Origin of the sequence: Cupriavidus sp. UME77 (assembly GCF_014170355.1) — a bacterium.
In the GTDB taxonomy this organism is placed as follows: domain Bacteria; phylum Pseudomonadota; class Gammaproteobacteria; order Burkholderiales; family Burkholderiaceae; genus Cupriavidus; species Cupriavidus basilensis.
Genome location: NZ_LZZU01000092.1, coordinates 1 through 57,323 on the forward strand (window position 1 = coordinate 1; position 57,323 = coordinate 57,323).

Here is a 57,323-nt window from a genome sequence, read left to right on the forward strand (position 1 = left end):
GCCCGGGGCGTGGAGGGTGGGGTGCCGGGTTGTTGGCCTTGCGAGCCGCTCATAGGTGCCTGGGGTGCGTGATATCCGAGTTTGATCGACCGCCGCTCAGACAATGCTCAGTGGCAATGCTCAGTAGTAATGCAGGTCGGTCGCCTTCCCCCAGAATACACGGTAGGCATACACCGTGTAACCCAGGATGGTCGGCAGCACCACTGCCGCGCCCACCAGGATCACCCCCAGCGACTCCGGCGCGCTCGCAGCTTGCCAGATATCGATCTTGTCCACCACCAGGTACGGGAAGATGCTGTAGGCCAAGCCGTTGAACGCCATCAGGAAGATCACCGCCGTGCCGGCGAAGGGCACCCAGCACCAGCGGTCGTTGCCGCGGTCGTGCATGGCCGGCAGGCGCCGCAGCAGGCGGTCGATGAGGATGAACAGCGCCACCGTGACCAGCGGGATCGGCGCCAGCAGGATGATGTTGGGCAGCGAGAACCATTTGTCGAAGATGCGCTGGCTCACCATCGGCGTGACCAGCGAGATCGCCGCCACGCCAATGCCTGTCAGCCAAAGGCTGCGGCGCGCCCAGTACATGGCGCGCCGCTGCAGGCCGCCACTGGTCTTCATGATCAGCCAGCCCGCGCCCAGCAGGCAGTAGCCTGCCACCAGGCACAAGCCCACCACTACCGCAAAGGCCAGGTCGAGCCAGCCGTGCTGGAATCCCGTGATATACAGGCCGAGCATCAGGCCCTGCGAGAAAGCGGCCAGCAGCGAGCCGGCGTAGAACGCGCGGTTCCACCACGGCTTATGGTGCGCGCGCGCCTTCACGCGGAAGTCGAACGCCACGCCGCGCAGGATCAGCCCCGCCAGCATCAGCGCCACCGGCAGGTAGAGCTGGGTCAGGATCACGCCGTGCGCAATGGGAAAGGCCACCAGCAGCAGTCCCACGCCCAGCACCAGCCAGGTCTCATTGGCATCCCAGAACGGGCCGATCGAGGCGATCATGGTGTCCTTGTCGGCATCGTCCGCGCGGCGCAGCAGCACGCCCACGCCCAGGTCGTAGCCGTCCAGGATCACGTAGACCAGCATGGAGATGCCCATCAGGGCCAGGAACACCAGCGGCATCCAGCCGGCGGGTTGGGTCAGGTCGGTCATTCTGCGCTCCGCAGTTCGCCAGGCAACATGGCTTGAGGGGGATCGGTCCGCGGGTTGTCCGCCTTCGGGGCGGTCCCGGCCTTGCGCGCCAGGTGGAACACCACCGAGACATAGGCCGCGATCAGCGCCAGGTAGAGTGCCAGGTACATCGCCAGCGTGGAGGCGATCATCGCCGCCGGCACCTTGGACGCCGCCTGCGCCGTGGTCAGCACGCCGTACACCAGGTAAGGCTGGCGGCCGATCTCGGTCACGTACCAGCCAGCCACCAGGGCCACCCAGCCGGAGAAGGTCATGGCAATCAGCACGCGCGCCATCCACGGCGCGGGCTGGCCGCCACGGCGCAACTGCCACGCCGCCACCCACGATGCCGCCAGCATCAGCAGGCCCACGCCCACCATGATCCGAAAGGCGAAGAACAGCGGCGCCACCGGCGGGTGCTTGTCGCCAAAGGCATCGATGCCTTTGATCTCGCCATCCATGCGATGCGTCAGGTAGAGCGAGGCCAGCTTGGGAATGGCGATCTCGAAATCATTGCTTTGCGTGCTTGCGTTGGGCACGCCGAACAACACGGCGGGCGCGCCCTCTTCCGTCTTCCAGATCCCCTCCATCGCGGCGATCTTGGCCGGCTGGTGGTGCAGCGTATTCAGGCCATGCAGGTCCCCCGCCACGATCTGCAGCGGGATCAGCACCGCGGCAATGGTCACGCCGGTGCGCAGCGACGACAGCACCTCCGGCGCGCGGTCGCCACGCAGCCAGCGATAGGCCGAGATGCCTGCCAGCAGGAACGCCACGGTCAGCCCCGACGCCAGCAGCATATGCACGAAGCGGTACGGGAACGACGGGTTGAAGATCACCGCCAGCCAGCTCGTCACGTGCGCGCGGCCATCGATTATCTCGAAGCCCGCCGGGGTTTGCATCCACGAATTCAGCGCCAGGATCCAGAAGGCCGACAACGTGGTGCCGCCCGCCACCAGCAAGGTGGCGATGGTATGCGTGCGGTTGCTCACCCGGCGCATGCCGAACAGCATGATGCCGAGGAAGGTCGCCTCCAGGAAGAACGCCGTCAGCACCTCATAGGCCAGCAACGGACCGGCCACGTTGCCCACGGTCTCCATATAGCCTGGCCAGTTGGTGCCAAACTGGAAACTCATGGTGATGCCGCTGACCACGCCCAGCGCAAAGGTCAGCGCAAAGATCTTCACCCAGAAACGGTACGCCGCCATCCAGCGATCATCGCCGGTCTTATTGAAGCGCAGCTTGAAAAACAGCAACACCCAGCCCAGCGAGATGCTGATGGTGGGAAACAAGATGTGGAACGTGATGTTGGCGGCAAACTGCACGCGCGCAAGCACCACCGGGTCGAGCGACGAGAACATGCAACTACTCCTTCCGGGTGCGGGTCGTCTTGGTTTTCACGGCACTGGCAGGGGGTGTGCCGGCGCGGGCTTTTCCGCCGATGGCAAGGCTGAGCTTGTCCTTCACGTCCAGCAGCTTGTTGACCTTGGAGCCGAGCTTCATCAGCTTCTCCAGCGTGGCCACATCGAGCTTCTGGATCTCGCCGAACCAGCTCGTCACCAGCAGGATCAGCCCGTACATCTCCTTCATCCGCTCCTGCGCATGGCGATCGTCCGGATCGCTCACGGTCTCCAGCTGGACCTCGCGCAGCATGGACAACGTGGGGTCGATCTCGCGCCGGCGGCGCTCCTCGGCCAGGGTGCGGAAAATCGCCCAGACATCGTCAGGTGCCGAGAAATACTCGCGGCGGTCACCCGGCTGGTGAGACAGCTTGACCAGGTTCCACGATTCCAGCTCCTTCAGCCCGATGCTGACGTTGGAGCGCGAGAAGCCCAGCGCCTCGGCGATTTCGTCGGCGTTGAGCGGGCGGGAGGCGGTAAACAGCAAGGCATAGATTTGCCCAACCGTGCGGTTGATGCCCCAGCGGCTGCCCATTTCACCGAAGTGAAGTACGAAGCGCTGGATCAGGGGCGACAGATGCATCTTGTTTGTTTTGAATTTTTAGGAAGTTGTGAAAGTTTAGTACGAAAAGGCCGGCTATGCTGCGGTGCGGGGTGCGACAACGGGTCGCTGCTGTCCGGCGCTAAGCTGGTGCCCTTGGCGCCATATCTCCACGGCGAACCTGCCACGATCCAGGTCAGCCTGCTTGTAAGATAGGGTTGCTGGGGAGCAACTGCCGCCCGCACCAGCCAACCCAACCCAGAATGAACAGGACCAGTCATGTTTTCAGGCCATTCGATCCATTTAGGGAACTCCGCCGTTGCGATTACGCTGTTGATGGCGTCGGCGACTGTATTTGCCGCTCCGCAGACGAACAGTCTCGGCCTGAGTCTAAGTACCCAGCGCGGCATTAGTGGCGGTCGGAGCGGCGGCACTGAGCTGGAAACCGCGCCACTTTCACAGCAGAAAATCGGCGTGGCACAGCCGGCGTCAACATACGGGACTCTGCCGGGTAACGGATCGGCGATATATCCGTACATCGTCGTGCCGTATACGCAGCTACCTGGCGTTGCGCCTACTCCTCGTCCGCAGCCGCTTCCCCGACCGATGCCACGTTTGCCATAGGAGGCACGCGAGTCTCGACGATGCAGTGCGGGGCAGAGAGCGCGGGTATGGAAGGCAAGGAGCTCTCAAAACAAGTACTACGCTGACTCGCTGCGAATGGAATTCCTGAGCACGCCAAGCTTGCTGACTTCGACCTCGACCACATCGCCGCTCTTCTTGAATACCGGCGGATTTCGCTTGGCGCCGACACCGCCCGGCGTACCGGTGACAATCACGTCGCCAGGCGCAAGCGCGACGAAGCTGGAGCAGTAGGCGGCGGTCCGCCCGCGAACCTGGCCTGGGGGCTACCTGCCGGATCTGCCGGGGTGTGCTCCGCCATTCGCGCATTTGGCAAGCGGGCTGATTACTTACGGATGTTCCTCGTCAAGCCACTATATTTGAGGCGAAAGCCTAAGGTTTTTCGCCTGTCCGGTTTCTCGCGATCAGGAGCCGCCGGCAGCCGATGAGGTCTGCCACATGGCATTCCCGCAACGAATGCGATCCGGGGGGTGATTGGGGGACTGGAGATGTATCGGGACTTGCTGGTGCACGTAGATGGGAGTGAATCAGGGCGGCGCAGGGTGCAATTCGCTGCCGGCCTGGCTGGCAGCACAGGCGCGCGACTGAGCGGAATCCATGTGACCCCACCGCCGGAGGTGCCGCCCCTATACAAGCCGACGCGGGTCGAGGAAGTCGCGGCGCATCTCTCCTCGCAACTCGCGCTGCAAGCCGCGGAGGCAGCGGCTGTGTTCCGCGCCGAGGTGTCGGGGCGCCAGGCTGACACGTGCTGGTTCGAGGCGACAGGCGACGTCGTCGAGGGTATTCGCGACAGAGCCCGCTACGCGGACCTTGTCATTGTTGGCCAGTACGAATGGCAAGGCTCGCCGGAAACCCACCCCTTGCCGATCGCTCACTCGGTTGTTGTACGATGCGGCCGTCCCGTTCTGGTCGTGCCCGCCGCCGTACAGCTTGGGTCACTTGCAAACGTTGCCATCGCCTGGGACGGGAGCCGTGAAGCGGTACGGGCAGTCCACGATGCCTTGCCGCTATTGCGCCTGGCACGATCCGTGCGGGTCGTCACGAACAGTCCCGAGTCCACGAAAAGCGGCGACGACGACGCGGAAAGCTTGTTGGCGCATCTATGCAGGCACGGGGTCGCGGTTGAAGCTGACGTGCATCGCATCGGAAGCGCCCAGGCGCACCATGCACTCCGGAAACAGATTGAGCAGGGGCCGTATGATCTCTTGGTGATGGGCGGCTACTCTCACCCGATGTGGATGGAGTTCGTCTTCGGCGGCGTCACAGAATCCATTCTCCTGTCCTTGAAGATACCCGTGCTGGTTTCCCATTAGCGAGGCCGCGTTTCCACCGGTCGTGCTCCGGGGCGTTGTGCTGTTGCTGCTAGTCGCGAATACCCTGCAGCATTGCAGCCGATGTCGCCGGCGTTACCGACATCCCCGCGTCCCGGCACCGTCGGCACGCGAACATGTCGCCACCTTAGACTGGCAGAGAAATTACCTTGAACCGCTTCCATATGCGACGCAGGGCTTCCTTGTCGGCGGACACCAGGGCGGCAATATAGCCGCGCGCATAGCTGGCGCCGGCACAGGCCTCCTGCTGCTCGTTCTGCAGGCGGCCAAGCAGACCATCCGCGACGGTCATGTCGTTGCGCCAACCCAGGTCGTCCTGCAGGCGGGCTAATGTGTCCCGGTATCGTCGTGTGCGCTTTTCCGGGTACAGTGACCCGAAGAACTCGGTCGCATAGCGCAGCTTCTTTGCGGCGATGCGGGCACGATGGAGCCGGCGCGGATCCAGCCTGGCCAGGCCGCGGCCGCGCTTTAGCAGCTTGCGATGCCGCTCATGCAATCTCGCAAGTGCAAAATCGCTTGCACTTCCTGCAAGCGAGGCGCGCTGCGTTTCGTCCAGATCCCGACGCCAGTCAGGGCTTTCCAGCCACCGGCAAAGCTCCAGGATCAGTTGCGTGTACCGTTCGGAATCAACTGCCTGTGCGGCGTGCTGCCGTTTCTCGCCGGCCATCGCCGCCACCCCGCGCCGCGGCTCTGTCAGCAGATCCGCCGGCGCGCCTTTGAACACCGCTGGCAGGGTGGTATTCGCGAGCACTTCCCAATCGCGTGCGGGCCCGACTTCTCCCGCGTGACAGCCGGATCTCAGCGGCAATCCGGAGAACAGGAAGCCGCACTTTTGCATGCACATCGTGTTCACTAAAGGGATCCAGCGTTCCAAAGCCGGTCGTTCTAGAATCTGGTCTATTGTCTGTCGATGATCGGGGCGCCATCGGTGAGATTCGAACTAATAGTGCACGTGGACGTCCAGGCTGTCCGGCTACGTGGTCCGTAGCGTGACCGAATTCGATCTACGACAGCGATAAATTTCCGCCATCAGGCGTACTATCAGGAGGTGATCGAACGCTAGGTTTTCCCGTGCCTGAGCGTGTAACGTATCCCCAGCCAAATGGTCCTGCCATGATCCTGTATCACACTGACCCCGATTCCCCGGTCGTCGAGATTTCCGTCGAAGGCAAAATCACTGACCACGATCTGCGCGAAGCCATCGAGCGCCTGCGAGGGGATCTCGAACTGAACGGCAAGACCCGCGTGCTCGAACGCATCGAGCATTTCACCGGCATCGAGCCAAAGGCGCTGTGGACCGACCTGACGCTCGGCGTTTCCGTGGCCCGCAAAATCACACGCGCCGCCGTGGTGGCCGACGCGGGATGGATCCACGCCTCGATGCATCTGGCGCGGTTCTTCACGAAGGCCGAAGTCAAGGCGTTCCACGTCAACGAGCTGGATCAGGCGCGCGCCTGGATCAACGGCTGAGCGCCGCCGGGCAAATCTCGTATCGTCCCGGGCCATCGCCGAGCAGAGGCCTGCCCGCATAGCGAGCTCGGTCACCGATTGATCGGTGAGGGACATGGAGCTCGCCAGGCGGCCCGGCGCTGAAATAGATGCCCGTGTCAGGTGTCGTCCTCATCCCGCAAGCGCTCAGGATCCATCACGCGAATGCTCCGGAACGCGATCTCGATCAGCCCGCGCTTCTCCAATTGCTTCAGGAGCTCATTCAATGTCTGGCGGGACACACCAATCATCGCGGCAAGATCGACCTGCGAAACCTTCAAGGTGACGGGACCGCCTTGAGGCACCAGCGGACGCTGCAACAGCAGGAGTTCCGCCAACCTTGCACGTACGCGAGCCTCCGGGGCCATCAGTTTTGTATCTGAGATATAGCGGAGGACGCCTGCATACCGCTGCGCGATGAGCAGCGCGAAGTAACGGTAGGCCGCTGGATCTTCGTTGACGATCCGCTCGAACTGCGCCCGCGAGAGGACAAGCAGTCTTGCGTCCGTGTCGGCAATGACGGCCGTCGTTGTCTTTTCATTGGTCATCAACGCCAGCGGCCCAAACCAGAAGCCAGGGTTGCCGACGTGGTAGAGGCTCTCCTCACCATCAGCCAGCATGCGGGTGACCCGCACTCGTCCCTCCAGCACAGCGCACATTGCCTTGGGCGAGCTTTCCTGGGCTGAAATCAACGCGCGTTTGCTGAAGCTGCGCACCGTGCCGTACTCAATGATCTTGCGCTGCAACATATCCGGCAGGTTTCCGAACCATGCATCAGCTGCGAGTACGCGACGAATGTCGCGGGGTGGGCGTGTATCTGGCGCAGTCATGGAGCAGAAATTTCTGAGAGTTGTCGGCACGGCGACAAGTGCGGTCGGGGTCCGAATGTAGCATGCCTCGAAACGGCATGATGCCGTTCCCGCCTCGCACCCATGAGCACCAAGACAAGGAGACAAGCCGTGTTTCAAGTATCTGGCCCTATCGCATCCGCCGCGGACCGAAGCCGCAGGAGTTTCCGGTGTTTCACAACGGCCCTGGCGTGTGCCGCGGGCGTGCTGGCGATTGCCAGCGCGAATGCACAAGTGCCGACGGCACCCGCCGCCGAATCCACCCGCGCCGCCAACACGGGCAAGGACCCGATTCCCGGCCCGCGCAATTGCTTCTGGTCGCGCGGCCCTGCCAGCGCCGATCCTTACATCAACATTGCGTATCCGGATGCCGGTACTTTCTATTGGGCGGCCACGTTCTCAGTGCCGGAAGGCGCCAAGCTGTCCGTGGAGGGCGAGTTCCCGCATTCGCGCTATATGTCGCTGATCAGCTATGACGGCGCCGGCGTGCCAGTCGAATCGGTGGCTGACTACCTGATCAAACCGGCGCCTGGCGCCATCAATCCTTTCTTGCCGGGGGCTGAGCGCAATGCCAGCGCCCGGACATACTCACTGGCGGTTGTTGATGGCGTACCGCCTGCCAACCAGCCGGTCGGCATGAATCAGGTTGGCCAGCAGCGTGCGACATTGCATGCTCCCAAGTACGGAGCCGGCCAGCAAGTTATCCTGTACCGCATCTATGCGCGCGACAAGGGGACAGACGAGACCGGCGGCACCGGGCTGCCGGTTCCAGTGCTGACATTGGCAGACGGCAAGGTGTTGAAAGGCGATGCGGTTTGCCCAGCTTTGCGGACAAAGCAGCCGCTCCAGTTGGATGCTGCCGCGCTGGCGGTGCCGATGGAGAAGTACCACGCGCTCATCGCCGCCGCGCGCGAAGTGGGGAAAGCGAAGAATGAACCGGCTTATCCGGCTACCAATCCACCTACCTGGTATATCCAGTACGACCGCGAGTATCTGTACAGCCTCTATACCGGCAAGCCGTTAGCCAATCCGAAGAAGAGCACGGGAGGCTTTTATCCGAACCTCGACAACCAGTACATTCGTACTATTGTCAGCCGCAAGCTTGGCAAGGTGTTCGTCATCCGCGCGAAGGCACCCACCACGCCGAAAACGTACAACGGCGATGCAACCATGGGTAACGGCGATCTGCGCTACTGGTCGATGTGCTCCAACCAGGGCTTTGCCAACACCCGGGTCAACGCTTGCGCCTATGACGAGCACATCCCGGTGGGCCCGGATGGCTTCTACACGATCGTTGTCAGCCGGAAGGAGGATCGTCCGCGCAATGCAATCGATGCATGCGGCATCACCTGGCTGCCAATGGCGGATGACGGCGACGGCGCGGCAGACGCTGACGTCACGGTAGTGCAACTACGGCACATGCTCGGAACGTCCAATTTCCCTCATGCCGTGCAAGCGATTGAAAAGCCGGGCGATGAACGAAGAGTCATGGCTGACTACTATCCGCAGGGCCGCTATATGTCGACGTCCGCATTTGAAATTGCGCTGCCTTGCATGCCTGCCAAGCCCTGATCCGAGGCGCTGCGGACGTGCTCCCAATACCGTGGGATCGATCGGCGTCAGTTTTTTGGCGCATGCAACCGGGTTATTCCACAGCCGCCTGGCGTAGTTGGAGTGATCTGCCATTCGGTGGGGTTGGTGAATCTGGCATGGGTCACTATCCCGGCCGACGCATCAGATCGGTGGCGGATGCCATCTCGCAGGACAGCTTATCCAGTCGAGCACTGCAGCCGCATCGATAACGAAAAGCGGTCCGCGGGATGCACCGTGACCGAGACCTCGAACACGTTGCCGCTTGCATCGAAGTAGCGGCGCACGATCTTGAGTGCCGCCTCTCCCGGCCTCAGCCCAAGGGCGCGTGAGATGTCGGTGTCGCCGACATTGAAGGCACGCACGTCCTGGCGTATCTCGGCAATGCAGCGGCCGTAACGCGCCTCGATCACGGCGCTGATCAAGATACCAGGCGATGCGCGGATGATCTCGCCGATCTCCGCATAGATTGGGTCGATATACACATCGGTCCAGCCGATGGGCGACGCGTTGGCATCGCCGTCCCTGCGCAAGCTTGAGATGCGCAGCCAGCGCGTGCCGCTGGCGCAGCCCAGTTCCTTGGCTTGCGCACCGCTCACCGTCACTTCCTCGATTGCCTGCACCACGCGCAGATGCGCGGCGCCGAATTGCACCAGATCCTCCACGGATGCCAACGCGGGACGAAACCCTTTTGTCGGTGCGCAAGCCTCGACCCGGGTCCCCACGTTCTTGCGCCTGGACACCAGGCCGAGTTCCTGTAGCTCGGCCAGCGCCGCCCTCACTGTGTGGCGGCGGGTGCCGTAGTGGTCTACCAGTTCCAGTTCCGTCGGCAGCAATGAGCCGACCGGGAAATGGCCGGATCGAATGCCTTGCGTCAGATCGCGGGCGACGGCCGAGAAGTTGAGCTTCGGCATGGCGAGGGGAGCGGGCGGTTTCATGACGCTAGGGTAAACCCATGGTTTCCAATATGTTTAAACATATTATAGTTGAATATGTTCGAACATATTCGATTGTGTTCAGGAAACCAGCATTTACCTCAGAGGCCGATATGTCCACTTTTTCCGTCCCCATGGCTAGCACCGTAGTTGATTCGATTCTGTTCCGCGATGCCTTTGGCACCGCCAGGATGCGCGAGATCTTCTCCGATCGGGCGCTGATCCAGCGATACATCGACGCCGAGATCGCGCTGGCGAAGGCCGAAGCGCGCGTCGGCGTGATCCCGGCCGAGGCGGCGGAAGTGATTGCGCGCGAGTCGCGCATCGAGCGCATCGACTTTGACCATATGCGCGAGGAGACGGACATCGTCGGGTACCCGATCCTGCCGCTGGTGCATCAGCTGGTTGGCATGTGCGGCGAGGCCGGCCGCTACGTGCACTGGGGTGCGACCACGCAGGACATCATGGACACCGCGGTGGCACTGCAGGTGCGCGACGCGCTCGACAGCATCGACACCGATATCCGCGAACTGCGCGGCATCCTGGCCGGCCTGGCGGTCAAGCATCGCGACACGCCCATGGCCGGCCGCACCCACCTGCAGCAGGCGCTGCCGGTCACTTTTGGCTACAAGGCAGCAATCTGGCTCGCCATGTTCGACCGCCACCAGCAGCGTCTGGCGCAATTGCGGCCGCGGGTGGCCGTGGTGGAATTTGCCGGTGCGGCGGGCACGCTGGCCTCGCTGGGCGACAAGGGCTTCGCGGTGCAGCAGGCGATGGCCGAGGAACTTGGGCTGGGCGTGCCGGCAACCACCTGGCATGTGGCACGTGACGGCTTTGCCGAGGCGGTGAACCTGCTCGCATTGATCACAGGTTCCCTTGGCAAGATCGCACTCGACATCATGATCATGGCGTCGACCGAGTTCGCCGAGGTCTATGAGCCATTCGTCAAAGGCCGTGGTGCTTCCAGCACCATGCCGCAAAAGCGCAACCCGATCTCCAGCGAACTGATGCTGGCCGCCTCGAAGGCCGTGCGACAGCATGCCGGCCTGATGGTCGATGCCATGGTGCAAGACTTCGAGCGCGCGACCGGCCCATGGCATGCGGAGTGGATTGCGATTCCCGAGAGCTTCATCTTTACTGCCGGCGCGCTTCACCAGGCGAAGTTCGCGCTTGGCGGCCTCATCGTCGATACCGAACGCATGAAGCACAACCTCGGCATCACCCGTGGCCTGATCGTGGCCGAGGCGGTGATGATGGGCATGGCCCCCTTTACCGGCCGCCAGCAGGCGCATGACATCGTCTATGACGCCTGCCGCACCGTGAACGAGAAGGGCGGCACGCTGGCCGAGGCGCTGATGGCACTGCCTGAGGTCACGCAACACTTCGATCGTGCGGCGATCGACCGTTTGACGGATCCGGCCAACTATCTCGGCCTGGCGCCGCAGATGGTGGACCGCGCCGTCGCGTTGTCGAGCGGTGTGTAAGAAACAGCATCAAACAGCATCGAGGAGACAGATATGGAAAACCACTCATCCAGCGCAGATGCGCTGATCTCGCCCCCGAGAAAACTACCCTGGTATCGCAAGCTGGGTATGCAAGTGCTGGTGTCCCTGGTGCTGGGCATCGCGGTGGGCTTCCTCTTCCCGAAATTCGCCTCGCAGCTCAAGCTGCTCGGCGACATGTTCCTCTCGCTGATCAAGGCGGGCGTGGCGCCGCTTGTGTTCCTCACCATTGTCCACGGCATTGCATCAGCCGGCGATGTGAAGAGTGCCGGCCGCGTCGGCTGGCGCTCCATCTTCTATTTCGAAGTGCTTTCGACCATTGCCCTGGTCGTGGGCATGCTGGCGGGTAACCTCTTGCAGATCGGCAAGGGCATGACCACGGTAGCCACCGGCGCCGCCCCGCCGGTGGTGGCCAAGGCCGGGCCGCACGGCTTCCTCGAGTTCATGGCCCACATCGTGCCAGACAACTTTGTCGGGGCGTTCGCCAAGGGCGAACTGCTGCAGGTGGTGGTGCTTGCGGTGATGGTCGGCATCGGCATCCTCGCCATTCCGGAAGGCCGGCGCGGGAAGATCAACGAGGGCATCGGCCAGATCTCCGAGGTGCTGTTCTCCTTCATCAACCTGGTGATGAAGCTGGCGCCGATCGGCACGTTCGGCGCAGTAGCCTATTCGGTTGGCAGCAACGGCACCGCGGTGCTGATCGCGCTGGCCCAACTGGTGTTCAGCTTCTACGCGGTGGTGGCGGTGTTTATCGTGGTGGTGCTGGGTCTGGTGGCGCGGCTGGCGGGCTTCAGTCTCTGGCGCTTCCTGCGCTACATCAAAGACGAGATCCTTATCGTGCTTGGCACCGCCTCGTCGGAGAGTGCGTTGCCTCGCCTGCTGATCAAGCTGGAGCGCTTGGGTTGCGCGAAGCAGACCGTGGGCCTGGTGCTGCCAACCGGCTACGCATTCAACCTGGATGGCACCTCGCTCTTCATGGCCATGGGCGTGATGTTCATCGCGCATGCCTACGGCGTGCCGCTGTCGCTGGATCAGCAGATTGGCATCCTGTTGCTGATGCTCCTGACTTCCAAGGGCGCGGCGACCGTCTCTGGCGGCTCCTTCGTGGTCTTTGCCGCAACGGTGACTTCGACGGGGATGCTGCCGGTCGAAGGACTGGCCGTCATCTTCGGCGTCTACCGCTTCCTGTCGATGGCGATCGCCACCTGCAATACGATCGGCAACAGCGTCGCCACCGTGGTCATTGCCAAGTGGTCCGGCACCTTTGACCGCGAGGCTGCGCAGCGGCATCTGTATCCCGAGCGCTTTCCTGAAACCGCCAACGCCGATGCCGCGCTCGACGATGGCAACCTATTGCCCGAGGACTCCACGGAAGGCAATCAACATACCGCCGGTATCCCGCTGTCGAAATCCGGAGTGTGATCGGAACAGCCCGCCGGTCAAGCGAAGGTGCCAATTCAGGAGCATCAGGTTCAAGTGGCGCCTTGCCGCCCGTCCTCACCAGCGGCAGGACGTTCCGCGCGAATGCCAAACCAGCACATCACGGCGCCCAGCAGCAGCAGTGCGGCCGCGAGGCAGAGCGATAGATGCATGCCGCGCATGAAGGCCGGCGGGGCAGTGTCGTGCACCAGGTAACCGAACCCCGCCACGCCGAGCATGCCGCCTACCTGCCGCGCCGAGTTGAGGACGCCCGAGGCGATGCCCGCGCGGGAGCCATCCACGGCTGACAGCGTGACATTGGTCATGGTCGGCACCATCAGCGCGATGCCGCTGGCGGCCAGCAGCATGGGCGGGGCGAGCAGCCAGTAGGGGCCGTCGATGCGCACCGGCAACAGCAGCAGGTAACCCAGGGCGGCCAGGAGCAATCCCAGCACCATCAGGTATCTCGCGCCCATCCGCATGATCAGGCGGCCGGCGAGCACGTTGACTGCCATCAGCACCACCGTCATCGGGAGGAACGCCAGCCCGGTCTGCTGTGGCGATAGTCCCTGCTGAAGCTGGAAGAACAGGCTGAAGACAAAGATCTGGCCATAGTAAGCAAAATTCACGATCACACCGGCGAGTGACGCCACCCTGAACGCCGGGATGCGCAATAGCGCCAGCGGCAGCATCGGCGCGGCACTGCGTGATTCGATGCGGATGAAGGCGGCCGCCGACGCCAAGGCCAGCCAAAGCCCTGCCTGCACCCAGGCGTGTCCCCAGCCGAGACGGCCGGCTTCGGTGACCGATGCGGTGAGTGCCGCCAGCGCCAGTATGGCCGCGCCCTGCCCGGGCCAATCCAGGCCGCGGTGATGTCCGCCGCCATCGGCGGCGACATGGCGCAACGTCAGATACAGGCCAATCAGGCCCAGCGGCAGGTTGATCAGGAAGATGCTGCGCCAGCCGAAGTGGGTCACCAGCAAGCCGCCGAGCACCGGCCCGGCCGCTAGCGAGATACCGCCGATCGCACCCCACCAGCCGACGGCGCGGCTGCGTTGTTCGCGATCGGGAAAGGCACGCTGGAGCATCGACAGCGAGTTCGGCACCAGCAGCGCCGCCCCAATGCCCTGGCCCAGCCGGGCCAACACCAGCATTGCCAGGCTGCCCGCCGCGCCGCAAGCCACCGACATCAGCGTGAACAGCGCGAGCCCCATCAGGAACACCCGCCTGGCGCCCAGGCGATCTCCGAGTGCTCCGCTGGTCAGTAGCAACGCCGCAAACACCAGCGTATAGGCGTTGATCACCCATTGCAGCCCCGCCACATCGGTGGCGAATCCTTGCCGCAAGGCATCCAGGGCGACGTTGACGACGCTGACGTCCAGCAGGACGACGACAAAGCCGAGCGCAGCGGCCAGCAGGGTGGCTCGTTGCGCATTGGTGGTGGTAGGCATGGCATGGATTCCAACGATAGGATCTGCGCATGCTAGGCTGCAGACTTGTCCGCGTAAATTCCATAAAATCTCCACCGAACCTGGAGAAAACGCACAGATGCTCGATTGGGAAAACCTTCGCCACTTCCTGGCAGTCGCCCGCACCGGCACGCTGTCCGGCGCTGCGCGCGATTTGCAGGTGGATCACGCCACGGTCAGCCGCCGGCTGGCCGCGCTGGAAGCCGGGCTGCAAGCGCTTCTGGTTGAACGCTTGCCGCGCTCGTGCCGCCTGACGCCGCTTGGGGTGTCGGTCTTCGAGCACGCCAAGGCGATGGAAGCTGCCGCATTCGCTATCGAGCGGCAGACGCGTGCCAGCCACGAGCCCGTGAGCGGCAAGGTGTCGCTCAGTGCGCCACCGGTGCTGACCACCCATCTGCTGGCCGGCCGGCTGGCGGATTTCCGCGCGGCTTATCCGGGTATCCAGCTCTGCGTGTCGGCGCAGGCCCGTGCGGTGTCGCTGACGCGCCGTGAGGCCGACGTAGCGCTACGGCTGGTGCGGCCCAGCGAGTCGAGCAGTGTGGTGCGCAAGCTGGGGCAGATGCCATTCGCCTTGTACGCAAGCCTCGACTATCCGGCATTGCGCAATCCCCGCGACTGGACCTTTATTGCCTACGACGCGCAGTTCGCCGGCATGCCGCAGCAGCGCTGGCTGCTGGAGCTGGCGGGTCCACGGCCGGTGGGCTGCGAACTCAGCGATATCAGCAGCCATCTCGCCGCTGCCCGCGCAGGGGCGGGCGTGGCAGGCCTGCCTTGTTTCCTGGGGGATGCCGATGCGGGCCTGGTACGGCTGGAGCACGAGGGCGCTGCATTCTCGCGCGACATCTGGCTGGTGGTGCACAAGGACTTGCGGCGCTCGGCCCCTGTGCGCGCGGTGATGGACTTTCTTGGCGAGGTAGTGGCCGGGCACGGCGCATTTGGAGCCGCTTCGGAATAGGCACATGGGCTTTCAAGCGGTTGCTTGGGGTTGGTCAACGAGGCGGGCCCGCCAATATCAGTCTGTCGACACGGACGCCTGGATCATCGACAATCGACGTGTGGATGGCAGACAATTCTCTTCGTGGAGTGAACCGCAGACCATAGGATGCAAATCTCGCGTGCGGTGGGAAAAAATATAAATGACTCTGATTGACGATTTTCTGCCTCGTTATGATTTCCGAGAGCGACACGCTGCGCTTGTACACGCTCCAGCGAACATTATTCTGGATTGCGTTGCTCGCCAACGTGCGCAAGATGATCCGCTGGTACGGCTGGCCATTGGCCTGCGCGAGCTGCCGTCGCGATTGATGAACCGGTCGAGCAGACCCCCGCTTGATCTCGACGATTTCACATTTCTTGGTCGCGAGGGGGATTCCGGGCTGGCGTTCGGACTGATCGGCGCTTTCTGGCGGGCAGATTACGGTTTGCTGGACATTGGGTCCCCCGAAGCCTTCAAGGCGACAGCCAGAATGGACGTCTGCCAACTCGTCATGAGCTTCAATGTGGATGCCAATGCGTCAGGCGCATCCGTGCTGAGCACGGAGACCCGGGTGTTTTGTCCAACCGCGGCAGTTCGTCGCCGATTTGCTCCTTACTGGTACATCATCCGTCCTGTCAGTGGGCTAATCCGGCGGCGTATGCTTGCCCGGGTTCGGCGACAGGCCGAAGGTCTTGCCAAAGAACGATGAGAGCCGTCTGCGCAAGGCGGTGAAGGGCAGGGCGGACGCACGTCGTTTGCTTTCCGACTAGAATCGGACGTCCGAATTCGCCACTGGCCAAGAATGGCTATTTGTGAAAGGTATATGCATGGAGTGGCTTGAACCGTGGTGGTCCACTAAAAGTATGCTTCCGGAGCACCAGGAGTGGGTGAATTGAGCGAAGACCTGACGTCCAGCAGTAAATTCCTTAGTTTGGTGCTCAGACACGCTCCGGAAACGATAGGCCTTTCGCTGAATGAAGCCGGTTGGGCCAATGTCGAGCTGCTCCTGCGGCAAGCCAATGCGCACGGCAAGCGAATTGATCGTGAGATGCTTGAGAAGATCGTGGCGACCAGCGACAAGAGGCGGTTTGCCATCAGCGACGACGGGCTGATGATCCGAGCCAACCAGGGGCACTCGATGGATGTGAATCTTGGTCTCGAAGCGCTTAAGCCGCCTGTGCAACTTTTTCACGGTACGGCAAGCAGGTTCGTTCCTGCCATTCAGGACCAGGGCTTGAAGCCGCAGAGCAGGCAGCACGTGCATCTGTCGGCAGACATTGCTACCGCGCTAGCCGTTGGGCGTCGGCACGGCAGTCCCATCGTGTTGAGGGTGGAGTCCGCGAAGATGCACGAGCTGGGTCACGCCTTCTTCCAATCACAGAACGGTGTTTGGCTCACGCAAGCGGTGCCGCCTCAGTTCATACAACCGATCGACTTGCCCAAGCTTTTTGGATGATGCGGCTTAACAGCCGGCCGAGTCGGCCAAGCGCGGCCGCTCATGCATGCTGCGCGACAGAATTCTTGTTCGATGGCGCTAGCGCCAATCCGTACTGCGCGTCAGAGGCCCCAGACAGGTGGCGCGACCGGCTAAGATGCGGGATGATCAGCGCTAAGAGGTTCTGGAATGAGAATTGGTGCAACCATGGAGTCCGGGTACCCGGGCATATCACTTCGTCAGTTGGAGCGCGCTGACATGAAAGCCTGGTTTGCATACTTATCGAACCCGGCTGTTATCGAACACACGAGCTGGAACCTGAGGTCAGAGGACGAGCTCTTACAGATGTTTGACGGATTCGAATCGCCGGATGCCCAATCAACCAGGCGCCTGGCGATTATTGAACGCTCCAGTAGCAACCTCGTTGGCACGATTGGGTTTCACACCATTTCCGACGTGAATCGCACAGCGGAAATTGCTTATGACCTGGCCCCTTCGCACTGGGGAAAAGGCATTGCCACCTCTGTGTGCGCTTCCGTCACTGACTGGGCCTTCATTGCTTACGGCTTTGTTCGCATTCAAGGCACCGTACTGAAAAGCAATTTGCCGTCCATGCGAGTGCTGCAGAAGTGTGGCTATCGCCACGAAGGCCTGCTTCGCTCGTACCGCATGGTTCGCGGCACACCAAGCGATTTCAATTGCTACGCACGCGTAGCTAACGATTGACGCCAGACGTTGCGTTGCATCGACCAGTTGAATTCGCAGTCGGCGACTGCCGTCCACCTGCATGGCCGAGCCACTATTGGCCTTTCAAGCCAAGCGATCGATTCTGCCTGCTCTCGCTTATTCGCCACAATGCGAAGGTGCACGCGAACGAGAAGAACCGGGCGCCAGTGTTGCTGGTGCGGCACGTCAAACCGTTAACCACAGCATTCTAAAAATGCATCATTATTCAAATGACGCAAACGCACAATTTTTGAGATTTTATGACCGCCTCCTTGGTTGAAATCCGACTACTTACCGCCGCTGACGCAGCAATCTTCAAGGCAATCCGTCTACAGGCTATCGAAAACGCTCCCACGGCGATCTGGCCAACCCGCGTCGAAGAAGAGGCGCGCTCTGTCAGTGCAGTCGCAGAGCGAATTCAATCGACGCCTACGCAGGCTGTTTTTGGTGCGTTCGCTTGTGACACCCTGGTTGGCATCGCTGGCGTACGTCGCGAATCGCTCTCGCAGGTGAGCCACAAGGCGACCATCTGGGGGGTATTTGTTGCCCCGAACCAACGCGGCAAGGGAATCGCGCGGGATCTGTTGAAAACTGCGATGGCCCATGCGTCAAAGAACTGGGATAGCGCGCAGTGCAATCTGTGCGTCAATACGGAAAACACCGCGGCCAAACGATTGTACGAATCATTGGGATTTGCAGCTTTCGGCATCGAACCCCGCGCAATGAAGGTGGATGGGCGGTTCTACGACGAACAGCACATGGTTCTGAAGCTGCGATGATCGCAACGAAGCGGCCTTCGTTATTCCCGTTTCCGACTACGGCCATTCATCGGGATGTTGGAATGCCATCGCTATCGCTGGCTTGACCAGCTAGCCGCCATTCAATGCGCGGTTGGGTCGGCGAAGGACGACTCCGAGGGCGGCAGGCGCCCCCAGGGGAGGGGCGTCTGATATCTGTCGGCGCACATTGTCGGGGCCTCAGGCTCCTTGGGCTTCGCTCAAGGTCGGGTAATCGGTGTAGCCCTGCGCCGTGCCGCCGAAGAAGGCACCGTGTTGAACCTCGTTCATCGGCGCATTGGTCTTCAGCCGGGTGACGAAATCCGGGTTCGCAAGAGCCATCTGGCCGTAGGCTTCCAGGTCGGCCAGCCCCGATGCCATGTCGGCCCCGATCTGGTCACGCGGGCGGCTCGGCCGGTTCAGGATCAGCGTGCCCTTCCAGAGCTTGCGGATGTCGGCCAGCAGCGGCTCGTTGCCCTGGTGCAGGATGTGCAAGTAGGCCAGGCCCAGCTTGTCGAGTTCGGCGACCAGGTAGCGGTACAACTCCGGCCCTTCGGCGCCTTCGTCGATACCCCAGAGCGTCGTGCCGGGCGACAGGCGGATCGCGGTCCTGTCCGCACCGATTTCCTCGGCGATCGCGGCGGCGACTTCGAGGGCGAAGCGGGCGCGGTTCTTGATCGGACCGCCGTACTCGTCGGTGCGCGTGTTCGCGCTCGGTGCGAAGAACTGCTGGATCAGGTAGGCGTTCGCAGCGTGGATCTCGACGCCATCGGCGCCGGCCTCGACCGCCCGGCGCGCCGCGTGGCGGAAATCCTGAACGGTCTGGCGCACTTGCTCGGTGGTCAGCGCACGCGGCACGGGAATGTCCTGCATGCCCTTGGCCGTGAACATCTGCGTACCCGGCCCAATGGCCGACGGTGCGACGCCCCGGCGATGATGCGGCGTGTTGTCGGGGTGCGACATGCGCCCGGCGTGCATGAGCTGGATGAAGAGGTGGCCACCCTTGGCATGCACGGCGTCAGTGGTCTTCTTCCAGCCGGCGACGTGCGCATTGGTGTAGATACCTGGCGTGGTCAGGTAGCCCTGTCCATCGTCCGAGGGTTGGGTGCCTTCGGCGACGATCAGGCCGGCGCTGGCGCGCTGGGCGTAATACTCGGCGGCCAGCTCTCCCGGCGTGCCGTCGAACTGGGCACGGCTACGGGTCATGGGTGCCATGACCAGGCGGTTTTGCAGGGTGTGGCGGCCGACGCGGACGGGATCGAACAGCTTGCTCATGATGGAATCCTCGGAAAGTGGTGATGAACGAAAGGGCTGGCTCGCTTCCGGCGAAGCCGCGCTTCGGATGGAGGCATCATCGCCTGCTTCCCATGCGGGATAAATATGGTAATTTGGATAATATTGATCCATTGATGGAGCAACGAGCGTGGAGCTGCTGAACGACATGGCCTTGTTCGTGGAGGTCGTCAAAGCCAAGGGCTTTCGTAGTGCCGGGGAGGCGACGGGCGTGCCGAACTCGACACTATCGCGGCGAATCAGCGCGTTGGAGAAAGCGATCGGGCTGCGCCTGCTGCATCGCACGACACGCAAGATCGAACTGACCGAGGCCGGCCAGATTTACTTCGAGCGATGCAGGCGCATCGTCGATGAAGCCCGGCTGGCACACGAGCAGCTTGGCGAAATGCTTGCCCAGCCCAGCGGTGTGCTGCGTGCATCGTTGCCGGTGGATTTCGCAGTCACCTACCTGGCGCCCTTGATCGCCGAGTTTGCCGGCCTCTATCCCGGCATCACTTTCGATTTCGACCTGACTCCGCGACGGGTCGATCTGGTCAGCGAACCCTTCGACGTGGCTATCCGCATGGGGGAGTCCGAGAACTCGCAACTGATCGCGCGTGCGTTGGCCTCGCTCACACCTCACCTCTACGCCTCGCCCGGCTACCTGGAACGGTCGGGCGAGCCAAACAAGCCCGCCGACCTGGATCGGCACGAGTGCTTGAGCATCCTGAAAGCGGGTTCGTGGACGTTGCGCGACGGGAAGCGAAGCGCCACGGTGTCGGTGGGCGGGCGGTTCGTGCTCAACAGCGTTGGCATGAGCCGCCGCCTGGCAACGCTCGATATGGGCATCGTCCTGATGCCGGAGGAAGTCGTCGCTGATGAGCTGGCTAGCGGCAAGCTGCGCCGCATCATGCCGCAATGGCACGGCACGCCGATGCCCGTTTATGCCATCACCGAAACCCGTCTGCTGCCGGCGAAGACGCAGCGCTTCATCGAGTTCCTTCGGGAGCGTTTAGGGCGGTAGCTCGGCAAAGTCCTCAATAGCCGGGGCTGCCCCAGGTTATCGAGATCCTGCAAGGCCAGTCGGCAACCAACTGGATTTTTGGAATTTCGAGGCGACTCGGCAGGAAGGCTGCATGAATGCCAGGCATGGCAGCCGCAGGTAAAACTGCGCATTGCACTGCACAAAAAATTTGCCGGATATCCCAAATACACGCCGTAAAAAAAGACATTTCTTGCCATAATAACGACCGCTTCTGACCAGTCTCTGACCCGTTTCGGCAAGGGGCCGGTCAATCGTATGTCGGTCGTAAGACACTTTTTGTGAATGGCTCATGGAAGAACAAATCACCGTCTACGCTTTCCCGGTATTCCTGCTATTGATGCTGGTGGAGCTGGGCTACGGCCTGTTCGTCGGTCGCAATACCTATCGCCTGAGTGATGCTCTCAGCAACCTGAGTCAGGGCTTGCTAAGCCAGCTGGTGGCCAGTGTCAGCCAGCTCTTCCAGATCGGCCTGTATGTCTTGACGTGGCGCAGGGTGGCACTGTTTCCTCATGCCGGCCTGTGGGGCAGTGTCTGGGGCTGGCTGCTGGCGATCGTGATGTTCGATTTCTGCGACTACTGGCTGCATCGGGCCGGGCATGAAAGTGCGGTGTTCTGGGCCGCCCATGCCGTGCATCACCAGAGCCAGGATTTCAATCTGTCCACCGCGCTGCGCCAGGAGAGTACCGTTGCCTTCTTGGGATGGCCGTTTTACTTGCCGATGGCGCTGGCCGGGGTTGCCCCGCAGCAGTTCGCGCTGGCCGGCCTCGTCGTGCTGCTCTACCAGTTCTGGATCCACACCGAGCACATCGGCAAGCTGGGCTGGTTTGACCGGGTGTTTTCCTCGCCGTCCAACCATCGTGTGCATCATGCGGTCAACGACCAGTACCTGGACAAGAACTACGGCGGGATGCTGATCATCTGGGACCGGCTGTTCGGCACTTTTGCCGAGGAGGAGGAGAAGCCGGTGTATGGTACCCGCACCCCGCTCAACAGCTGGAGTCCGCTATGGGCGGTGGCTTCCGGCTATGTGCCGCTGTGGCAGATGGCGCGCCGTGCGCCACGCTGGCGGGACAAGATCAAGGTGTGGTTCAAGGCCCCGGGCTGGCTGCCTCCCGGCGTGAGCGATGATAGTGCGCCCTTTGACTTGCAGCGTGCACGCCAGCGTTTCGATCCTCCGCTGGTGGCCGGTGCCGTGCCAGTGGCTCTGCTGCAGTTTGCTCTGCTGATGGTGGCCGGTGCCGGCTATCTGTGGCAAAGCGATGCGCTGGGGAGCGGCCTGTTGTGGGGGCTGGCACTGTTGCAGATCGCCGGTCTGGCTGGTCTGGGCGGCCTGCTGCAGGGGAGGTTGCGGCCACGCAGCCTGCTGGGGCTGGATGTGCTGCTGTTGCTGCTGGCCGGATTGCTGTTGCGCTGACCGGCATCCAGTCGCCGAGTCGCCAAGCGGCAAAACGGCTGGGCAGCCCATGGCCCTGCCTATAACCCTATAACCAGCCTGCCCATGCGGCGGGCTCAGGCCCGTCAGCCCCTCAGCCCGCCCGCAATTCCGCCCGCACCGAATGCGCCCGCCGATGCGCGCCTGGCGTCTGGCCCGTATGGCGGCGCACCAGGTTGCGGAACGCGGACATGTCCTGGTAGCCGCATTGTTCGGCAATGGCGGTCAGGCTGAGTGTGGAGACTTCCAGCAGGTGGCAGGCGCGCTCAGCGCGCAATTGGTGCAGGAACTGCAGCGGCGACATGCCCACTGTCTTCATGAAATGCCGCAGCAGCGTGCGTTCACTGGTGGACGCCACCGCTGCCAGCCGCGGCAGGTCATAGGGCTCGGCCAGATGCTGCTGCAGGTAGCGGCGCGCGCGCAGCGCCACGCTGTGGCGCTGCGCGTCGCCGGTCTTCAGCCAGATATTGACTGTCTCGCCGCGCTCGGGCTGGTCCAGCAGGGCGTTGCCCAGCGTGCGGGCCAGCGCGTTACCGGCGGTATGCGCCACTGCCTGCAGCAGCAGCGCATGCATGCGATCCAGCGCGCGGGAGCTGAGCAGGTTGCCGCTCTTGACCACTGGCTGGTCGGCCTGCAATCGTCGCGCGGGTTCGCTCAGTTGCATCCAGTTGGCAATCAGCCACGGCACCGCCAGCTTGCGCTGTGCCGGCAAATCCATGGCTACCAGCAGTGCCACTGCCGTGAACGGAGCCACCACCAGCGCCCCCCGCGCAGCAACTGCCGCAATGGCGGCGCGTTCGCGGTCCAATCGCGACAGCATATGTTCAAGCCCGGCGATGTGGTCAAACAACGGTGGCGCGATCACCACCATGGCGTCCTTGCCTGCGCCGGCCAACTCTTCCAGCGGCACGCACGTGCAGCGCAGCACGCTGGCCAGCGCCTGCCAGCGTTGTGGCTCGGCTACCGCCAGCCGCCAGCGAAAAGGCGCCGCCGTGGCGCGCCGCCGGCTTTGCATGGAGGCAAGCGTGTTGGCAATGTCCAGCATGTCGACCGCGGTGGAGAGGGCGGAGACAACGGCCGAGGGGTAGCACAGCAGATAGACGTCCGACATGGCGCGGCGGGTTGTGGTTGGAATGGTGCCTGCCCGATGGCGGGAACGCCACCAATTGTGGCGGAATCCACTCTACCTGTCACGGCCCCGATGCCCGACCATGTCGGCGGCACCATGGCGCGTCGCCGGTTGGCGCGCAACGTTCCATGGGCCCACAGCACAGACACAAGACCGAGGAGACAACACAATGAAGCAACGCATCGTGCGCGGCGCGACCGCACTGGGCGGCGCCGTGCTGGCGGCCGCCACCCTGGGCGGCTGCGCCACCGCAGGCAGCGACAGCGCCAACTGGAGCGAAGGCGGACTCAACGCCGAGATCCGCCGCACCGCCTATGGCATTCCCCATATCAAGGCAAACGACTACGCCAGCCTGGCCTTTGGCATGGGCTACGCATATGCGCAGGACAACGTCTGCCTGATGGCCGACCAGGTCGTCACGGTCAGCGGCGATCGCTCGCGCGTGTTCGGCCCTGACGAAAGTACCGAGGTGTCATTCAAGCGCATCAAGAACCGCGAATCCGACCCGTTCTTCCGCGCCATCATGGATGACGACGCCCTGCGCGCCGGCTACGCGCAGGCCTCGCCAGAGGCGCGCGAACTGCTGCGCGGTTATATCGCCGGCTACAACCGCTACCTGCGCGATACCCCGCCCGCCCAACGCCCGGCTGGTTGCCGCAACGCTGACTGGGTCCGGCCCATTACCGCCATCGACCTCTTCCGCCTGGCCGAAGAGAAGAGCATCCAGGCCAGTGCCGGCGCGCTGGCAGCGGGCATTGTCGCCGCGGTGCCGCCTGGGGCTGCGGGCAGCGCCAAGACCGCGCAGCAGGCGGGGGCGGTGGACGTAGCCAGCATCGACTTCGACGCCGTCAACAACGACCTGCAGCTGCTGGATCCGCCGATCGGCAGCAACGGCTGGGCCTTTGGCAAGGAAGCCACCACGAATGGGCGCGGCCTGCTGCTGGGAAATCCGCATTTTCCGTGGACCACCACCAATCGTTTTTTTGAAGCGCACCTGACCATACCGGGCAAGCTGGATGTCATGGGCGCGTCCATTGCGTCGTTCCCGATCATCAGCATCGGCTTCAACAAGGACGTGGCCTGGACGCACACCGTGTCCACGGCCCGCCGCTTCACGCTGTATGAACTGAAGCTGGCCGAAGGCGACCCCACTACCTACCTGGTGGACGGCGTGCCGCGCAAGATGACCCCACGCACCGTCAGTTATGCGGCAAAACTGCCCGACGGCCGTACCGAGCAGCGCTCGCATACCTTCTACATGACCGAATACGGCCCGGTGCTGTCCATGCCATCGGCCGGCCTGCCGTGGTCCGCGCAAAAGGCCTACACGCTGCGCGACGCCAACCGCAACAACACGCGTTCGGTCGACACCTGGCTTGATATCGGCCGCGCGCGCGACGTGGCTGGCATCCGCACCGCCATTGGCCGCCTGGGCATTCCGTGGGTCAACACCATTGCCACCGACCGCGAAGGCCGCGCCATGTTTGCCGATGTATCGGTCGCGCCCAACGTATCGGCCGCCATGCTCAAGCAATGCGCGCCGGCCGGCGACAGCGCTGCGCTGGCCGCCAAGCTGATGCAGGGCACGGGCATGGTCCTGCTGGACGGCGCGCGGGCTAGCTGCAACTGGACGGTGGACGCGGCATCGCCAGTACCGGGGCTGGTGGCTCCCAACGCCATGCCCGTGCTGGTACGCGATGACTATGTCGCCAACAGCAATGACAGTTCGTGGTTGTCTAACCCCAGTCAGAAGCTGACCGGCTTCTCACCGGTGCTGGGTCCCACCGAAGTTGCGCAACGCCTGCGCACGCGCGTTGGCCTGATGGAAATCGGCCGCCGCCTAGCGGGGGAGGACGGACTGCCCGGTAACCGCTTTGACGTGCCCGGCCTGCAGGCCGTGCTGTTCCGCGACCGCAACCTCTCGGGCGAACTCGTGCTGGATGACCTGCTCGATGCCTGCCTCGGCACCAAGGACGCCGACCTGAGGGACGGCTGCGCGGCGCTGCGCAAGTGGGACCGCCACAGCAACCTCGACAGCCGTGCCGCACCGCTGTTCCGCGAGTTCTGGATGCGCGCCAGCAAGATCCCCAAGGTCTACGCCATCGAGTTCAACCCGACCGATCCGGTCAACACGCCACGCGGACTGCGCATGCGCGATGCGTCCGTGCGCGCCGAGGTCTTCAAGGCACTGAAGGACGCCGTGCAGGCCATGCGCACTGCCGGCTTTGCGCTGGATGCGCCGCTGGGCCAAGTGCAGGCCGCCACGGCACCGGCTGGCCGCATCGCCCTGCACGGCGGTGAGGAATACGAAGGCGTGCTCAACAAGCTGCAAAGCACCCCGGTGTCGGACAAGGGGCTGCAGGTCTACTTTGGGACCAGCTACGTGCAGACCGTAGGCTTTGACGAGCAAGGGCCGGTCGCCGAGGCGCTACTGGTGTACGGCCAGTCCGTAGATCAGCAGTCGCCGCACGCCTTTGACCAGATGGCGGAGTACTCCGCCAAGCGGTGGGTGCGGCTGCCGTTCAGCGAGCAGGCAATTGCGGCGGACCCGCAATTGAAGGTAACGCGGCTGAGCCAGTAAGCCGGCGGCGTTGGGAGCGGGGCCACCGGCCCCGCTCCCCAGATAAGCGTGCCTCAGGCAGTCGATAGCCCGCCGCGGGCCTCTGCGAGTGCAACCGTCAAGTGCTGCACCTTCTTTTTCAACTGATCGCGCTCTTCTGTCAGCTGTGCCACCAATTGCGTCAGACGGTGAATTTCCAGTTGATCGGGGGTGGCGTCGCTGGGTGGGGGCACCGGTTCAGGCTTGGGTGGCACGCGGGCCTCGCGCACCTGTCTCGCTACCTGGCGCAGTTCCTTCTTGCCCCCGGCAACGGCCGCTACCTGCTTCTCGCCAGGCAAGGAGGCTACGGCAGCCGCAGCATTGATGGAAATCACGCCCGCCTTTACCGCGCTGACCAACTCGGGCGCAGCGGTCTTCTGGATTTTTTCGATCTGACCAAGCGTCGCACTGCTCACCCGCGCCGTGCGCGCAACGGCCTCGCGAGTCAACACGGTATCGGCCCCGGCTTGCACGGCGACTTCAGCCCCGGCAGGCTTTGCGGAACCAGGCTGGGCTTGCGCTTGCGCCAGACGCGCGGATACGATTTCCTTCTTCCGCAATGCGAGTACACCTCGCTGGAAATCCGACACGCTGCGCCGCCCGAGGTGATTGTCGATCATCCACAGGTGCACATCCTCCATGGACTGGAACGTCCGGTTTTGTACCGTATTGAAAGGAACTCCGTGCTTCTGGCAGATGCTGTAGCGGTTGTGTCCGTCCACCAGGAGATCGCCCCACAGCACCAGTGCATCGCGGCACCCTTCCGAGAGCAAGCTGCGTTCCAGCGCCGCGTATTCGTCCTCTGTCAGTGGATCGATATAGGCACGGAGGTCTTCGTTGATAGTGATCGTCATGGGTCAAGCGAAAAAGGTAGGGCAGTAGTGTACACACTGCCTGCCTTACCAGGCGACGGCCGACCTGGCGGCCGGGCGGTGGCTAACCGCCGGTACAATGTGTGCACGGTGCCATGTGCACAGATCGTTTCTCCACGGCTGACCCATGCTAAACCTGGACCTGCGTTCCATGACGGCGATGACGGGGATGATCAATATCGCCCTGGGCATCGTCCTGCTGGCCTTTCGCCGCGCCTATCCTGCTTCCATCAAAGGGTTGCTACCCTGGGCGCTGGCGCCGCTGCTTTGCGCGCTTTCCACCGCCTTCTATGCGATGGACGGGGATTGGCCGGCCGTGCTCGTCGCACTTGGCGGTAACGCGCTACTGCTTTCGGGCTGCGCACTGTTCTACTTCGGCAGCCAGCGCTTCTACGGGGTGCCCTGCACCTGGAAACGCTGGCTCGCCCTGGGCATTGGCTGCCTGGCTGGCATTACCTGGTTCCTGCTGGCCCATCCCGACTATCGGATCCGCGTGTTGCTGCTTACCTCGGTGTTAGCGGCTATATGCCTGACCCATGCGCGGCTGACCTGGCAGCACGGCCGGGGTTTTGCGCCGCGCTTCATGGCAGTTGTCCTCGCTTTCCAGGGGCTGGCCTTGTTGATGCGGGCTGCGACGACGCTTTTCCAGGATGCCGTCGATACTTCGCGGTTTTCCCCTTCGGCTATTCAGACCGCGTACATTGCGGCGTATTGTTTCGCGTCGCTCTTCGTCTGCCTTGGACTGCTTTTGACTGTGAGCGAGCGGTTACGCGCGCAGTTCGAGTACCTGGCGCAACGCGACGACCTGACGGGAATATTGAGTCGACGCGCTGTGCTGCACGCAGGTAGTAGTGAACTGAAGAACCGGCGCGGCGGCCAGCCACTGTCGTTGCTGCTGATGGATATCGACCACTTCAAGCGCATCAACGACCAGCACGGACACCTGGTGGGTGACCGCGTGCTGGCGCATTTCGCACAAATCGTAGGGCGGGCACTGCGCCACACGGACCATCTTGGCCGCTTCGGCGGCGAAGAGTTTGTCGTGCTGCTGCCGCAAACCGGCATGGAGACCGCGCTTGCCATGGCCGAGCGCGTGCGCCAGGCAGTCGAGCAGCAATCGGCCATCGCCGGGCAGCCCGCCTGCACGGCAAGCCTGGGGTTGGCCAGCATCGAGGCCGGGGAAGCGACCCTTGACGAATTGCTGGCACGGGCCGATTCGGCGCTGTATCGCGCCAAGGCTGAAGGGCGCAATCGTGTTGAGGCAGGCTAAGAGGCGGTTTCAATTGGCTTACCGTCTCAAAACAACGATTTAACATAACCTTCATGCGGTGTGGCTTGTCGTAGCGGCTAAGCAATGTCCGGAGCGAAGGTCAATCCTTGTCATTGAAGACAAACCGGGTGCCAGCATGCGATCATCGATACCCTCGGATTTCACGTAGAACCACGTGCCATGCCGGCGGCAGACAGGGGTGTTCGCCCTGCTGCCAATCCCCAACGCCTGCGAAGGAAGACGCGCGCTCATGACGCAACAAACCATTTTCAGCCTCGAACCCAACCCGAACGCGCTCGACGCGGCCACGCGGGATGCACTGATGCGCGACCCCGCTTTCGGCCGCGTCTTCACCGACCATATGGTGACGATCACCTGGCGCGAAGGACAGGGTTGGCAGGACGCCAAGGTCACTGCCCGCAAGCCGTTCTCGATCGATCCGGCGTGCTCGGTACTCCACTATGGCCAGGAGATCTTCGAGGGCATGAAGGCCTATCGCGGCGCGGATGGCGCCGTGACGCTGTTCCGCCCGCTCGAGAACGCGCGCCGCTTCCAGGCGTCGGCCAAGCGCATGGCCATGCCGGCGTTGCCTGAATCGCTCTTTCTGGAAGCGATCGAGCAACTGGTGCGGATCGACCAGGCCTGGGTGCCGCACGGCTCGGGCAGCCTCTACCTGCGTCCCTTCATGTTTGCCAACGAGGTGTTCCTCGGCATCAAGCCCGCCTCCGAGTTCATTTTCTGCGTGATCGCCTGCCCGGTGGGCCCGTACTTCAAGGGCGGCGACAAGGCCGTCTCCGTCTGGGTATCCGAGAACTACACCCGCGCCGCGCCCGGCGGCACCGGCGAGGCGAAGTGCGGTGGCAACTATGCCGGCAGCCTGGTCGCGCAGAGCGAGGCCACGGCGAACGGATGCGACCAGGTGGTCTTCCTGGATGCCGCCGAGCACCGCTGGGTGGAGGAACTCGGTGGCATGAACATCTTCTTCGTGATGGACGATGGCACCCTGGTTACGCCCCCCCTTAGCGGCTCGATTCTTCCGGGCATCACCCGGGCTTCGGTGATCGAGCTGGCCAGGGAGATGGGCATGGTGGTGGAAGAGCGCCGGTATTCGTACCCTGAGTGGGAGGCGGATGCCCAAAGCGGACGCCTGGCCGAGGCCTTTGTTTGCGGAACGGCGGCGACGCTGGTGGCCATTGGCGAAGTGCGCTCCGCGCGGACGCGCTTCGCGATCGGGAACGGCACCGCCGGCAACACCGTCAAGGTGCTTAGGGAGCGGCTGGTGGAGATTCAGCGCAACCAGGCCGCTGGCCCTGCCGGCTGGGTCCATCACGTCGGTTTGTAAGGGTGCCTTACGGGGCGCTTACGGTCGGGCTCGCCTGATCTGCCGCCTGGCAAACGGCAGGCCAGACCGGAAACCATGGCGCAGCTGGATTCCCACCTCGCTGCGCCACGCCGGCCCCGCGCTAGCCGGCGGCCGTCATACTCACTCCACGCTGTCCTCCGCCCCGCATGACGCGCTGATCTTCTCGATCAGGCCGAGCAGCAGCGGCGCATAGCGCGCCACATCACGCGGCTTTTCGCTGGGCTTGTGCGGGAAGCTGATATTGAGCCCGTACCACTGGTGGTCCGGCCCACGGAACGCCGCGCCCACGGCGGTCAGGTGACCCGGCTGGTAGTTGGCGCTGCAATAGCCTTGCGCCTGGGCCTGGGCAATGCCACGCGACAGTTCCTTGTGCAAGGCCGGCCATTCGTCGCCGGCCTTCTCCTCGATCCGTGCGAGGAAGTGGTCGCGCACGCCGGCCGGCACCGCGGCCAGCCACGCCATGCCGATCGAGGTCAGTTCCATGGGAACGCGCGTGCCGGGCGCTACGCGCCGGGTGCGCGATACGCTGTCGCGGCTGTGGCGCACCGCTGCCAGGTAGACCATGGCGGTCTGGTCGGGCACGGCCAGGCCGACATTGACCTTTTCCGCCTCGGCGATCTTGCGCATCAGCGGCAGGGCGATATCGGGCACCGTGGTGGCGTGGTGGAAGGCGTCCGCCAGGCTCACCACCACGGCCGCCAGCCGGTAGGCGCGCTCGGTGGCGTCGTAGCGCAGGAAGCCGCCATCCACCAGCGAGCGCGTGAGGCGGCTGACAGTGGGGCGCGGCAGGCCGGTGCGCGCTGCCAGGTCCGCATTGGTCAGGCTGGAAGAGCCGACGCGGAACGCGCGCAGCAGCATCAGGCCACGTTCGAGCGACTGACTGCCTCCGGTCTGGCGCGTGAACTGGCCGGTACTGTGCGTGAGCTCGCGGCTCGAAGGCGGCTTGGCGCAGGAGTCCGGGTGCGAATCGGGGGCGGAAACGGGGGCGGAATAGGGTTGCGGGTCAGGCATGTCGTTGGCCGCAGCCCCGCCAATCCAGCAGCGGGGCGCTGCAAGTAATTTCAGTAACCGAAATTGTAGTGTAGCGCGGGAATCCGCATCGGCGAATACTGGGTGCCTTTCCACTTCCCGGAGCCCTTCGCCATGACCTCGGCATCCACCCCCGAAATCGTCCTGACACGCGACCAGCATGTTGCGCAGATCGAGATCTCGCGCCCGCCCCATAACTTTGTCGACGCCGATGTCATGCGCCGGCTGGCCGAAGCGCTGCTGCAACTCGACGAGGACGACAGTTGCCGCGCCATTGTGCTGACATCTGGCGTGGGCGCCTTCTGCGCCGGGGCCGATTTCAGCGGCGCCGACCAGGGCAGCGTCTCGCGCGACCCATCGGCCTTCTACGCTCAGGCCATGAAGCTGTACCGCAACCGCAAGCCCATCGTGGCGGCCGTTGCGGGTGCCGCGATCGGCGCGGGGCTGGGACTGGCGCTGGTGGCGGATTTCCGCATCACATGCCGCGAAGCGCGTTTCAGCGCCAGCTTCAACAGGCTCGGCTTCCATCCCGGCTTTGGCATGAGCGTGACGCTGCCACGCCTGGTTGGCGAGCAGCAGGCCGCGCTGCTGTTTTACACGGGCAGGCGCATCGATGGCGAAGAAGCCGTGCGCATCGGCTTGGCCGACGAACTGGTGGCGCAGGCCGAGGTGCGTGCCCGCGCGCTGGCGCTCGCGCACGATATCGCGGCCTCGGCGCCACTGGCCGTGGAAAGCACACGCGAGACGCTGCGCCTGGGGCTGGCCGACCGCATCGTGCAGGCCAACCAGCGTGAACTGGCCATCCAGCGCGTGCAGTTCGCCACGGCGGATTTCCGCGAAGGCGTGGCGGCGATGGCCGAGCGCCGCGCGCCCGTCTTCCAGCGCCGCTGAGGGGGCCGCATGCAACATGAGAAACCTGTCTGCGCCGGCCCGCTCGAGGGAATTCGCGTACTCGACCTGACTTCGGTGGTGCTGGGCCCCCTGGCCACGCAATCTCTGGCCGATCTGGGCGCGGACGTCATCAAGATCGAAGGGCCGGAAGGCGACCTCATGCGCGCCAACGGCGTATCGCGCAACGCCGGCATGAGTTCGATCTACCTGGCGCTCAACCGCAACAAGCGCTCAGTGGTGCTGGACCTGAAGACGCCTGCAGGCGCGGCGGCGCTGCGCCGCCTGATCGCCGGCGCCGATGTGCTGATCCACAATATGCGCGTGGCCGCCATCGAGCGGCTGGGCTTTGGCTACGCCGCCGTGGCAGCGTTGAACCCGCGCATCGTCTATTGCGTGGCCACCGGCTTTGGCCAGGACGGCCCGCACCGTGACAAGCCGGCCTTCGACGACATCATCCAGGCCGCTTGCGGGCTGGTGTCGCTGGGCGCCGTCGCCGGCGGCCGGCCCGAGTATGTGCCCAGCCTGATCGCCGACAAGACCACCGGGATGGCGCTGGCCAACGCGGTGATGGCCGCGCTGCTGCACCGCGAGCGCCACGGCAGCGGGCAAGCGGTGGAGGTGCCGATGCTGGAAACCATGGCCAGCTTCGTGATGGCCGAGCACCTGGCGGGGTTGACCTTCGAGCCCGCCACCGGCGCGGCCGGCTATGCGCGCCTGCTGCAGGGCGGGCGGCGGCCGGCGCAGACTGCGGACGGCTGGATCTGCGCGCTGCCGTACACGGACCGCCACTGGAAAGCCTTTTTCCATGCCGTGGGTCGCGATGACCTGGGTGACAAGTACAACATCGCCAGCCGCGCGCAGCGCAACGCCCATATCCGCGCGCTGTACCAGCACCTCGCGCAGATCACGCCGACCCGTACCACAAAGGAGTGGATGGCGCTGTTCGAGACGCTGGATATCCCCGCCACGCCGATCTATGCACCGGACGAATTGCTGGCGCATCCGCACCTGGAAGCGGTCGGGCTGTTCCAGCAGACCGAGCATCCTACCGAGGGCCCGTTGCGCGAGATGCGGCCCGCGACGCGCTTCTCCGCCACGCCGCTGTCGCTGCGCCGGCACGCGCCCACGCTGGGCGAGCACACCGATGAAGTGTTGCGCGAAGCCGGGCTAACCCCTGAAGACATCGCCCGGGTAACGGGCGGCCGGGACGCCGCCTGAAGCGGCACGCAAACAATAAAGGAGACATGGCATGAACTTCGTACTGGAAGAAGAACACCAGATGCTCAAGGATCTGGTGGCGCGCTTTGTGCGCGAGCAACTGATCCCGCTCGAAGCGGGCGTGCTGGCCCGCGAGGCAGAGGGCGGCCAGCTCACGCTGCTGGCGCAGGAGCAGGACAAGCTGGACGGACTCTCGCGTGAGCTGGGCCTGTGGGGCCTGGATGCGCCGGCCGAGATGGGTGGAGCCGACCTGCCAGTGGTGGCCATGGTCGGCGTCAACGAGGAACTGGGCAAGACCGTCACACCCTACGACCTGCCGCCCGATTCGCCGAACCTTCGCATGCTGCTCAAGACCGCCGACGCGGCCCAGCGTGCGCGCTACCTGGAACCGTACGCGCGCGGCGAGACCATCTCCGCCATCGCTATTTCCGAGCCCGGCGCCGGCGGCGACCCGGCCATGATGACCACCCGTGCCGAACGCGACGGCGACGACTGGGTGCTCAACGGCCGCAAGATCTGGATCAGCCGTGCCGCCCGCGCCGACTGGACCATCGTGATGGCCGTGACCGACAAGACGCGCGGCGCGCGCGGCGGCATCTCTGCTTTTCTGGTCGACCGTGGCACGCCCGGCTTCAAGGTAGAACGGCGCATCCCCATGATCGGCGGCGCCTCCACCTACGAGGTGGTGCTGGAAGACTGCCGCGTTGCGCACACGCAGCTGCTTGGCGTGGAAGGCCGGGGCTTCGCGCCGATGCAGGCACGGCTGTCCAGCCGGCGCGTGCAGATGGCGGCCTGGTGCATTGGCCGCGCCCAGCGTGCGCTTGACATGCTGTGCGAGTACGCGCCGCAGCGCCGCACCTTCGGCGCCGCGCTGGCGGACCGGCAGGCAATCCAGTGGTGGGTGGCCGATGCCGCCACCCGCATCCACGCCTGTCGCCTGATGACTTACGAGGCCGCGGCACGCATTGACGCCGGCGACGAGGCGCGTACCCAGGTCTCGATGATCAAGGTATTCGCCACCGAGATGGCCTGGGACGTGATCGACCACGCCATGCAGGCCTTTGGCGCGATGGGCATGACCAAGGAAATGCCGTTGCAGCAAATGGCCAACGAGACGCGGTTGATGCGCATCTACGAAGGCCCGTCCGAAGTGCACCGATGGGTTATCGCGCGGGATCTGCTTGGCCTCAAGCGTTAGCCCGCCGCCAAGGCGAATCACGGAATCACGGAATCACTGAACCACGGAATCACTGACACACCCGCACTGGCGGAACCCACTGCCAGGCGCAAGACCAAGGAGACAACATGACCCGAACCGTGAACTGTTCCCGGCGCCGCTTCGCTGTCCTGGCTGGCACCGTCCTTACAGCTAGCCTGGCCGGCGCGCCGTTCGCCGCGCTGGCGCAGCCGCAGGCATTTCCCAGCCGCCCGATCCGCTTTATCGTGCCGTTCCCGTCCGGCAGCGGTACCGACATGACCGCCCGCATGTTCGCCAAGAAGATCGGCGAGCTGACGGGGCAGGGCGTGGTGGTGGAGAACAAGCCGGGTGGCAACGGCTTCATCGGCGTGCAGACGCTGCTCAGCGCGCCGGCTGACGGATACACGGTGTTTATCGGCAGCAACTCCACGCTGTCCACCAATGCCGCCACCTTCCGCAAGCTGCCTTACGATCCGCTGACTGACTTCACGCCCATTACGCTGTTGTCGCGTGGGCCATGCCTGATCATCGTGCCGGCCAGCTCGCCGTACCACACGCTCAAGGCGCTGGTGGAGGACGCGCGCAAGCGGCCTGGCGCGCTCAACTACGGGACCGGCTCGGTGTCGTACACGCTCTACAGCGAATGGCTGAACGAGCAAAGCCGCATGAAGACCACCGCCGTGCCTTACAAGGGCGCGGGCGACGCGATCAACGGCGTGATGGCCGCCAACGTGGACTTCGCCGTGGTGGATGCCAGCGGCGCGATTGAGCTGGTCAAGGGCGGCAAGGTGCGCGCGCTGGCTTACACCGCGCCCCAGCGCTCGCCGCTACTGCCGGGCGTGCCAAGCGCGGCCGAAGCCGGCGTGCCGGACTTCCTGGCCTACAACTGGGTGGCAGCGGCGGTCTCCGCCAAGACACCTGCGCCCATCGCACAACGCCTGGGCGAACTGTTCGCCCAGGCCGGCGCCGCCGACGACGTCAAGGAGTATTACCAGCGCCAGTCCACCTCGCTGATCCTCTCCACGCCGGCAGAACTTCGCGACTACCAGAAGGACGAAATCGCGCGCTGGAAGCGGCTGGCAGCGATCGCGAAGATCGAGCTGCAGTAAAAAGAGAGTGCAGGGCGGCGGAGCGCAGGGGGATCATGCCCCATTCGCTTCCTCCGCGCGCGGCCCTCTCCCTGCGGACTCCGAGGCAAAAGCGTTTTCTCCGGCGCGCCTGCATCGACATCGCCTGCATCACCGTGTTGATGAACCTGGCGTGAGCCGTACGGCCGACCGTGACGATGTGACGATGTCGATCCGACCTGGCTGGCTACACGCCAGCTCCGCATCGATCTATCTTCGGATTGGGATGTTTTTCTGGACAATCCATCCGGAATCGCCTGGCTGATCTTCTGGCGGCCCTTGCCTAGACTGTCCTCTCCATTCATCCACGAAGGAGATTTTCCATGGCAGACCATTCGATCAAGGGCAAAGTCGTGCTCATCGCTGGCGGCGCGAAGAACCTCGGCGGGCTGATCGCCCGCGACTTTGCCCATCAGGGCGCCAAGGCCGTGGCGATTCACTACAACAGCGCGAGTAGCAAGGCCGAAGCCGACGCGACCGTTGCCGCTGTCAAGGCTGCAGGTGCTCAGGCCGTGGCGATCCAGGCTGACCTGACGACTGCCGGTGCCGTCGAGAAACTGTTTGCCGACGCCATCGCCGCCGTGGGCAAGCCGGACATCGCCATCAACACGGTGGGCAAGGTGCTGAAGAAGCCGTTCGCCGAGATCAGCGAGGCCGAGTACGACGAAATGGCGGCGGTCAATGCCAAGACGGCCTTCTTCTTCCTCAAGGAAGCTGGCCGGCACGTGAACGACAACGGCAAGATCTGCACGCTGGTCACGTCGCTGCTCGGGGCCTTCACACCGTTTTATGCCGCGTATGCCGGCACCAAGGCGCCGGTGGAGCACTACACCCGCGCGGCCTCCAAGGAGTTCGGCGCGCGCGGCATCTCAGTGACAGCGGTCGGCCCGGGCCCGATGGACACGCCATTCTTCTACCCGGCCGAAGGCGTCGATGCGGTCGCGTACCACAAGACAGCCGCTGCACTGTCGCCCTTCAGCAAGACCGGCTTGACCGACATCGAGGACGTTGTGCCCTTTATCCGCCACCTGGTCAGCGACGGCTGGTGGATCACCGGGCAAACCATCCTGATCAACGGCGGCTACACCACCAAGTGAGGCCGCCATGCTTGCCGTGAGCTTCATCGCGGTAGGGCTGGCGTTGGCCGCGCAGTTGGTGCGCAATTGCGGCTATCCTTCTACCTGCCGTTCGCCAGTTCGGAGGATATGGCCGGCCGCTCGGCAAGTCTGATCAATCGGCTAGGCCACCCCTGGCCCGACCATGCAGCAGGACCTTGGATGGCAGCAGCACACACGAAGGAAGCGGCTTAGAGAAGCGAGAGACATGGACCGGTTCGATCAGTACCGCGTTTTCGTCCAGGTGGCGGAGATGGGCAGCTTCATCAAGGCGGCGAATGCGCTGGAGTTGCCGCGCGCCTCGGTTTCGGCCGCCATTCAGCAACTGGAGATCCAGGTCGGTGCGCGGCTGTTGCATCGAACCACACGCCAGGTTCGCCCAACGGCCGATGGCACCCAGTTGCTGGAGCGCATACGGCCTTTGCTGGCCGATGTGGAAGACATCGACCAATTGTTCCAGGCCAACCAGCGCCAGGTGGCCGGGCGGCTCAAGGTGGACGTACCTAGCCGTATCGCCCGCCGGCTGATCGCACCGGCGCTGCCTGGCCTGCTGCGCCGCCATCCCCATTTGCAATTGGCCCTGGGCTCGGCCGATCGTGCCATCGACCTTGTGCAGGAAGGCGTGGATTGCGCAGTGCGCATCGGCATGCTGCACGACAGCAGCCTGGTGGTGCATCCACTGGGAAAAATCGCGCTCATCAACTGCGCCAGTCCCAAGTATCTGCGCGAACATGGTTCGCCCGAGCATCCGGACGAGTTGAGTAACGGCCATTGGGCCGTGGGCTATGCGTCACCGACGTCCGGGAGGGAACTGCCGTGGGAATATATGACGGCCGATGGCAGCGAACACGCCAGCAATGTGCCCAGCCGGGTGGTGGTGAACAATGCCGAAAGCTATATCGCCTGCTGCCGCTCCGGGCTCGGGTTGATCCAGATTCCACGCTTCGACGTGCAACACATGCTTGACGCCAAGGCGTTGGTGGAAGTCATGCCCTCGCACCGCGCCGCTCCCATGCCGGTTTCAATACTCTACCCTCACAGGCGCCAGCGCTCGCGAAGGCTGGCGGTGTTCGTGGAGTGGTTCGAGGCGCTGATGCGGGCGTATCTGGACGCCTGACGCCACAGCTACAGCTACAGCCAGCGCCAGATGCCCGCGGCCCATCCGGCGGACGGGATATGAGCCCAAGTTGCTGCGAGCCAGACGACGAGCCCGCCCAAATGCGCGTGCAAGCCGAACCCGCCGAGCCGCGCACGGCCGGCCGCGATCGCCGCGAACGGCAGATAACTCGTCTTGGACTCCCATGCGGGACAGAGATCGGGCTGGAACTGAGTGGCGCGTCACCGCGTACACGCCGCGCTGCGGATCAGCGAACCCATCAGGAGGACTGACGCGATCAGCATGACCGCGGTCACAACCGCCCAAAGGCCGTTTTCTACCGGCCATAGTGGTGCCGTAAGAGGCGGCTTTCGGTATGCCAGGATCAGCCAGCCGAGCGTCAGGACCGCAACCAGCGAATAGACGCCCCCCACCGCTTAGCTGCTTCCTACTCCCATTAAATATCAATCAATAAAATTGAACAAGTTATCCGACTAACTCATCACATTGTCGGCCTGCTCTGCCATAAAGTTCAACCCATGGACGGATCGACGCCAAAGACGACGTTCTAAATAATTCAACCAAACGGCCAAACGGCCAAATAGCCAAATAGCCAGGTAGCCAAGGAGAGAAATCATGACCAACGCTAAGCTCGAAGTCCTGACCCCGCAAAACAGCCAGCTGATCTTCATCGACCACCAGCCGCAGATGGCCTTCGGCGTGCAGTCGATGGACCGCCAGGCGATGAAGAACAACGCGGTGGGCCTGGCCAAGGCGGCCAGGATCTTCAATATCCCGACCACCATCACCACGGTGGAGAGCGAGTCTTTCTCCGGCTATACCTACCCCGAACTGCTTGACGTATTCCCCGGCCAGCAAACGCTGGAACGCACTTCGATGAACTCGTGGGACGACCAGAAGGTGCGCGATGCGCTGGCCGCCAACGGTCGCAAGAAGATCATCGTGGCCGGGTTGTGGACCGAGGTCTGCAACACCACCTTCGCGCTGTCGGCGATGCACGACAGCGACTACGAGATCTATATGGTGGCCGACGCTTCCGGCGGCACCAGCAAGGAAGCGCACGACTACGCCATGCAGCGCATGGTGCAGGCCGGCGTGGTGCCGGTGACCTGGCAGCAGGTGCTGCTCGAATGGCAGCGCGACTGGGCGCACCGTGATAGCTATGACGCCGTGATGAAGCTGGTCAAGGAACACTCGGGCGCTTACGGCATGGGCGTGGACTACGCCTACACCATGGTGCACAAGGCCGAGCAACGTACCGCCACGCCGCACGCGTCGCTTGCCCCGGTTCCGGCCCGCTGATATTCCCGGCCTGAACCCGCAGGGAAATTCCCCAGGCAGTCAGACTAGTGCTAAAGTTCCGAGCCATGTCACCTGGTATTGCCCGGCGGCATCATGCAAAGTTGATATCGGGAGAGACTGCCTGGCCATGCGCCGGGCAGCGCCGAAGGAGCAACCGCCCCGGAAACTCTCAGGCAAAAGGACCGGTATCACGTGTGAACTCTGAAGAACCCCGGCGCTCGTCAGCCGGCGGTACCGAAGGAGCAAGCGATCCCCGTCACTCCCAAAGTGGCGTATCGTGAATCTCTCAGGTCAAGGACAGAGGGGGCGTCTTTTGCGCATGCCGCGCAAGAGGCTCCCATCCGACGTCCTGGAACCATAGAGATGAAAACAATTGCCGTTATCGGTGGTGGCATCACCGGCGTGACCACTGCCTACGCGCTCGCCAAACGCGGTTTCTCGGTCACCCTGCTCGAAAAACACCGCTATGCCGCCATGGAAACCTCGTTTGCCAACGGCGGCCAGCTTTCCGCTTCCAACGCTGAAGTCTGGACACACTGGTCCACCATCCTCAAGGGCATCAAGTGGATGCTCAAGAGCGATGCGCCGCTGCTGGTCAACCCGCGCCCGAGCTGGCACAAGCTGTCCTGGTTCGCCGAGTTCATCGCCGCTATTCCCCATTACCGCAAGAACACCATCGAGACCACGCGCCTGGCGATTGCCGCGCGCGACCACCTGTTTTCCTGGGCGGCGGCCGAAGGCATCGATTTCGACCTGAAGAAGGAAGGCATCCTCCATATCTATCGCGACAAGGCGGGCTTCGAGCATGCAGGCAGGGTGTCGAAGCTGCTGGCCGAGGGCGGGCTGGAGCGCCACGCTGTCACGCCGGAAGAAATGCGCGCCATCGAGCCGACCCTGGCCGGACAGTACTACGGTGGCTATTTCACCCAGAGCGACTCCACTGGCGACATCCACAAGTTCACCAGCGGCATGGCTGTGGCCATCGACCGCCTGGGCGTGCGTTGCCTGTACAACCAGGATGTCCAGTCGGTCAGCACCGATGGCCGGCAGGTCACCATCGTCAGCGGCGACGGCCAGCAGGCCGAATCGCGCGTGTTCGACGGCGTGGTCGTCTGTGCCGGCACGGCCAGCCGGGCGCTGGCGGCCAGCCTTGGCGATCGCGTCAATATCTATCCGGTCAAGGGCTATTCGATCACCGTCAACCTGAACGATGCGCAAAGCCAGGCGGCCGCGCCCGTCGTGAGCCTGCTCGACGACGAAACCAAGCTGGTCACCAGCCGCCTGGGCGTTGATCGCTTCCGCGTGGCGGGCACGGCAGAGTTCAATGGCTACAACCGCGACATCCGCGCTGACCGCATCCGTCCGCTGGTGGAGTGGGTCAACCAGTGCTTCCCCGGTGTCAGCACGCGCAGCGTGGTGCCCTGGGCCGGACTGCGGCCGATGATGCCTACCATGCTGCCGCGCGTGGGCCGGGGCCGTGCGTCCTGCGTGTTCTACAACACCGGCCACGGCCACCTGGGATGGACGCTGTCGGCGGTCACTGCGGACATGATCGGCGATGTGGTGCAGCAGGCCATGGGCGCCAGGCGTGCACATGGCCTGCAGGACGCGGTGGCGCTGGTGACCCCGTAAGGGGCCGGACGCGTTACGCGCCAAGCGCGGCCATGTTCTCCACCCGCAACGTCTGCGGGACCGACAGCGAGATATCGGCCGCGCGCAGCCGCTTCAGTATCTCGAACAGCAGGTCGCTCTTGGTCGCGGTGGCGATCCGCGGGCTGCCTACGTAGCCCGTCACGCTAAGCGTGATCCCGTTCGGCGCCAGCTGGCTGAACGTGACGGATGGCGCGGGCTTGTCGAGAATCGCTTCATTTTCCCGATAGGAGTCGAGCAGCAGTTCGCGCACCTGCTCGGGATCGATGTTCAACGGGAAGGTGAGGAGCAGCGTCGCGACCCCTTGCGTGCTGTTGCTCATCGTCACGTTGCGCAGGTTCTGCGAGATCAGCTGCGAGTTGGGCACGATCACGGTCGAGCGGTCGCCCAGCAGGATCTCCGTCGCGCGCACGTTGATGCGCTTGATGTCGCCCTCCACGCCGCCGATGCTCACCATGTCGCCGACCTTCACCGGGCGCTCGGTGAGCAGGATGAGCCCCGACACGAAATTCTTGACGATCTCCTGCAGGCCGAAGCCAATGCCCACGGACAGCGCGCTGACGATCCAGGCCAGGTTTTCCCATCTGACGCCCAGCAGCGACAGCGTCAGCAATACGATCAGCACATAGCCGATATTGCTGAACAGCGTGATGAGCGATGCGCGCAGGCCCGCTTCCATGCAGACCTTGGGCAGGAGTTCGGCGTCCAGCCAGCGCCGCACCGAGCGCAGCAGGTAGGTGCCGACCGAGAGCGCGATGACCGCGTTCAGGATGCGGTCGGGCATGATGTTGAGGCTGCGCAGCCGCTCGCCGCCGAGCATCGTCAGCAGGCTGTTGAGCAGGTCGCTTGGCGTGGTGCCGAAGCCGCCGGTCAGCAGTGCGATGACGGCCACCAGGAGCAGCAGGCTGGTGCCAATCCCCGAAAGCACCGTCGACGCCTGCGCGAGATGGCTGTCCCCGAGTCCGAACAACTGCTTGATGACCTTGCCGCTTGGATGGTGCGCGCTGAACACGCTTTCGCAGACGTCGCGGGTCAGTTGCGTCAACAGGTACAGGCTGCACAGGACGATGTCGATCCAGACGAGTTCATAGGTCAGGAAGCGTGCGAACGTGATGTAGCCGATCAGCAGCGCCATCAGCGAGGCGACGACCGTCACCGTTACGCCAGCGTGGATCAGGCCGGCGAAGGTGGAGCGCGCTTCAGGCCGCTCGCCCGCCGCCGCGAGCTTCGTGCGCACACGGTTGGCGCGCAGCAGCGCCGCGCCGATCGTCAGCACCACCACAAGCGACACCAGGCCGCGGCCTAGCAAGGTCACCTGCAGGCTTGTGTCCGCAGTCCGGTTGAGTTGCTCGAGTGTGCCGGCGATCAGCAGCAGGCCCGCGAGGACACTAGGGAACGGACGCATCGCCAGCGCGACCTTATCGGCGAGCGCGGGCACGCGCCATGAGGGATGGCGCGTGCACAGCAATGCCCGTCCCAGGCCCGCGATCAGCGCGCTTGTCAGTGTCAGCTTGCCGAGTTCGCTGATCAGGTCCTGCACCTGAGCTGGCAGTTCATAGTGCGGGGCGAAAGCAAAACACACGACCTGTACCGCGATGGCGGTCGCCGCAACCGTCGCGAGTACCGTGGCAAGCGCGAGCGCGCTGCGCCGCAGCCGGCTCTCGGGCAGGCGCGTCAGGCAGAACCATGCCAGCGCTCGCTCGATCAGGCGTCGGCCGATGGTCCAGACGCCGATCGCAAGCAGCAGAAGCAGGGCGGTGATTGCCTGCCGCCCGGGTTGCCAGGCCAGGTCCCACAACGGGGTGACTTGCCCCATGAACGCGTTTAGCCGCTGCTGGTCCTCCTGGCTTGGCGCGAACAACGGCTCCCAGAATGCCGTGCCGAGAATGCTGGCCGACCGCAGCGCGAGCTGGTTCTTCAATCGGCTGCGCTGCAGCTTGGCGATCTGCTCGGTCAGGTTGGTCACATTGCCCTTGACCTCGGCCGCTTGCTTCAGTCCGCTGTCCAGTTGCGCCTTGCGCGCGTTCAGGTCTGCCCGCTGCTGCGCGACTGCGGCTGCCTCCGGTGTGGTGCCGGCGGCGGGTGGCGGCCCGAGCACGTCGAGCTGTGCCTGCAACTGCGCACGCTGGGGCGTGAGCGCCGCGCTCAGCTTGTCGACGTCGCCTGCCAACTGGTGGATGGCGTCATCCAGCCCTTCGAGCTGCGTGCCGCTGGTGGGCGACGACGCCAGTTGCTTGATGCGGTCCTGCTCGGTCTGGAGCCGTTTCAGCTCGGCAACGGCATCCGCGCGCGATGGCGGCCTGGCGGCGGGCGCATCCGCATTCAAGGTGGTGTCGGCGGCTGCGGCTGCGGCCGGGAGCGCGGTGGGGATCAGGTGCAATAGCGCAACCAGCACAAGGCTCAGCACGAGCCTGGGGAGTTTGCTCATAGAAAGAGATAGATCCTTACTGATCGGCTTGCCGGGCCGGCAATCGCGCAGGTTCGCGTGGATTGCCATGACTCGTCAGACGGTCGATGACCGGGGGCGACGATCAGGATGTTGGGCGGCCGCGCGGAGATCGAGATGGGAGTCGATCGGAGCGCCAGGGGGCGATCTTGCCGGCGTGTGCTCTATAGTCCATCGGACTATTGGCGATGCCGCGTGATTGGCACGCCGCTTGATACGGGAGAATTGCCTGAAAGAGTCTGAATTATACAGAAGGCATCGCGCGCCCTTCGTTTTCAGCAGGCAACTGGCGCTTGCGTCACTCGACCCGTATCATCCAAGGTTTCACGCGAGCTGCATGCAAGCTCTGCTATTCTTGGTCAGCCGCTGCTGCCGCGGCGTGGGTTTTCTTGGTGGTGGTTTATTCCCGTGTGAGATCATGTCCGTCAACGCCAATGCCTCCATCTCGCTCGCAGCCCCTGTACCGATTGACGCATTCGGGTGCGCTGCGGAAAAGCTCTCCAGGGATCAGAATCTCGCCGGCAGCGAGATCAAGTTTTTCCGCAAAAGCTCGCCCGGCGAGAAGGCGAGCCAGGTTATCACTGCGGCGTCGAATCGTGGCTTTCTGGTGGGGGTTTCGCTGTGCACCGGACATCGCCGCCGGGTGTTTCATGAGAGCCGCGCGAGCACCCACGAATTTGAAAGGAATTCCATCTATATCCGGAATTTCCTTGAAGACTATAAAGCTGATTTTTATGGTTATTTCGATTTCATACTGCTGGAGATTTCCCGCACCTTTATCGAGCGCACCAGCGCGGAACTAGGCCGCTCGCGCATCCTGGGGCTGCGCAGCGCGGCGGGAGAGCAAGACCAGGTACTGGCGCATCTCGCCCAGGCGGCGGCGCCGGCACTGAGCCACCCCGGCATGGCCAGCAAGCTGTTCGTCGATCAGCTGGGCTTCACGATCGGGACCTATCTCGTCGAGCACTATGGGAATGGATCCGTCGCTACGCCCAAGACGAACCGGTTGCTGTCGCAACGCAGCGTGGCGACGGCCAAGGAAATGCTGATCGCCAAGATCGATGGCGATCTTTCCATTGCGGACGTCGCCGACGCCTGCAACCTGTCGCGTAGCCATTTCACCCGTGCCTTCCGGGATACGACTGGCCAGACACCTTATCAGTGGCTGGCGGCCCAGCGCCTGGAGCGCGCCCGCGGGCTGCTGCGCGAATCAGGACTCTCCCTGGCGGAAGTGGCCGTGGCTTGTGGCTTCTCCGATCAAAGCCATTTCACCCGCGTGTTCTCGCAATCGGTCGGCGTCTCTCCCGGCAACTGGCGCCGCAGGGTTCACGCCTGACGCGCCGGGCGCAAGGCCAATGCGTCGGCGCCGATGCTAGCCGCTGCCGAGGCACAGGACAATTGTCCCTTGGTATGGGTAGACGGCAGCCTGCTGTGCTCCACACAATGCGGCTGTGCCACCGTTGGCACTGCCACCGTCAGTGCCTGAGCAACTTGCGACCAAGCCATGAATGACTCTCAAGCCGGCAGTGCCGGCACACCTGCCGCCGGGCGCGGTAGCGCCGGTGCCGCCGGATCGCCGTGGAGCCCGCTGCGGCACAGCACTTTCCGGATGCTGTGGATCGCCACGGTGGCGTCCAATGTGGGCACCTGGATGAACGACGTGGGTGCCAGCTGGCTGATGACGTCGCTCGATCCCGATCCCCTGATGGTCGCCCTGGTGCAGGCAGCGGGCAGCCTCCCGATGTTCCTGTTCGCCTTGCCGTCCGGGGTGCTGGCCGATATCGTCGACCGGCGCAAGTACCTGATCTTCGCGCAGCTTTGGACACTGGCCGTGGCGACCACGCTGGGTGTGCTTGCGCTTACCGGCCTCGTCAACGCCCATGTGCTGCTGCTTGCTGCATTTTTGTTGAGCACCGGCGCGGCGATGAGCTCGCCGCCGTTCCAGGCCATCGTGCCGGACCTGGTCGACAAGGCGGACTTGCCGCCGGCCATTGCGCTGAACTCCCTGGGGATCAATATCAGCCGCGCGATCGGCCCTGCGCTGGGCGGCTTGATCCTGTCGTTCTCCGGGCCCGCAGTAGTCTTTCTGCTCAACGCGCTGTCGGTGCTGGGCGTGACGCTGGTGCTGTACCGGTGGAAGGCCGAGCCCGCCCGGCGGAACCTGCCGTCCGAGCATTTCTTCTCGGCGGTGCGTGCCGGCCTGCGGTACGTGGAGGCCGCACCGCTGCTGCGGGTCGTGCTGGTCAGGGCGGTCGCGTTCTTTCTCTTCGGCAGTGCCGGCTGGGCGCTGCTTCCGCTGGTGGCCAGGCAGGAACTGGGCCTCGGTCCGGGCGGATATGGCTTGCTGCTGGCCAGCATCGGCCTGGGCGCCGTCGGTGGCGCCCTTGTGCTCCCCAAGCTGCGCGGCCGGGTCTTAGCCGATCGCATGGTGGTGCTGGCAAGCTTGTTGTTCGCGCTGAGCTTGCTTGCGCTGGCCTATGTGCGGCATTTCTGGCTGCTGGCAGCCGCACTGCTGTTTGCCGGGCTGGCATGGATCGCGGTGTTGTCCACGCTCAATGTGGCCGCCCAGCGCAGCGCCGCTGGCTGGGTCAAGGCGCGCGCGCTGGCGGCCTACCTGACCGTGTTCTTCGGCGCCATGACCGCGGGGAGCGCGCTATGGGGCAAGACCGCCGCGCTGCTGGGCATTCCCGTCGCCCTGGTGCTGGCGGCAGCGGGGTTGGTCCTTGCATGCGCCACTGCGTTGCGGTGGCGCCTGGACATCTCGCCGGACCTGGACCTGGCGCCTTCAGGTTTTCTGCACCCGGGTGAACTGGACGTGGCCCATGACCGTGGGCCGGTGATGATCTGCGTGGAATACGAGGTCGCGCGCGAGGATGCGGCAGCGTTTGCCGAGGCCGTGCAGGAGATGCGCCGGATTCGTCGTCGCAGCGGTGCGCTGTCCTGGGGTGTCTACGAAGACCTGGCCGCGCCCGGGCGCTTCATCGAGACCTTCCTGGTGGAGTCGTGGCTGGAGCATCTGCGCCAGCACGAGCGCCACACCATGAACGACAAACTGATCCAGACGCGCGTGCATCGTTTTCACCGCGGAGCCGCGCCGCCCGTCGTGCGCCACCTGGCAGCACCCGACGGCAGCTGACCACCCCTGCGCTGGATCATGGCGGGGTGGCGTCCAGGCGCGGCAGCAGTTGCCTGGACAGCTCCAGGATCAACAGGATCACGAGCACGCCACTGATGGCGAACAAGGCCGGAATGCCAGCCGTGTCCACCAGGCGCGCGGCCAGCAGCACGCCAAGGCCCTGGCCCGCGAACAGGCAGAACGCAAACAAGGCGACGGCGTTCGCGCGTTGCGAAGGTGCCATCTGCGTGGCGGCGGTTTGCATCGCATTCAGGACGATGTAGTAGCCACAGCCCGCGCACAGGCACCCTGCGGCGATCCAGAGCCAGTGTTGCCCAAGTGCAATGCAGGCCATCCCCACGCCAAGCAGCGCGGCCGCCAGCCTGGCCAGGCGCTGCCGTCCCATCCTGCGAATCAGCACAGGCGCGAAGCCGGCGTACAGCAGTCCGCCTATGCCGTGCATCGACGTGATGGCGCCGGCCGCTGCCAGGGACAAGGCAAAGTGGAGCTTGAGGTAGGTCGGCACAAAGGCGAACACGCTTGGGCAGAGCAAGCCCAGCAGCAAGGTCATGCAAAGTACCCGGCGCACCCATGCGGATTTCAGCAGGGTAGCGGGCCCTGGCCGCGGGCCGGGGGCCTCGCGCTGCCAATGGCCGGCCGTTACATCGCGGCGTGCCAGGCCGGCCAGGATCGCGGCCACACAGGCGAAGCCGGCTGCCAGCAGCGCGAAGGCGGCACGCCAGCCCAGCGTATCGGCGACGAGTCCGGATACCCATTGGCCGGTCATCAGTCCGCAGATCGTGGCCACCGAATAGCGCGCGAGCAGGCTCTGCCGCGAGACCAGTGGTTCGGTATCGCCGAGGCGCGCCAGGCAGATCGGGATGACGCCCGCGGCTGCGGCGCCGGCCACGGCGCGCAGCACCACCAGCCATTCGAAGCCAGGCGCCAGCGACTGGCCGAAATTGGCAACGGCGCATGCCAGCAAGGCGGCCGCGATGACACGCAGCTTGCCGTAGCGCTCGGCCAGGGGCCCGTAGATCAGCTGGAATGCGGCATAGGCAAGCATGAAGCTTGTCACCGCTATACCGGTCTTTCCTGCGGAGATCCCAAAATCGCGCGACAAGGCCGGCAGCAGGGTGTCGGCGCCCCGGATGGAGGCGGCGGCAAAGAAGCCGCCCAGCCCCAGGGCAAGCCGCTCGTGGCGCATGCCGAGTGCCAGGGGCATCACGCTCTCGGACATCGTCCTCAGTCTCCTGGCCAGGGCCCGGAATTCGCGCTTCGCGTCAGCACGTTCCCGATGCAACGGATGATGTCAGCTTCCATGAAGGGTTTGCTGAGAAAACATACCGCACCGATCGCCTCGGCGCGTTGCCGGAAGCGCTCCTCGGGGAAGGCCGTCATGAAGATCACCGGCGTGGAAAACCCGCGTGCGCGCAGGTGTTCGCAGAGCGCGAAGCCGTTCATCGCGGGCATCTGCACGTCGGCGACCAGGCAGGAAATGGCATCGATGGTGTCTGACTGAAGCAGATCGTTCCCGCTCGCATAAAGTTCGACGCTCATATTGAAGGAGCGGAGCAGGCTTCCCAGGGCTTGTCGGACAGCAGCATCGTCGTCGACGATGGCGATCACCGGGGTAGCTATCACACGGTGTTCCTCCTTTTGTCTTGAGCGGTGACGAAGCGGTCGGAGGCCTCCATCGCTTGCTTCGAGGATATCGCGCTGTCACGCTCAGTGGAATCATACGGTGGTATTGTCGGCATCGGTCGGGGATTCCCCCCTGGGGAGCGCAGGGTAGAGCGGTCCGGCCGCGCTGTCCCCACCGTGCTCCCAGGCCAGGCGTGGCCCGCCCGGCCCAGGCCTGGCGTGGCTGGGGGTAACACCAAAGTATGAGACGGCGACACCGGCGGGCGCAGCCTCTACAGCGGATTGCCCCTCGTGGGCGCAATATACTCTGAGGTTTCCAGCTTTCATGATGCGGTCCCAGGTCCGATGAATTCGTTGCGCAGCTACAAGCTCGAGTATCTGCTGGACGGTGAGGTCGCGCTGCTGCGCGGGACCGCCGCCGGATGCTCGCCCGTGCTGCTTTCGCTCGCCGGCCCGGCTGCCAGCGCGGCGGGCGTACGGCGACGCCTCGAGCACGAATACACCTTGCGGGACCTGCTGCGATCCGATTGGGCAGCGGTTCCGGTGGCATTGATCCGCTATGACCGCAGGCCGGCCCTGCTCGCGGCCGACGAGGGAGGCTTGCCGCTGGCCCAGTTGCTTGGCGAGCCGTTTCAACCGGAAGCCTTCCTGGAAATCGCGATCGCCGTGTCCGCCGCGATCTCGGCCATGCACGAATCCGGCATCATCCACCGGGACATCAAGCCAGCGCATCTCCTTATCGCATCGAACCGCGAACGGGCCTGGATTACCGGGTTCGGCATTGCCACCGTCGCATCGTCCGGCACCTTGCCAGGCGCGGATCCCCCGATGCTGGCTGGAACCCTGGCCTACATGGCGCCCGAGCAGGCCGCCAGGGGCGAGTCGGCGGTCGACGCACGGGCGGACCTCTACGCGCTGGGCGTGATCCTGTATCAGATGCTCACGGGTGTCCTGCCGCTCGAAGCCAGCGAGCCGGTCGGCTGGGTGCACAGCCATTTCGCAAGACTGCCGGTGGCACCGTCGGAGCGCAACGACGCCGTTGCGCCAGTGTTGTCGGCCATGGTGATGCGGTTGCTGGCCAAGGCACCCGAGGAACGCTACCCCAGCGCGGGCGCGCTTGCCGGCGAACTGCGGCGGTGCCTGGAGGCGTGGCGCAGCCAGGGCAGCCTGGATCTGGTCGCAAGCGCACCGTTGCCTGACTCGCCGGATATCCAGGGCGATGCGCCGGGTTTGCTTGCTGAGGGCCTGCAGCGACTGCCGCCAGAAACAAGCGCCCTGCTGATGGCCTTGTCTTGCCTGGGCAGCACGGTGCCGGCGGCAACCGCGGCGCAGGCGCTGGATGTCAGCGAAACACGCCTTGGCGGCCTGTTGGCCGAAGCCGTGGCCGGGGGCTGCATCGTGGCCGGCGATGCCTGCTATCGCTTCGCCCACGAACGGGTCCAGGAGGCAGCCTATGCCTTGATCCCGGCAGCCGATCGCCCGGCCTTGCACCTGCGGCTTGGACGCAGGTTGGCGCAGCGCATGGCGCACGGTGACAACAGCGGTGACAACAGCGGTGACAAGAGCGGTGACAAGAGCGGTGACAACCGCGACGGTGGCATCTTCTGCGCGGTTGACCAGTTCAACCGGGCAGTCGGCATTCACCTCGATGACGGCGAGCGGCTCCAGGTTGCCCAACTGAGCCTGGAGGCCGCGCATCGCGCGATGAAGACGACCGCCTACGCCGCCGCCAGTGCTTATTTTTCCGCCGGCGAGCGATGGCTGCCAGACGGGGCATGGGAGACCCATCACGCATTGGCGCTGGCGTTGGCGATGGGGCGCGCCGAGTGCGAATTCGTTGGTGGCCGGCTCGGCGCCGCCGCGGCCAGTTTGCTGGACCTGCGCGCCAGGACGCGGACACCCTATGACCTGGCGGCGGTCACGCGGCTGCAAGTGGCGGTGCATACGGCGCTTGACCAGTCCGACCACGCCGTCAGGCTGGGGCTGGGGTTCATCCGCACGATGGGCCTGGACTTCCTGCCCGGCGCGCAGGGGCAGGTGGAGCAGGAGTACCAGCGCTTCCTTGCCTTGCTGGGCGATCGGCCGGCCGAGTCGCTGGCCAGCTTGCCGCGCATGCATAGCCCGGTGTGGCGCGCCACGCTCAGCGTCCTGGCCGAGGTGATGTCGCCCGCGTCGTTCATGGACCGGAACCTGCGCGACCTGATACCGCTCTGGATGTCGCTCATCAGCCTGGAGCATGGCAATGACGAAGCCTCCTGCATTGCCTACGTTCACCTTGGCATGACGATCGGGCCGCGCCGTGGCGACTACGGGCTGGGGTATCGCCTGGGCCAGGCTGGCCTGGCGCTGGTCGCGCAGGAGGGCATGGGCCGCTTTCGCGCCAAGGTCCATATGTGTTTTGGCGCCTTGCTGCTGCCGTGGACCCAGCCCGTGCGCGGTGGGCGCGAGCTGATCGAGCGCAGTTTCGAAGAAGGCCGGCAGACGGGGGATTTCAATTTCGCTGCCTACAGCCGTAACCAGCTGGTGACCCATCTGCTGGCTTGCGCAGAGCCGCTGGCCGACGTGGAGGCGAAGATCGAGGCTGGCCTGGCTTTCGCCCGCTCGCTGGGCGTGGGACGGGTCGTCGATATCCTGAGCGCGCAATCCAGGTACGTCGCGGTGCTACGGGGCAGGGCCGCGGGCTGGATGGCGCTGGACGCCAGCGAGCCGGGGCTGCTGGAAGCCGAGGCAAGACTGCAGGCCGACCCCCGCCTCGCCGTCGCCGCCTGCTGCTATTGGATTCGCAAGCTGCAGGCCTGCTTCGCAGCGGACGACTATCGGGGGGCGCTGGACGCGGCCGGCAAGGCGGAGCCGCTGCTTTGGACCGCCCCGTATTTCCTGGAGATCGCCGACTACCATTTTTTCGCGGCGCTCTCGCTGGCCTGGGCGCCGGCATTCCCGGGCCACGCGCCCGGCCAAATATCCGGCCAAATATCCGGCCACGTGCCTGGCAGCGTGCAAGCGGCGGCGTTCAAGCGCCATCACGACCAACTGAGCGCCTGGGCACGGGAGAACCCCGCCAACTTCGGCGCGCGCGCGGGCATCCTGTCGGCCGAAGCCCTGCGCATGGCGCGGGATCCCTTGCAGGCCATGCGGCAGTACGAACAAGCGGCCCGCCAGGCGAGAGAGCGGGACCAGGTTCATGACGAGGCCCTGGCCTACGATCTTTGCGCGCGCTGCTGTTTCGAACAGGGCCTGGCGGCGCCGGCAATGGCTTACCTGCGCAAGGCACGCGATGCCTATGGCAGTTGGGGCGCCGACGGCCAGGTGCGCAAGCTGGAGGCGCGCGCGCGCGCCCATGACGGCACGGATCTGGACACGGGCCGCGCGGCGGTCGAGCAGGCCGACGCGGCGGCCCGTCAGCCCGCGACTTATATCGGCCCTGCCGCCCAGCTGGACCTCGACACCGCCATCAGGGCGACGCAGGCGCTGGCCGGCGAGATGCAGCTCGACCGCCTGATCAACACGCTGCTGACAACCACGCTTGAGCAGGCGGCCGCGCAGAGGGCACTGCTGTTCTTCTGGCAGGACGGTACGCTGCGCTTGGCCGCGCAAGCCCGTACCGAGCAATCCGGCATTGTGGTCGACCTGGATCCGATTGGTGTCGTGCCCTATCCCCGCGCCATCGTCGACGCGGCGCTCACGACCCGCGCGGATTTCGTCCTCGACAATGCCCGCACGCATGCGAAGTTCGGGCAGGATCCGGACGTCCGGGCGCGCAGCGTGCGCTCGGTGGCCTGCCTGGCGTTGGCAAAGCAGGCCGCGCTGATCGGCGTGCTCTACCTGGAAAATAATCTGGCGGATGCGCTGTTCACCGGCCGGAGAATCAACCTGCTGGCCATGCTGGCCTCCCAGGCGGCCATCTCGCTGGAGAATGCCAGGCTGTATGCCGAGTTGCTGCGCCAGAACCAGGAGCGCCAGCGGGTACAAGCCGAACTGGCGCACGTCTCCCGGGTCACCACGCTTGGCGAGCTGGCGGCATCGATCGCACACGAGGTCAATCAGCCGCTGACCGGCATCGTCACGTATGGCGGCGCGTGCCTGCGCTGGATCAACCGTCCTGAACCCGATCTCGATGAAGCGCGTCATGCGGTGCAGAACATGATCGCGGAAGGACTGCGCGCAAGCGAGGTGATCCGGCGCATCCGGGCGCTCGCGCGCAAGGGGGAATCTCACCGCTTGCCGCTGCAGCTGAGCGACCTTGCGGCCGAGACCGTCGCCATGGTGAAGCACCAGGCCGAGGCCCACGGCATCGTCATCGCCCAGGACTGCGTGGCCGGGCTGCCGCAAGTACTGGGCGACCGCATCCAGTTGCAGCAGGTGATCATCAACCTGCTCGTCAATGCCATCCAGGCAATGTCATGCCGCCGCCCGGGGCGCCGTCACCTTCGTGTCGCCACGGCGGCGCCAGCCGAAGGCCAGGTACTGTTGCGCGTGGAGGATACCGGCCCGGGTATCGACGCGGGAAAGCTGGACAAGCTGTTCGAGGCTTTCTACACCACGCGCGAGCAAGGGCTGGGCATGGGCCTGTCGATCTGCCGATCGATCGTCGAAGCGCATGGTGGCACCATATGGGCCGAGTCTCCCGTGCGCACCGAGGCGCAGAGCGGCCAGCATCCGGCGGACCCCGGCGCGGCCTTCTCCTTTACCCTGCCGGTGCCGCAACCACAGCCATGACCTCTCTTAAAGTGATCGCCGTTCAACTTGGAATGTGAGGCGCGTCCTAATAAGCCAGAGTAGACAAAAGCCGGCACAAATTGACAATATGCCGGCAAGGCAAAAGCGTAGAGTGTCCGCGGGGTAGCCACATGGCGACATAGCCCCGCACAGCCCGACACAACGATTGACGTTGTCCCCGTTCTTGCTGGCGCCTTTGAAGTTGACTGGAGAAACTGACCGTGACAATTCAAAGTCTGGAGCCCGTTGAAACGATTACCCCGGACGACGCGTTGGTGCTGGTCGTCGACGACGACGCGCTGCTGCGCGGTGCGCTGGGTAACCTGTTTCGCTCGGTCGGCATGCGTGCCGCGCTGTTCGGTTCGGCCGCGGAATTGCTTGAATACCGGTTGCCAGAGGCACCTTGCTGCCTGGTGCTCGACGTCAGGCTGCGCGGCCAGAGTGGACTGGACCTGCAGGCGCGCCTGGGGCAATTGGGCATCCGTGTCCCGATCATCTTCATGACAGGCTATGGCGATATTGCCATGACCGTGGCAGCGATGAAGGCTGGCGCGGAAGACTTCATGGCCAAGCCGTTTCGCGATCAGGACCTGCTCGATGCGGTATCGGCAGCGCTCGAGAAGGACCGCCGGCGACGCGAGGGAATGCGCAGGGCCCAGGGGCTTCGCAGCTGTTTCGAGACGCTGACGCCGCGGGAGTCGGAGGTGATGGCTCTGGCCACGTCCGGGCTGATGAACAAGCAGATTGCCAGCCGCATCGGCATCAGCGAGGTGACGGTAAAGATCCACCGCGGGCAGGCCATGCGCAAGATGAAAGCGCGCACGTTTGCCGATCTCGTGCTGATGGCCCAGCAACTTGGCGTCTGCCACGTCGCGTGCTAGCGGCGCTGGGATAGCCACACCTGCATATCCATACGCCTCGCGCCGGGACACCTGCCTCGCCTACAATTTGTTCTGCATGGCTGCAACGGCCCAATCAGAAAACGAAGCAAGGCGAGGCAAGATGATGGATTTCAGTTTGACGCCCGTTCAACGGGAGCTGCAGGAGCGCACCCGCCAGTTCATTGCGGACCAGGTCATGCCGATGGAGCGCGATCCCCGGCAAACGCCGCATGGCCCAACCGAGGACTTGCGCGCGGACCTGGTGGAAAAGGCAAGGGCGGTGGGCTTGCTGACACCCCACGCGAGCGCGCAGGCCGGAGGCCTCGGGCTTTCGCACCGGGACAAGGCCATTGTCTTTGAAGAGGCGGGCTACTCGCCGCTGGGGCCGGTCGCGATGAACATCCATGCGCCGGACGAAGGCAACATCCACCTGATGGAGCTGGTTGCCACGCCGGAGCAGAAGGCGCGCTGGCTACATCCCCTGATCCTTGGGCACACGCGCTCCTGCTTTTGCATGACCGAGCCGGCGCCAGGCGCGGGGGCCGATCCGTCCATGCTGCAGACCACGGCGGTGCGCGACGGGGATCATTTCGTGATCACGGGCAGGAAGTGGTTCATCACGGGCGCCACCGGCGCCACCTTTGCCATCATCATGGCGCGCATGGAAGACGGCACCGCCACCATGTTCCTCGCTGACATGAACCGGGCCGGTGTCGAGATCGAGCGGCAGATGGATGCGCTCGATACGTGCTTCACGGGTGGGCATGCCGTGGTGCGCTTCGATGGCCTGCGCGTCCCCGAGGGCGATGTGCTCGGCAAGCTTGGCGAAGGATTCCGCTACGCGCAGCTACGCCTGGCCCCGGCGCGGCTGACGCACTGCATGCGCTGGCTCGGGGCGGCCCGGCGCGCGCATGACATTGCGCTCAACTATGCGCGGCAGCGCCTTGCGTTTGGCCGGACCCTGGTGGAGCATGAGGGCGTGGGGTTCATGCTGGCCGACAACGAAATGGATATGCATACCGCGCGCCTGACCATCTGGCACTGCGCCTGGGTGCTGGACCAGGGAGAGAAGGGGCGCGACGAGTCCAGCCTGGCCAAGGTGTATTGCTCGGAGGCGTTGTGGCGGGTGGTGGATCGTTCCGTGCAGGTGCTTGGCGGCAGCGGGGTGACGGACGAAACCATCGTCGCGCGCATCTTCCGCGACATGCGCGCCTTCCGGATCTACGATGGCCCCTCGGAGGTGCATCGCTGGAGCATGGCCAAGCGGATTGCGCGGGGGTGAGCCGGTTTCGGCGCGCCGGGTCGAACAGTGATTCTGATTCAGCGATGCATTGATGCAGTGATTTGTCTTCACCATAGGAGGTACGCTCGCCGTGGACAATTCCTTCCACCATTTTTCCGAGTTGTTTGCGCAACTCGGCCTGCCCGCCGACGATCGGGCGATTCGTGAATTCCTGGCCGCGCATTCTCCCCTGGCCCCCGATGTCGTGCTTGCGGACGCCCCGTTCTGGACGCCCGCGCAGGCCACGTTGCTGCGGGAGGAAATCCTGGAAGATGCTGACTGGGCGGAAGTGGTTGACCAGCTGAATGCCGCGCTGCGGGTGCCTGGCTAACGCCCCGGCGAGATTCGACTCTGCTCCGCTCCAAATAACGTACTTCTGCTCCTGTTCTGCATTGTTGCGGTGCGGCAACATCCCCTGGACGCGCGTCATTGTCGACGCCAGGGGAAACCGCCGCAGCCATGAAGTACCAGTTATTTGTATTGGCCGGATGTCCGGCCTGCACCGCGCTTGAACTGTGCATGCGAGACGCCGGTCTCGCCTATGACCGCATCGTGCTGGCGTCGCCACGCCATGCTGCCGATGTGCTGGTTCTGCTTTCCGAATCCGATCCGCGTTGTCCGGCCTTGAGCATGGGCGAGCAAAGCGCAAGCGGCCTCGCGGCTTGCCTTGCGCTTCTTAGTCAGGGGCATCCCGAAGGTGTCTCGCTTGCGCCGCCGGCATTCACCGCCGCGGGCAAGGAACTGATGGATGGCGCGCTTAGCGGCCGTGTGCTGACGGCCAGGAATGAGCGGGCGTTCCTGCTCGCGCTCGGTGCGTTGCGTGCTGCCGTCCAGGCATGGGGCAGTGCGATGCCGGGGGCGTTGCGCCGCATCGGCCTGTTCGTGCCTTACCTGGACCTGAGAATCGCGGATGGCCTGTCGGGCGGGAAATTCAGACTTGCTGGCGCGTTCGGCGTTGACGAAAGCGCGCTGGCCTCCATGGCCAATCGCTTGCCAGCCGGGTTTGAAGACGCCTACCTGGACCGCCTTAGAAGGGGCCGGAGCTGGGTCTATTGGGAAGGGGGCGCCAGCATGCTTGGCGACCGGACCACGCGGTTTCAGAATATCCGCCACTGGCCCGCGGCCAGCCGCACGGCGGCCGCCGGCGGCCTGCTTATCTAGTCGTTCTTTCCAGTCATTCGCAAGCACGCCGCCTGGCGGCGGCGCGTGGCCGGCCCCGAGAGAGGGGCCGGCCACGCCATGGTGCCCTTGGTGACCGTGGTGCTAGTCGCGCAGACGCGCGCGTTCCGGCGACATATCCATCGGCATCATGTTGACGTTCGCGTTATGCATGACCCACAGCGAGCCTGCCACGATGATGGCGATCAGCAGCCCGGTGCACACGAAGATCGCCGTGTTCATGCGCTGGTCCGCGGACGTCCCGATATGCAGGAAGAAAACCAGCTGCACCACCAACTGCGCAACGCAAAGCAACACGATGGCGGCAAGGCCCATGCCCTTGGGCACGAACCCTCCCATCACCGCGCCGAACGACGCGAGGGTGAGCACCAGCGACAGCGCAAAGCCGATCGCATAGCCTTTCAGGCTGCCGTGCGCGGCGTGTGCCGCGGATCCTGTGTGGAGATGGGCGGTCTTCATACAAACTCTCGCAGATAGACAAAGGTGAACACGCAGATCCAGATCAGGTCCAGGAAGTGCCAGAACAGGCTGAGGCAGGCCAGGCGGCGCCGGGTCACGCCATCCAGGCCGAAGGACTTGACCTGGTGCATCATGACCAGGATCCACAGCAGGCCGCAGCTTACGTGCAGGCCGTGGGTGCCTACCAGGGAGAAGTAGGCAGACAAGAATGCGCTGACGCCCGGCCCCGCGCCGGCATGCAGCAGCTCGGCAAACTCATACAGCTCCATGGCGATGAAGGCCGCGCCAAGCACGAACGTGATGCCCAGCCACTGGATGACCTGGCGCTCCCGCCCGGGCTGCATGTTCAGCATGGCCACGCCGAAGGTGAAGCTGCTGATCAGCAGCAGCATGGTTTCGCCGAGCACGAATGGCAGCTCGAACAGCTCCCGGCCGCTGGGGCCTCCTGCCGTATTGCCTGCGAGCACCCCGAAGGTGGCGAACAGCACGGCGAAGATCAGGCAGTCGCTCATCAGGTAGATCCAGAACCCCAGCGTGGTCTTGGATCCGTCGTCGTGCGCGACGTGCTCGTGCGTGTTGTGAATGACTGTGTAGCTCATGGGTCAAGCCGCCTTGCGTAGCTGCGCATAGCGCGCGTTTTCGATGCGTTCGACTTCGGCCGCCGGGACGTAGTAGTCCACGTCGCGGTTGTACGTCCGTGCGATGAAGGTGCCGATCACACCCAGCAGGCCAAGGCCCGCGATTGCCCACATGTGCCAGACGAGCGCGAAGCAGAGCAGCAGGCCGAACGCCGATACGATCACGCCCGCGCTGGTATTCCTGGGCATATGGATGTCCTCGTAGTGGGCTGGCCGCACATAGGCGCGCCCGGCCTCCTTGTCATCCCAGTGCTGTTCCAGCGACGTGATGTGCGGCACATGGGCGAAGTTGTAGAAGGGTGCCGGCGATGCGGTGGCCCACTCCAGGCTGCGGCCATCCCACGGGTCACCGGTGAGGTCGGGATTTTGCTTGCGGTCGCGCACGCTCACGGCCAGCTGGATGATCAGGGCGACGATGCCGGCGCCGATGATCACGGCGCCGCACAGCGCCACGATCAGGTAGGGCTGCCAGTCGGCGTGCGTGTAGTGGTTCATCCGGCGGGTCATGCCCTTGAAGCCGAGCACGTAGAGCGGCATGAAGGCCAGGTAGAAGCCCACCAGCCAGCACCAGAACGAGATCTTGCCCCAGCGCTCGTTCAGGGTGAAGCCGAACACCTTGGGGAACCAGAAGCTCATGGCGGCCAGGCAGCCGAAGATGACGCCGCCAATGATCACGTTGTGGAAGTGCGCGACCAGGAACAGGCTGTTATGCAGCAAGAAGTCCGCGCCGGGCACGGCCAGCAGCACGCCGGTCATGCCGCCGATGGCAAAAGTCACCATGAAGCCGATCGTCCACAGCGTGGAAGAGTGGTAGCGGATGCGGCCGCGATACATCGTGAACAGCCAGTTGAACAGCTTCACGCCAGTCGGGATCGAGATGATGGTCGTCATGATCCCGAAGAAGGCATTGACGTTCGCCCCCGAGCCCATCGTGAAGAAGTGGTGCAGCCAGACGAAGAACGACAGGATGCCGATGGACGAGGTGGCGTACACCATCGACTTGTAGCCGAACAGCGGCTTGCCGGAGAACGTGGAGATGATCTCCGAGAAGGCTCCGAAGCAAGGCAGGATCAGGATGTAGACCTCCGGGTGGCCCCA

48 protein-coding genes, 1 pseudogene and 1 riboswitch (1 of these 50 running past the window's edge) are annotated in these 57,323 nt (G+C 64.3%); of the genes and pseudogenes, 30 read left to right on the forward strand and 19 right to left on the reverse strand.

Features of this window, described 5'->3' with window-relative positions; translation table 11 throughout:
• Positions 1-120 precede the first annotated feature (120 nt).
• The 4 genes and pseudogenes from A9975_RS35555 to A9975_RS35570 all read right to left on the reverse strand — a co-directional run.
• Positions 121-1,143 (reverse strand): cytochrome d ubiquinol oxidase subunit II, encoded by a 1,023-nt coding sequence (locus tag A9975_RS35555; protein ID WP_183036824.1) that lies wholly within the window; start codon positions 1,141-1,143, stop codon positions 121-123.
• A complete protein-coding gene (locus A9975_RS35560) occupies positions 1,140-2,519 on the reverse strand; it encodes a cytochrome ubiquinol oxidase subunit I (RefSeq protein WP_183036825.1) in 1,380 nt (459 codons plus the stop codon). The genes A9975_RS35555 and A9975_RS35560 overlap by 4 nt, the downstream gene beginning before the upstream one ends.
• 4 nt (positions 2,520-2,523) lie before the next feature.
• Entirely contained in the window at positions 2,524-3,141 is a 618-nt protein-coding gene (locus A9975_RS35565; RefSeq protein WP_183036826.1) for a GbsR/MarR family transcriptional regulator, read from the reverse strand.
• A 659-nt stretch (positions 3,142-3,800) separates the two neighbouring features.
• Positions 3,801-3,977 (reverse strand): annotated as a pseudogene (locus A9975_RS35570) (fumarylacetoacetate hydrolase family protein); the annotation flags it as partial.
• Between the two features lie 252 nt (positions 3,978-4,229).
• Here A9975_RS35570 and A9975_RS35575 point away from each other — a divergent pair.
• Positions 4,230-5,054: a universal stress protein gene (locus A9975_RS35575; RefSeq protein WP_255504243.1), complete on the forward strand. Its 825-nt coding sequence runs from the start codon at positions 4,230-4,232 to the stop codon at positions 5,052-5,054.
• A 145-nt stretch (positions 5,055-5,199) separates the two neighbouring features.
• Here A9975_RS35575 and A9975_RS35580 read toward each other — a convergent pair whose 3' ends face one another.
• On the reverse strand, positions 5,200-5,946 hold the full coding sequence (locus A9975_RS35580; protein WP_255504244.1) for a CHAD domain-containing protein: 747 nt from the start codon (positions 5,944-5,946) through the stop codon (positions 5,200-5,202).
• 239 nt (positions 5,947-6,185) lie between these two features.
• On the opposite strand from A9975_RS35580, the gene A9975_RS35585 reads away from it, so the two are divergent.
• Positions 6,186-6,542: an STAS/SEC14 domain-containing protein gene (locus A9975_RS35585; RefSeq protein WP_183036828.1), complete on the forward strand. Its 357-nt coding sequence runs from the start codon at positions 6,186-6,188 to the stop codon at positions 6,540-6,542.
• A gap of 137 nt (positions 6,543-6,679) precedes the next feature.
• On the opposite strand, the gene A9975_RS35590 is transcribed toward A9975_RS35585, so the two are convergent.
• Positions 6,680-7,309, reverse strand: coding sequence for a Crp/Fnr family transcriptional regulator (locus tag A9975_RS35590; protein WP_255504245.1), 630 nt, complete (start codon positions 7,307-7,309; stop codon positions 6,680-6,682).
• 210 nt (positions 7,310-7,519) lie between these two features.
• Here A9975_RS35590 and A9975_RS35595 point away from each other — a divergent pair, with 210 nt between their 5' ends.
• Positions 7,520-8,980 carry a hypothetical protein gene (locus A9975_RS35595; RefSeq protein ID WP_370565975.1) on the forward strand — a complete coding sequence of 487 codons (1,461 nt, stop codon included), beginning with the start codon at positions 7,520-7,522 and terminating at the stop codon, positions 8,978-8,980.
• Between the two features lie 197 nt (positions 8,981-9,177).
• Here A9975_RS35595 and A9975_RS35600 read toward each other — a convergent pair whose 3' ends face one another.
• Positions 9,178-9,912 (reverse strand): GntR family transcriptional regulator, encoded by a 735-nt coding sequence (locus tag A9975_RS35600; protein WP_183036869.1) that lies wholly within the window; start codon positions 9,910-9,912, stop codon positions 9,178-9,180.
• A 134-nt stretch (positions 9,913-10,046) separates the two neighbouring features.
• On the opposite strand from A9975_RS35600, the gene A9975_RS35605 reads away from it, so the two are divergent.
• The gene (locus A9975_RS35605; RefSeq protein WP_183036830.1) at positions 10,047-11,417 is read left to right on the forward strand and encodes an adenylosuccinate lyase family protein; all 1,371 of its coding nucleotides are present in this window, start codon (positions 10,047-10,049) and stop codon (positions 11,415-11,417) included.
• 33 nt (positions 11,418-11,450) lie between these two features.
• Complete coding sequence (locus tag A9975_RS35610) at positions 11,451-12,857, forward strand: cation:dicarboxylate symporter family transporter (protein ID WP_183036831.1); 1,407 nt, start codon at positions 11,451-11,453, stop codon at positions 12,855-12,857.
• Between the two features lie 50 nt (positions 12,858-12,907).
• Here A9975_RS35610 and A9975_RS35615 read toward each other — a convergent pair whose 3' ends face one another.
• Positions 12,908-14,305 carry an MFS transporter gene (locus A9975_RS35615; RefSeq protein WP_183036832.1) on the reverse strand — a complete coding sequence of 466 codons (1,398 nt, stop codon included), beginning with the start codon at positions 14,303-14,305 and terminating at the stop codon, positions 12,908-12,910.
• 97 nt (positions 14,306-14,402) lie between these two features.
• Here A9975_RS35615 and A9975_RS35620 point away from each other — a divergent pair, with 97 nt between their 5' ends.
• From A9975_RS35620 to A9975_RS35640, 5 genes are all read left to right on the forward strand, one after another.
• Positions 14,403-15,278: a LysR family transcriptional regulator gene (locus tag A9975_RS35620; RefSeq protein WP_183036833.1), complete on the forward strand. Its 876-nt coding sequence runs from the start codon at positions 14,403-14,405 to the stop codon at positions 15,276-15,278.
• A 181-nt stretch (positions 15,279-15,459) separates the two neighbouring features.
• Positions 15,460-16,008, forward strand: coding sequence for a hypothetical protein (locus tag A9975_RS35625; RefSeq protein WP_183036834.1), 549 nt, complete (start codon positions 15,460-15,462; stop codon positions 16,006-16,008).
• Positions 16,009-16,191: 183 nt separating this feature from the next.
• Positions 16,192-16,755 (forward strand): RNA 2'-phosphotransferase, encoded by a 564-nt coding sequence (locus tag A9975_RS35630; protein ID WP_183036835.1) that lies wholly within the window; start codon positions 16,192-16,194, stop codon positions 16,753-16,755.
• Positions 16,756-16,923: 168 nt separating this feature from the next.
• Entirely contained in the window at positions 16,924-17,460 is a 537-nt protein-coding gene (locus A9975_RS35635; RefSeq protein WP_183036836.1) for a GNAT family N-acetyltransferase, read from the forward strand.
• A 272-nt stretch (positions 17,461-17,732) separates the two neighbouring features.
• Entirely contained in the window at positions 17,733-18,239 is a 507-nt protein-coding gene (locus A9975_RS35640; protein ID WP_183036870.1) for a GNAT family N-acetyltransferase, read from the forward strand.
• A 198-nt stretch (positions 18,240-18,437) separates the two neighbouring features.
• Here the strand turns inward: A9975_RS35640 and A9975_RS35645 are convergent, their stop codons facing one another.
• Positions 18,438-19,511, reverse strand: a complete 1,074-nt coding sequence (locus A9975_RS35645) for an alkene reductase (protein WP_183036837.1) — start codon at positions 19,509-19,511, stop codon at positions 18,438-18,440.
• A 148-nt stretch (positions 19,512-19,659) separates the two neighbouring features.
• Between A9975_RS35645 and A9975_RS35650 the strand changes: the two genes are divergently transcribed.
• Entirely contained in the window at positions 19,660-20,532 is an 873-nt protein-coding gene (locus tag A9975_RS35650; protein ID WP_183036838.1) for a LysR family transcriptional regulator, read from the forward strand.
• A gap of 310 nt (positions 20,533-20,842) precedes the next feature.
• A complete protein-coding gene (locus A9975_RS35655) occupies positions 20,843-21,967 on the forward strand; it encodes a sterol desaturase family protein (protein ID WP_183036839.1) in 1,125 nt (374 codons plus the stop codon).
• A 112-nt stretch (positions 21,968-22,079) separates the two neighbouring features.
• Here A9975_RS35655 and A9975_RS35660 read toward each other — a convergent pair whose 3' ends face one another.
• On the reverse strand, positions 22,080-23,096 hold the full coding sequence (locus tag A9975_RS35660) for a helix-turn-helix domain-containing protein (RefSeq protein ID WP_183036840.1): 1,017 nt from the start codon (positions 23,094-23,096) through the stop codon (positions 22,080-22,082).
• A 187-nt stretch (positions 23,097-23,283) separates the two neighbouring features.
• On the opposite strand from A9975_RS35660, the gene A9975_RS35665 reads away from it, so the two are divergent.
• On the forward strand, positions 23,284-25,695 hold the full coding sequence (locus A9975_RS35665) for an acylase (protein WP_183036841.1): 2,412 nt from the start codon (positions 23,284-23,286) through the stop codon (positions 25,693-25,695).
• 53 nt (positions 25,696-25,748) lie between these two features.
• Here A9975_RS35665 and A9975_RS35670 read toward each other — a convergent pair whose 3' ends face one another.
• Positions 25,749-26,567: a hypothetical protein gene (locus tag A9975_RS35670; RefSeq protein WP_183036842.1), complete on the reverse strand. Its 819-nt coding sequence runs from the start codon at positions 26,565-26,567 to the stop codon at positions 25,749-25,751.
• Between the two features lie 145 nt (positions 26,568-26,712).
• Between A9975_RS35670 and A9975_RS35675 the strand changes: the two genes are divergently transcribed.
• Both A9975_RS35675 and A9975_RS35680 read left to right on the forward strand, forming a co-directional pair.
• Complete coding sequence (locus A9975_RS35675) at positions 26,713-27,855, forward strand: GGDEF domain-containing protein (RefSeq protein WP_183036843.1); 1,143 nt, start codon at positions 26,713-26,715, stop codon at positions 27,853-27,855.
• A 250-nt stretch (positions 27,856-28,105) separates the two neighbouring features.
• A complete protein-coding gene (locus A9975_RS35680) occupies positions 28,106-29,197 on the forward strand; it encodes a branched-chain amino acid aminotransferase (protein WP_183036844.1) in 1,092 nt (363 codons plus the stop codon).
• Positions 29,198-29,338: 141 nt separating this feature from the next.
• Here the strand turns inward: A9975_RS35680 and A9975_RS35685 are convergent, their stop codons facing one another.
• On the reverse strand, positions 29,339-30,229 hold the full coding sequence (locus A9975_RS35685; RefSeq protein WP_183036845.1) for an IclR family transcriptional regulator: 891 nt from the start codon (positions 30,227-30,229) through the stop codon (positions 29,339-29,341).
• 132 nt (positions 30,230-30,361) lie between these two features.
• Here A9975_RS35685 and A9975_RS35690 point away from each other — a divergent pair, with 132 nt between their 5' ends.
• From A9975_RS35690 to A9975_RS35715, 6 genes are all read left to right on the forward strand, one after another.
• Positions 30,362-31,138 (forward strand): enoyl-CoA hydratase/isomerase family protein, encoded by a 777-nt coding sequence (locus A9975_RS35690; RefSeq protein ID WP_183036846.1) that lies wholly within the window; start codon positions 30,362-30,364, stop codon positions 31,136-31,138.
• A 9-nt stretch (positions 31,139-31,147) separates the two neighbouring features.
• Complete coding sequence (locus tag A9975_RS35695) at positions 31,148-32,356, forward strand: CaiB/BaiF CoA-transferase family protein (RefSeq protein WP_183036847.1); 1,209 nt, start codon at positions 31,148-31,150, stop codon at positions 32,354-32,356.
• Positions 32,357-32,387: 31 nt separating this feature from the next.
• A complete protein-coding gene (locus A9975_RS35700) occupies positions 32,388-33,554 on the forward strand; it encodes an acyl-CoA dehydrogenase family protein (protein WP_183036848.1) in 1,167 nt (388 codons plus the stop codon).
• Between the two features lie 107 nt (positions 33,555-33,661).
• Positions 33,662-34,663, forward strand: coding sequence for a tripartite tricarboxylate transporter substrate binding protein (locus A9975_RS35705; RefSeq protein WP_183036849.1), 1,002 nt, complete (start codon positions 33,662-33,664; stop codon positions 34,661-34,663).
• A 341-nt stretch (positions 34,664-35,004) separates the two neighbouring features.
• Positions 35,005-35,778 (forward strand): SDR family oxidoreductase, encoded by a 774-nt coding sequence (locus A9975_RS35710; protein ID WP_183036850.1) that lies wholly within the window; start codon positions 35,005-35,007, stop codon positions 35,776-35,778.
• A gap of 226 nt (positions 35,779-36,004) precedes the next feature.
• The gene (locus A9975_RS35715; RefSeq protein ID WP_183036851.1) at positions 36,005-36,913 is read left to right on the forward strand and encodes a LysR family transcriptional regulator; all 909 of its coding nucleotides are present in this window, start codon (positions 36,005-36,007) and stop codon (positions 36,911-36,913) included.
• A 221-nt stretch (positions 36,914-37,134) separates the two neighbouring features.
• Here the strand turns inward: A9975_RS35715 and A9975_RS38430 are convergent, their stop codons facing one another.
• Positions 37,135-37,326 (reverse strand): NnrU family protein, encoded by a 192-nt coding sequence (locus A9975_RS38430; protein WP_370565976.1) that lies wholly within the window; start codon positions 37,324-37,326, stop codon positions 37,135-37,137.
• A 202-nt stretch (positions 37,327-37,528) separates the two neighbouring features.
• Between A9975_RS38430 and A9975_RS35725 the strand changes: the two genes are divergently transcribed.
• Both A9975_RS35725 and A9975_RS35730 read left to right on the forward strand, forming a co-directional pair.
• Entirely contained in the window at positions 37,529-38,215 is a 687-nt protein-coding gene (locus tag A9975_RS35725) for a hydrolase (RefSeq protein ID WP_150986752.1), read from the forward strand.
• Between the two features lie 98 nt (positions 38,216-38,313).
• A riboswitch (glycine riboswitch) is annotated at positions 38,314-38,410 on the forward strand.
• Positions 38,411-38,578: 168 nt separating this feature from the next.
• Entirely contained in the window at positions 38,579-39,847 is a 1,269-nt protein-coding gene (locus A9975_RS35730; protein WP_183036852.1) for a D-amino acid dehydrogenase, read from the forward strand.
• A 13-nt stretch (positions 39,848-39,860) separates the two neighbouring features.
• Here A9975_RS35730 and A9975_RS35735 read toward each other — a convergent pair whose 3' ends face one another.
• Positions 39,861-42,293, reverse strand: coding sequence for a DUF3772 domain-containing protein (locus A9975_RS35735; protein ID WP_183036853.1), 2,433 nt, complete (start codon positions 42,291-42,293; stop codon positions 39,861-39,863).
• Between the two features lie 355 nt (positions 42,294-42,648).
• On the opposite strand from A9975_RS35735, the gene A9975_RS35740 reads away from it, so the two are divergent.
• On the forward strand, positions 42,649-43,647 hold the full coding sequence (locus tag A9975_RS35740; RefSeq protein ID WP_370565977.1) for a helix-turn-helix domain-containing protein: 999 nt from the start codon (positions 42,649-42,651) through the stop codon (positions 43,645-43,647).
• Between the two features lie 168 nt (positions 43,648-43,815).
• Positions 43,816-45,447, forward strand: a complete 1,632-nt coding sequence (locus tag A9975_RS35745) for an MFS transporter (RefSeq protein WP_183036854.1) — start codon at positions 43,816-43,818, stop codon at positions 45,445-45,447.
• A 16-nt stretch (positions 45,448-45,463) separates the two neighbouring features.
• Here A9975_RS35745 and A9975_RS35750 read toward each other — a convergent pair whose 3' ends face one another.
• Positions 45,464-46,666, reverse strand: a complete 1,203-nt coding sequence (locus tag A9975_RS35750) for an MFS transporter (RefSeq protein ID WP_183036855.1) — start codon at positions 46,664-46,666, stop codon at positions 45,464-45,466.
• Between the two features lie 5 nt (positions 46,667-46,671).
• Positions 46,672-47,070, reverse strand: coding sequence for a response regulator transcription factor (locus tag A9975_RS35755; protein ID WP_370565978.1), 399 nt, complete (start codon positions 47,068-47,070; stop codon positions 46,672-46,674).
• A gap of 345 nt (positions 47,071-47,415) precedes the next feature.
• On the opposite strand from A9975_RS35755, the gene A9975_RS35760 reads away from it, so the two are divergent.
• The 5 genes from A9975_RS35760 to A9975_RS35780 all read left to right on the forward strand — a co-directional run bounded on the left by A9975_RS35760 (position 47,416) and on the right by A9975_RS35780 (position 55,110).
• Positions 47,416-51,786, forward strand: coding sequence for an ATP-binding protein (locus A9975_RS35760; protein WP_183036856.1), 4,371 nt, complete (start codon positions 47,416-47,418; stop codon positions 51,784-51,786).
• Positions 51,787-52,007: 221 nt separating this feature from the next.
• A complete protein-coding gene (locus A9975_RS35765) occupies positions 52,008-52,667 on the forward strand; it encodes a response regulator (RefSeq protein ID WP_183036857.1) in 660 nt (219 codons plus the stop codon).
• Between the two features lie 124 nt (positions 52,668-52,791).
• The gene (locus A9975_RS35770) at positions 52,792-53,949 is read left to right on the forward strand and encodes an acyl-CoA dehydrogenase family protein (protein WP_183036873.1); all 1,158 of its coding nucleotides are present in this window, start codon (positions 52,792-52,794) and stop codon (positions 53,947-53,949) included.
• 91 nt (positions 53,950-54,040) lie between these two features.
• On the forward strand, positions 54,041-54,280 hold the full coding sequence (locus tag A9975_RS35775) for a DUF2789 domain-containing protein (protein WP_174427886.1): 240 nt from the start codon (positions 54,041-54,043) through the stop codon (positions 54,278-54,280).
• Positions 54,281-54,468: 188 nt separating this feature from the next.
• Complete coding sequence (locus tag A9975_RS35780) at positions 54,469-55,110, forward strand: hypothetical protein (RefSeq protein WP_183036858.1); 642 nt, start codon at positions 54,469-54,471, stop codon at positions 55,108-55,110.
• A 102-nt stretch (positions 55,111-55,212) separates the two neighbouring features.
• Here A9975_RS35780 and cyoD read toward each other — a convergent pair whose 3' ends face one another.
• The 3 genes in view from cyoD to cyoB are tightly spaced (at most 3 nt apart) and all read right to left on the reverse strand, a layout consistent with a single transcriptional unit that may run on beyond the window.
• Positions 55,213-55,587 carry a cytochrome o ubiquinol oxidase subunit IV gene (cyoD, locus tag A9975_RS35785; protein ID WP_183036859.1) on the reverse strand — a complete coding sequence of 125 codons (375 nt, stop codon included), beginning with the start codon at positions 55,585-55,587 and terminating at the stop codon, positions 55,213-55,215.
• A complete protein-coding gene (gene cyoC / locus A9975_RS35790) occupies positions 55,584-56,186 on the reverse strand; it encodes a cytochrome o ubiquinol oxidase subunit III (protein ID WP_150986766.1) in 603 nt (200 codons plus the stop codon). Before cyoC ends, cyoD begins: the two co-directional genes overlap by 4 nt.
• 3 nt (positions 56,187-56,189) lie before the next feature.
• Positions 56,190-57,323: the 3' portion of a cytochrome o ubiquinol oxidase subunit I gene (gene cyoB, locus A9975_RS35795; protein WP_183036860.1), read on the reverse strand. 843 nt of this gene lie beyond the right edge of the window; 1,134 of the gene's 1,977 nt are visible here — the last part of the coding sequence; its start codon lies beyond the right edge, outside the window; its stop codon occupies positions 56,190-56,192.

Bases quoted from the DNA above. Each gene is read 5' to 3' on its own strand.
- A9975_RS35555 (WP_183036824.1), bottom strand. From the start codon at position 1,143: ATGACCGACCTGACCCAACCCGCCGGCTGGATGCCGCTGGTGTTCCTG.
- A9975_RS35560 (WP_183036825.1), bottom strand. From the start codon at position 2,519: ATGTTCTCGTCGCTCGACCCGGTGGTGCTTGCGCGCGTGCAGTTTGCC.
- A9975_RS35565 (WP_183036826.1), bottom strand. From the start codon at position 3,141: ATGCATCTGTCGCCCCTGATCCAGCGCTTCGTACTTCACTTCGGTGAA.
- A9975_RS35575 (WP_255504243.1), top strand. From the start codon at position 4,230: ATGTATCGGGACTTGCTGGTGCACGTAGATGGGAGTGAATCAGGGCGG.
- A9975_RS35585 (WP_183036828.1), top strand. From the start codon at position 6,186: ATGATCCTGTATCACACTGACCCCGATTCCCCGGTCGTCGAGATTTCC.
- A9975_RS35590 (WP_255504245.1), bottom strand. From the start codon at position 7,309: ATGTTGCAGCGCAAGATCATTGAGTACGGCACGGTGCGCAGCTTCAGC.
- A9975_RS35600 (WP_183036869.1), bottom strand. From the start codon at position 9,912: ATGCCGAAGCTCAACTTCTCGGCCGTCGCCCGCGATCTGACGCAAGGC.
- A9975_RS35605 (WP_183036830.1), top strand. From the start codon at position 10,047: ATGTCCACTTTTTCCGTCCCCATGGCTAGCACCGTAGTTGATTCGATT.
- A9975_RS35610 (WP_183036831.1), top strand. From the start codon at position 11,451: ATGGAAAACCACTCATCCAGCGCAGATGCGCTGATCTCGCCCCCGAGA.
- A9975_RS35615 (WP_183036832.1), bottom strand. From the start codon at position 14,305: ATGCCTACCACCACCAATGCGCAACGAGCCACCCTGCTGGCCGCTGCG.
- A9975_RS35620 (WP_183036833.1), top strand. From the start codon at position 14,403: ATGCTCGATTGGGAAAACCTTCGCCACTTCCTGGCAGTCGCCCGCACC.
- A9975_RS35625 (WP_183036834.1), top strand. From the start codon at position 15,460: ATGACTCTGATTGACGATTTTCTGCCTCGTTATGATTTCCGAGAGCGA.
- A9975_RS35635 (WP_183036836.1), top strand. From the start codon at position 16,924: ATGAGAATTGGTGCAACCATGGAGTCCGGGTACCCGGGCATATCACTT.
- A9975_RS35645 (WP_183036837.1), bottom strand. From the start codon at position 19,511: ATGAGCAAGCTGTTCGATCCCGTCCGCGTCGGCCGCCACACCCTGCAA.
- A9975_RS35655 (WP_183036839.1), top strand. From the start codon at position 20,843: ATGGAAGAACAAATCACCGTCTACGCTTTCCCGGTATTCCTGCTATTG.
- A9975_RS35660 (WP_183036840.1), bottom strand. From the start codon at position 23,096: ATGTCGGACGTCTATCTGCTGTGCTACCCCTCGGCCGTTGTCTCCGCC.
- A9975_RS35665 (WP_183036841.1), top strand. From the start codon at position 23,284: ATGAAGCAACGCATCGTGCGCGGCGCGACCGCACTGGGCGGCGCCGTG.
- A9975_RS35670 (WP_183036842.1), bottom strand. From the start codon at position 26,567: ATGACGATCACTATCAACGAAGACCTCCGTGCCTATATCGATCCACTG.
- A9975_RS35675 (WP_183036843.1), top strand. From the start codon at position 26,713: ATGCTAAACCTGGACCTGCGTTCCATGACGGCGATGACGGGGATGATC.
- A9975_RS35680 (WP_183036844.1), top strand. From the start codon at position 28,106: ATGACGCAACAAACCATTTTCAGCCTCGAACCCAACCCGAACGCGCTC.
- A9975_RS35685 (WP_183036845.1), bottom strand. From the start codon at position 30,229: ATGCCTGACCCGCAACCCTATTCCGCCCCCGTTTCCGCCCCCGATTCG.
- A9975_RS35690 (WP_183036846.1), top strand. From the start codon at position 30,362: ATGACCTCGGCATCCACCCCCGAAATCGTCCTGACACGCGACCAGCAT.
- A9975_RS35695 (WP_183036847.1), top strand. From the start codon at position 31,148: ATGCAACATGAGAAACCTGTCTGCGCCGGCCCGCTCGAGGGAATTCGC.
- A9975_RS35700 (WP_183036848.1), top strand. From the start codon at position 32,388: ATGAACTTCGTACTGGAAGAAGAACACCAGATGCTCAAGGATCTGGTG.
- A9975_RS35705 (WP_183036849.1), top strand. From the start codon at position 33,662: ATGACCCGAACCGTGAACTGTTCCCGGCGCCGCTTCGCTGTCCTGGCT.
- A9975_RS35710 (WP_183036850.1), top strand. From the start codon at position 35,005: ATGGCAGACCATTCGATCAAGGGCAAAGTCGTGCTCATCGCTGGCGGC.
- A9975_RS35715 (WP_183036851.1), top strand. From the start codon at position 36,005: ATGGACCGGTTCGATCAGTACCGCGTTTTCGTCCAGGTGGCGGAGATG.
- A9975_RS35725 (WP_150986752.1), top strand. From the start codon at position 37,529: ATGACCAACGCTAAGCTCGAAGTCCTGACCCCGCAAAACAGCCAGCTG.
- A9975_RS35730 (WP_183036852.1), top strand. From the start codon at position 38,579: ATGAAAACAATTGCCGTTATCGGTGGTGGCATCACCGGCGTGACCACT.
- A9975_RS35735 (WP_183036853.1), bottom strand. From the start codon at position 42,293: ATGAGCAAACTCCCCAGGCTCGTGCTGAGCCTTGTGCTGGTTGCGCTA.
- A9975_RS35740 (WP_370565977.1), top strand. From the start codon at position 42,649: ATGCAAGCTCTGCTATTCTTGGTCAGCCGCTGCTGCCGCGGCGTGGGT.
- A9975_RS35745 (WP_183036854.1), top strand. From the start codon at position 43,816: ATGAATGACTCTCAAGCCGGCAGTGCCGGCACACCTGCCGCCGGGCGC.
- A9975_RS35750 (WP_183036855.1), bottom strand. From the start codon at position 46,666: ATGTCCGAGAGCGTGATGCCCCTGGCACTCGGCATGCGCCACGAGCGG.
- A9975_RS35760 (WP_183036856.1), top strand. From the start codon at position 47,416: ATGAATTCGTTGCGCAGCTACAAGCTCGAGTATCTGCTGGACGGTGAG.
- A9975_RS35770 (WP_183036873.1), top strand. From the start codon at position 52,792: ATGGATTTCAGTTTGACGCCCGTTCAACGGGAGCTGCAGGAGCGCACC.
- A9975_RS35780 (WP_183036858.1), top strand. From the start codon at position 54,469: ATGCGAGACGCCGGTCTCGCCTATGACCGCATCGTGCTGGCGTCGCCA.
- cyoD (WP_183036859.1), bottom strand. From the start codon at position 55,587: ATGAAGACCGCCCATCTCCACACAGGATCCGCGGCACACGCCGCGCAC.
- cyoC (WP_150986766.1), bottom strand. From the start codon at position 56,186: ATGAGCTACACAGTCATTCACAACACGCACGAGCACGTCGCGCACGAC.